This is a genomic window from Candidatus Eremiobacteraceae bacterium (genome assembly GCA_036511855.1).
Classification (GTDB): domain Bacteria; phylum Vulcanimicrobiota; class Vulcanimicrobiia; order Eremiobacterales; family Eremiobacteraceae; genus JABCYQ01.
On sequence record DATCBN010000065.1, the window covers coordinates 1 to 47,268 of the forward strand.

Annotated in this window: 37 protein-coding genes and 1 tRNA gene; 14 read left to right on the plus strand and 24 right to left on the minus strand. The window is 62.5% G+C overall.

Features of this window, described 5'->3' with window-relative positions; all coding sequences use genetic code 11:
- A partial coding sequence (locus tag VII69_08660) for a glycogen debranching enzyme N-terminal domain-containing protein (protein ID HEY5095170.1) occupies positions 1–813 on the minus strand: 813 nt, incomplete at its 3' end.
- 240 nt (positions 814–1,053) lie between these two features.
- Here VII69_08660 and VII69_08665 point away from each other — a divergent pair.
- Positions 1,054–3,003: a multicopper oxidase domain-containing protein gene (locus tag VII69_08665; GenBank protein ID HEY5095171.1), complete on the plus strand. Its 1,950-nt coding sequence runs from the start codon at positions 1,054–1,056 to the stop codon at positions 3,001–3,003.
- A 31-nt stretch (positions 3,004–3,034) separates the two neighbouring features.
- Entirely contained in the window at positions 3,035–3,679 is a 645-nt protein-coding gene (locus VII69_08670) for an MOSC domain-containing protein (protein HEY5095172.1), read from the plus strand.
- On the opposite strand, the gene dacB is transcribed toward VII69_08670, so the two are convergent.
- Genes dacB through VII69_08685 form a run of 3 tightly spaced genes read right to left on the minus strand, consistent with a single transcriptional unit; the run spans position 3,676 to position 9,346 of the window.
- The gene (dacB, locus tag VII69_08675; GenBank protein HEY5095173.1) at positions 3,676–5,316 is read right to left on the minus strand and encodes a D-alanyl-D-alanine carboxypeptidase/D-alanyl-D-alanine-endopeptidase; all 1,641 of its coding nucleotides are present in this window, start codon (positions 5,314–5,316) and stop codon (positions 3,676–3,678) included. The two genes, VII69_08670 and dacB, sit on opposite strands and share 4 nt — an antisense overlap.
- A 44-nt stretch (positions 5,317–5,360) precedes the next feature.
- On the minus strand, positions 5,361–6,707 hold the full coding sequence (locus VII69_08680) for an FAD-dependent oxidoreductase (protein ID HEY5095174.1): 1,347 nt from the start codon (positions 6,705–6,707) through the stop codon (positions 5,361–5,363).
- A gap of 26 nt (positions 6,708–6,733) precedes the next feature.
- Complete coding sequence (locus VII69_08685; GenBank protein ID HEY5095175.1) at positions 6,734–9,346, minus strand: hypothetical protein; 2,613 nt, start codon at positions 9,344–9,346, stop codon at positions 6,734–6,736.
- Between the two features lie 162 nt (positions 9,347–9,508).
- Between VII69_08685 and VII69_08690 the strand changes: the two genes are divergently transcribed.
- Positions 9,509–9,958 carry a TlpA disulfide reductase family protein gene (locus tag VII69_08690; protein HEY5095176.1) on the plus strand — a complete coding sequence of 150 codons (450 nt, stop codon included), beginning with the start codon at positions 9,509–9,511 and terminating at the stop codon, positions 9,956–9,958.
- Between the two features lie 13 nt (positions 9,959–9,971).
- On the opposite strand, the gene VII69_08695 is transcribed toward VII69_08690, so the two are convergent.
- A complete protein-coding gene (locus VII69_08695; GenBank protein HEY5095177.1) occupies positions 9,972–11,189 on the minus strand; it encodes an MFS transporter in 1,218 nt (405 codons plus the stop codon).
- Between the two features lie 15 nt (positions 11,190–11,204).
- Positions 11,205–12,752, minus strand: a complete 1,548-nt coding sequence (locus tag VII69_08700; protein ID HEY5095178.1) for an APC family permease — start codon at positions 12,750–12,752, stop codon at positions 11,205–11,207.
- Positions 12,753–12,997: 245 nt separating this feature from the next.
- Between VII69_08700 and VII69_08705 the strand changes: the two genes are divergently transcribed.
- Both VII69_08705 and VII69_08710 read left to right on the plus strand, forming a co-directional pair.
- Positions 12,998–13,513, plus strand: coding sequence for a prepilin-type N-terminal cleavage/methylation domain-containing protein (locus VII69_08705; GenBank protein HEY5095179.1), 516 nt, complete (start codon positions 12,998–13,000; stop codon positions 13,511–13,513).
- A 23-nt stretch (positions 13,514–13,536) separates the two neighbouring features.
- Entirely contained in the window at positions 13,537–14,982 is a 1,446-nt protein-coding gene (locus tag VII69_08710) for an alpha/beta fold hydrolase (GenBank protein HEY5095180.1), read from the plus strand.
- A 3-nt stretch (positions 14,983–14,985) separates the two neighbouring features.
- On the opposite strand, the gene VII69_08715 is transcribed toward VII69_08710, so the two are convergent.
- On the minus strand, positions 14,986–15,288 hold the full coding sequence (locus VII69_08715) for a DUF6504 family protein (protein ID HEY5095181.1): 303 nt from the start codon (positions 15,286–15,288) through the stop codon (positions 14,986–14,988).
- 6 nt (positions 15,289–15,294) lie between these two features.
- Complete coding sequence (locus tag VII69_08720) at positions 15,295–18,423, minus strand: hypothetical protein (GenBank protein ID HEY5095182.1); 3,129 nt, start codon at positions 18,421–18,423, stop codon at positions 15,295–15,297.
- A gap of 149 nt (positions 18,424–18,572) precedes the next feature.
- On the opposite strand from VII69_08720, the gene VII69_08725 reads away from it, so the two are divergent.
- The gene (locus tag VII69_08725; protein HEY5095183.1) at positions 18,573–19,607 is read left to right on the plus strand and encodes an alpha/beta hydrolase; all 1,035 of its coding nucleotides are present in this window, start codon (positions 18,573–18,575) and stop codon (positions 19,605–19,607) included.
- A 121-nt stretch (positions 19,608–19,728) separates the two neighbouring features.
- Entirely contained in the window at positions 19,729–20,256 is a 528-nt protein-coding gene (locus VII69_08730; GenBank protein HEY5095184.1) for a hypothetical protein, read from the plus strand.
- Between the two features lie 101 nt (positions 20,257–20,357).
- Here the strand turns inward: VII69_08730 and VII69_08735 are convergent, their stop codons facing one another.
- From VII69_08735 to VII69_08745, 3 genes are all read right to left on the minus strand, one after another.
- The gene (locus tag VII69_08735; protein HEY5095185.1) at positions 20,358–23,153 is read right to left on the minus strand and encodes a TonB-dependent receptor; all 2,796 of its coding nucleotides are present in this window, start codon (positions 23,151–23,153) and stop codon (positions 20,358–20,360) included.
- Between the two features lie 122 nt (positions 23,154–23,275).
- Positions 23,276–24,184 (minus strand): hypothetical protein, encoded by a 909-nt coding sequence (locus tag VII69_08740; protein ID HEY5095186.1) that lies wholly within the window; start codon positions 24,182–24,184, stop codon positions 23,276–23,278.
- A 125-nt stretch (positions 24,185–24,309) separates the two neighbouring features.
- Positions 24,310–24,789: a GNAT family N-acetyltransferase gene (locus tag VII69_08745; GenBank protein ID HEY5095187.1), complete on the minus strand. Its 480-nt coding sequence runs from the start codon at positions 24,787–24,789 to the stop codon at positions 24,310–24,312.
- Positions 24,790–24,880: 91 nt separating this feature from the next.
- Here VII69_08745 and VII69_08750 point away from each other — a divergent pair, with 91 nt between their 5' ends.
- On the plus strand, positions 24,881–27,949 hold the full coding sequence (locus VII69_08750; GenBank protein ID HEY5095188.1) for a hypothetical protein: 3,069 nt from the start codon (positions 24,881–24,883) through the stop codon (positions 27,947–27,949).
- An 83-nt stretch (positions 27,950–28,032) separates the two neighbouring features.
- Here the strand turns inward: VII69_08750 and VII69_08755 are convergent, their stop codons facing one another.
- The 3 genes from VII69_08755 to VII69_08765 all read right to left on the minus strand — a co-directional run bounded on the left by VII69_08755 (position 28,033) and on the right by VII69_08765 (position 32,773).
- Positions 28,033–29,532 carry a sialidase family protein gene (locus tag VII69_08755; GenBank protein HEY5095189.1) on the minus strand — a complete coding sequence of 500 codons (1,500 nt, stop codon included), beginning with the start codon at positions 29,530–29,532 and terminating at the stop codon, positions 28,033–28,035.
- A 134-nt stretch (positions 29,533–29,666) separates the two neighbouring features.
- On the minus strand, positions 29,667–31,247 hold the full coding sequence (locus VII69_08760; protein HEY5095190.1) for a hypothetical protein: 1,581 nt from the start codon (positions 31,245–31,247) through the stop codon (positions 29,667–29,669).
- On the minus strand, positions 31,244–32,773 hold the full coding sequence (locus tag VII69_08765) for a hypothetical protein (GenBank protein HEY5095191.1): 1,530 nt from the start codon (positions 32,771–32,773) through the stop codon (positions 31,244–31,246). The genes VII69_08760 and VII69_08765 overlap by 4 nt, the downstream gene beginning before the upstream one ends.
- Before the next feature lie 268 nt (positions 32,774–33,041).
- On the opposite strand from VII69_08765, the gene VII69_08770 reads away from it, so the two are divergent.
- Positions 33,042–33,239, plus strand: a complete 198-nt coding sequence (locus VII69_08770) for a hypothetical protein (protein ID HEY5095192.1) — start codon at positions 33,042–33,044, stop codon at positions 33,237–33,239.
- Here the strand turns inward: VII69_08770 and VII69_08775 are convergent.
- Genes VII69_08775 through VII69_08790 form a run of 4 tightly spaced genes read right to left on the minus strand, consistent with a single transcriptional unit; the run spans position 33,232 to position 36,183 of the window.
- A complete protein-coding gene (locus VII69_08775) occupies positions 33,232–34,062 on the minus strand; it encodes an aldo/keto reductase (protein HEY5095193.1) in 831 nt (276 codons plus the stop codon). The two genes, VII69_08770 and VII69_08775, sit on opposite strands and share 8 nt — an antisense overlap.
- Positions 34,049–35,185: an aminotransferase class I/II-fold pyridoxal phosphate-dependent enzyme gene (locus tag VII69_08780; protein ID HEY5095194.1), complete on the minus strand. Its 1,137-nt coding sequence runs from the start codon at positions 35,183–35,185 to the stop codon at positions 34,049–34,051. The genes VII69_08775 and VII69_08780 overlap by 14 nt, the downstream gene beginning before the upstream one ends.
- 10 nt (positions 35,186–35,195) lie before the next feature.
- On the minus strand, positions 35,196–35,645 hold the full coding sequence (locus tag VII69_08785) for a VOC family protein (GenBank protein HEY5095195.1): 450 nt from the start codon (positions 35,643–35,645) through the stop codon (positions 35,196–35,198).
- Positions 35,646–35,700: 55 nt separating this feature from the next.
- On the minus strand, positions 35,701–36,183 hold the full coding sequence (locus VII69_08790; GenBank protein ID HEY5095196.1) for a hypothetical protein: 483 nt from the start codon (positions 36,181–36,183) through the stop codon (positions 35,701–35,703).
- Positions 36,184–36,221: 38 nt separating this feature from the next.
- Here VII69_08790 and VII69_08795 point away from each other — a divergent pair, with 38 nt between their 5' ends.
- Positions 36,222–36,752: a DUF1203 domain-containing protein gene (locus tag VII69_08795; protein ID HEY5095197.1), complete on the plus strand. Its 531-nt coding sequence runs from the start codon at positions 36,222–36,224 to the stop codon at positions 36,750–36,752.
- On the opposite strand, the gene VII69_08800 is transcribed toward VII69_08795, so the two are convergent.
- The 3 genes from VII69_08800 to VII69_08810 form a co-directional block, all read right to left on the minus strand.
- Positions 36,749–37,384 (minus strand): DUF899 family protein, encoded by a 636-nt coding sequence (locus VII69_08800; protein ID HEY5095198.1) that lies wholly within the window; start codon positions 37,382–37,384, stop codon positions 36,749–36,751. The genes VII69_08795 and VII69_08800 overlap by 4 nt on opposite strands.
- Before the next feature lie 98 nt (positions 37,385–37,482).
- A complete protein-coding gene (locus VII69_08805; protein HEY5095199.1) occupies positions 37,483–37,935 on the minus strand; it encodes a MaoC family dehydratase in 453 nt (150 codons plus the stop codon).
- A 232-nt stretch (positions 37,936–38,167) separates the two neighbouring features.
- The gene (locus VII69_08810; protein HEY5095200.1) at positions 38,168–40,363 is read right to left on the minus strand and encodes a DUF5916 domain-containing protein; all 2,196 of its coding nucleotides are present in this window, start codon (positions 40,361–40,363) and stop codon (positions 38,168–38,170) included.
- On the opposite strand from VII69_08810, the gene VII69_08815 reads away from it, so the two are divergent.
- Positions 40,362–42,287, plus strand: coding sequence for a M48 family metalloprotease (locus tag VII69_08815; GenBank protein ID HEY5095201.1), 1,926 nt, complete (start codon positions 40,362–40,364; stop codon positions 42,285–42,287). The genes VII69_08810 and VII69_08815 overlap by 2 nt on opposite strands.
- 42 nt (positions 42,288–42,329) lie before the next feature.
- Here VII69_08815 and ygiD read toward each other — a convergent pair whose 3' ends face one another.
- Entirely contained in the window at positions 42,330–43,109 is a 780-nt protein-coding gene (gene ygiD / locus VII69_08820) for a 4,5-DOPA dioxygenase extradiol (GenBank protein HEY5095202.1), read from the minus strand.
- Positions 43,110–43,311: 202 nt separating this feature from the next.
- On the opposite strand from ygiD, the gene VII69_08825 reads away from it, so the two are divergent.
- Positions 43,312–44,322, plus strand: coding sequence for a hypothetical protein (locus VII69_08825; protein ID HEY5095203.1), 1,011 nt, complete (start codon positions 43,312–43,314; stop codon positions 44,320–44,322).
- On the opposite strand, the gene solA is transcribed toward VII69_08825, so the two are convergent.
- On the minus strand, positions 44,315–45,451 hold the full coding sequence (gene solA / locus VII69_08830; GenBank protein HEY5095204.1) for an N-methyl-L-tryptophan oxidase: 1,137 nt from the start codon (positions 45,449–45,451) through the stop codon (positions 44,315–44,317). The genes VII69_08825 and solA overlap by 8 nt on opposite strands.
- The gene (locus VII69_08835) at positions 45,448–46,146 is read right to left on the minus strand and encodes a phosphoribosyltransferase family protein (protein HEY5095205.1); all 699 of its coding nucleotides are present in this window, start codon (positions 46,144–46,146) and stop codon (positions 45,448–45,450) included. Before VII69_08835 ends, solA begins: the two co-directional genes overlap by 4 nt.
- Before the next feature lie 54 nt (positions 46,147–46,200).
- On the opposite strand from VII69_08835, the gene VII69_08840 reads away from it, so the two are divergent.
- Both VII69_08840 and VII69_08845 read left to right on the plus strand, forming a co-directional pair.
- Positions 46,201–46,277, plus strand: a tRNA-Arg gene (locus tag VII69_08840).
- Positions 46,277–47,197 carry a proline dehydrogenase family protein gene (locus tag VII69_08845; GenBank protein HEY5095206.1) on the plus strand — a complete coding sequence of 307 codons (921 nt, stop codon included), beginning with the start codon at positions 46,277–46,279 and terminating at the stop codon, positions 47,195–47,197. The genes VII69_08840 and VII69_08845 overlap by 1 nt, the downstream gene beginning before the upstream one ends.
- The last annotated feature ends 71 nt before the right edge of the window (positions 47,198–47,268 follow it).

Below are 47,268 nucleotides of genomic sequence, written 5' to 3' on the forward strand. Positions count from 1 at the left end.
TTCGCGAAAGCCGCCGACGATGCCCAGTTCGTGCGCCCGGCGGCGTTGCACGGCGCCCTCGGGATCGACCGCTATCGGCTCGTGTCCGGCGCTCGCAGCGATCGCGGCGATGTCGCCGGTCGAGAGATCCATATCGAACGCGGCGGCGCAGAAATGGTCCTCGCGATCGTCGAGACCGCGCGCCCGCTCTTCCCGGAGGTCGAAGTTGTCGTACCAGACGCCTACCGCGGCGCACGATCCGCGATCGGCTGCCACGATGAACGGCGTCGCGCCGTCGAACGCGGTGATGCGCACACCGCGCGCGATCATCTCCGCGTGCATCGGCATCGATCCGGAGCGCGTGGCACCATGGAAATCGCGATAGTCCACGATTGCCTTCACGTGCAAATGCACCGGCCCGTCGGTTTCGGTGACGGTGTACGTGATATAGGTGGTATTGGCACCCTGCTCCATGAGGATGCGCTTTTCAAGGCGCGCACCGTTCAAGGCAAATGTCCACACGGGAACCGTGCCGTCAAGTCGAAAGCGATCGATGTTGGCATAGCCTGCCGGGTCGATCGCGCCGCCGCCCCATCGGATCGTGCTCAGCCGGTAATCGCGATCTCCGACGGTCGCGATTTCATCGAGGGTCGCGACCAAGAGCGTGCGTCCGGCGGGCGGACGCAGGGCCGCGAAAAGCAGGCCGTGATAACGGCGTGTGAGCGAGCCGGCGATCGTACCGGACGCAAAGCCGCCGAGCCCGTTCGTCACCAACCATTCGCAGCGCTCAGCGTCTTCTAGTCCGACGAACCGTTCGCGGCCGAAATCGACCATAAACGAAGCTTCACCCGGGAGACGTGACGCACCCGCTCTATAACCATTCGTGCGAATCAACTATATGACTTAGGGTTTCGGAACGTACGACGATTTCGACAAGACCAACGACCGCGCATGCGTAGGCTATTGGTCTCCACTTGATGACGCGCGGCAGGAGCGTTTGGCGAGCCGCGAAAACCGCAAAAAGATTGCACGTCTGCGCCATCTGCATAGATGCGCGCGCCAAGGAGTACACTCGTGATCGGTCTCATCGCACTCGTGACTTCTGCCAGCCTCGTTTCTGCCGCTCCCGATCTCGCGCAGTTCTCCGATCCGCAATCACTCTGCGGTCCGCCCGTGCACGGGCGTGCGGTCGTCGATCCGCCCGAGCTGTTCAGCCAAAACGGCGTTCTCAACGTCACCCTCACGTTGATCGGCGCGCGGGATCCGGTGTTCGATCAGGTGCTGTGCTGGGTCTACACCTTCCCGGGGAAAAACGGTCCGAAGCTGCTCACCACGCCGCCGACGCTGCACGTGAAGCAAGGCGATCGCCTGGAAGTCACGCTCGTCAACGATTTGCTCGCGCCCGCTCCCGACCAAAACAATCGGGCCGAGCTCAGCATCGATCGCCGCATCGGCGAATCCGGCATGGGCGCCATGGCGATGCCCCAAGACGATTCGCTGCCGTGCGGACAGCAGGTGGTCGATCCGGTCCACACCCCGGATCCGACCACCGGCCGGATCTACGGCAACTTCCGGCCGCCGTACAACGAGACGAATCTGCACTTTCACGGTCTGAACACCTCTCCGAAACAACCGGGCGACAACACCACCATGGTGTTGTTGTGCCCGCGTCAGAATTCCGCGCAATTGCCGGAATCGTACAACTACATCGTCGATATTCCGCGCAATGAGCCGCCGGGTTTGTATTGGTATCATCCGCACGCCCACGGCGAGAGCGAGCATCAGCTCCTGGAGCAATTGACGGGAGCGATCGTCGTCGACACGATCGCGCCGTCCGTGCCCGATAACTACACGAATCGCGTCATCGTCGTGCGCGATCTTGGTGACGGCACCACGAGCCAGCCGCACGAGATGGCGCTGCGGAAATTGCGCTCGCGTCTCCCCACGCTCGCCGCCATACGCGCCGACATCGCGCAAAACGGTTTACCGCAGCCGGCATGGTACCGGGGATCCAACGGCTACCCGTACGGTCCGCCGGATCAATGTCCGTCCGATCTCATTGACACTCCGCGATTCAACTCCAAACAACTCCTTGTGAATGGGGTCCTGCTGCCGGCGCGGCCCAACCAGTTCGGGCGGTTGCCCTATACGAGCATCGCATCCGGCGAGACGCAATATTGGCGCTTGGCCAACACGTCGGCCGACACCATCCTCAACCTCGAATTGTTGGTCAACAACGTGAGGGTCCCCATTCAAGTCACGACACGCGACGGCGTGCCGCTCATCACGCAGAATGGTCACCCCACGTGGCAGCCCGTCCCCACCGATCACGTTTATTTGGATCCGGCGGCGCGCGTCGAATTCTTCCTGACGGGGACCAATCCGGGAGATCAGATAGTTCTGCGAACGCTCACGATCGACACGGGCTGCGGCGGAGACTCCGATTTCGAGCGGGATCTGCTGGTGGATCACGTGGTATCCGGACCGGTGACGCATCATATGTTGGCGGCGCCGCACGCCATCGACCCGGTGCCGGTCCGCTTTACCGATCTGGGTTCGAAGCCGCCGGTGCGCAAGCGCATATTCGTGCTGACCGAATACCAACGCGACGATTCGCCGGAGCCGGATTTCTACATCACCGAACTCACCAACCCGAAGGCCGTCGAGCATCCATACGCGATGAATGGACCGCCGGACGTGGTGGTCAAGGACGGAACGGTCGAAGATTGGACCATTCTCAACTACACCGAAGAAGTGCACGCGTTCCACATCCATCAGATACACTTCTTGGTCTTGAAGGGCGGCGGACCCCAAGGCGGCGAGGGTCAGTTGTTGGATACGGTCAATGTCCCCTACGGTGTTTTCCAGCCGGGCGGCAAGAACGGCGATCAAATGAATCCCGGCGCTGTCATGCTGCGCATGGATTTTCGCGATAAGAACATCGTCGGCGAGTTCGTATATCATTGCCACATCCTCGAGCACGAGGACAACGGCATGATGGCGAAGATCCGCGTGACGCCGTAGGACGCGCACGCTCTAGAATCGGGGCCGGTCCATGACGCCCTTCATCGAATCGGTGAACGTGGGCCTTCCGCGGAACGTGCCGTGGCTTGGCGAAGCGGTCGCAACGGGAATCTTCAAGACCGAGGTGCACCGGCCCGTGCGCGTATCGTTTCTGAACCTCGATGGCGACCGTCAAGCCGACCTCACCGTGCACGGCGGCCCTCACAAGGCGGTGTACGGATATCCGTCCGAGCACTACGAGTATTGGCGCGCTCAACTTCGGGTTGACGAATTGCCGTGGGGCGCGTTCGGCGAGAACTTGGACACCGCCGGACTTCTTGAAGACGACGTGTATGTCGGGGATCGCTATGTGGTCGGCAGCGCGACGTTCGAAGTGACGCAGCCTCGCGTTCCGTGCTTCAAGCTCGGCATCAAGTTCGGGGACCAGGGAATGCTGAAGCGGTTCCTTCAGAGCCGGCGCACCGGTTTTTACTTCAAAGTAATCGGCGAGGGCGAGGTCGTCGCCGGCGACAAAATCGAACGTACCGCGCGCGGCTCGATCAGCATAGCCGACGTGCTGCGCGCCGCGTACGATCGGCCCGGCGATCCCGCTCTTATCACCCTCGCCTCACAGGCGCACGCATTGCCCGAGAATTGGCGCGCGGAGTTCCGCGACCGCCTCGCCCGCGCCGACTAGAGGTACTGATAGCCGAGAGCGGCCACCTCGCCGCAAGCCTGGCCGGCGATGTTCGCGACGTCGGCGTTGGTCGGTACGCTGAGGTCGTTGAAGTAGACGGCAAAGGCGATGTGTCTGCCCAAGCGCGACGTGAAGTAGCCCGCCAACCCTTTTGCCCGCACCATGATCCGCGAATTCAAGTAATCGTCGTCTTGCCACGTGCCGGTCTTGGCTGCGACGCGCCCCGCAGCGGGCGTCGACCGCGCGATGTCCGCAAGCGTACCGTCGCGCCCGAGGACCGGCAAGCCCGCGTGAAAGGCCCAGAATTCAGGCTGCTTTCTTTCGAATGCGAGGAAGCGCACCATGAAGTCCGGTGAGAAGTACGCGTCGCCGCCCTCGCCGTCCGACTGCGCGGCGCCGCCGAGGTCCAGCTGGCCCTGTGCGAGCCATGCCCGTTCGACGCCGAAGCCGGCCCGGTCGGAATCCGTGTGCGCGCCGGCGGCCACCGCGCCGACGATGTACGGCATCGTGGCCGCGTGCAGATTCTGACTGACCTTGAGCGTTACTCTGACGTCTTGCGCGAGCGGCAGCGAGACGTGGTCGGCGACGAGGTCCGCGTCTGCGAAACGATCTGAGGCGGAATAAACGGCGAACGAGTTACCGCCCGAGATATTGTCCGCACCGTCCAGCACGGTCACGCCGCGAGCGCGCAGCGCGTCGGTCAGAGCGAAGCGTAGATATTGGTCGGGTTCTTGCACCGCGTACGGGTCCCAGGATTCTTTGGTGCCCGCGGGCACGGAGCCGGTGATGGTCAGCGTGTGCGTCGAATTCGGATTCGTGACATCGGCGTCTGTGTCGATCGTGTTCTTCGACTGCGGTGGCCCGGTGACGGCCTTGTTCACGACCGTGAGATACGACGTCGAGGGCGAGGCGACGATGACGGCAGGCGTTCCCGGCGCCGGACCTGGCGTTATCGATAGATCGACGATATTGTCGTTGAGGCAAACCGGCGAGATCGTCATGCCGGTGCCGTTCTCGGTATCGCCCTGCTTGAAAAGGCCCATCTGCACGATCACGTCGCCGGTCACGCTCTTGATGCCGTGCGCGACGATCTGCCCGGCGAGGTCGTCGACGGCGGCAAGCGGGTCGCCGTGAACCGGCACGCCGCCGTAACTGTGGTCCTCGTCCACAAAAGCATACGTGCCGTTGCTTTGCGCCCGGCCGGAGAGATCGGGATCGCCGGATGGCACGACGACGAGCTGACCCGCAAGCGTGCCGTCGGCCGCGATGGCGCCGGTGCGATAGATCCGCGTGTGAAACCGGTAATCCGAACCGAGCACGTGCAGCACGGTTCCCTCGGTCACGAGCTTGGTCGTCGACGCCGCGACGAACAGCTTATCTGCATTGCGCGAGAAGATCGGCCGGTTCGCATCGAGATCGAAGAACTCGACGCCGAAACTCGCGTGCGCGAACGCCGGCCTGGCCTCGAGCGCTGCGATCCGCGCCGCAAAAAACATTTCGCCGCGCGCCGCCGCGGGCACCGCGGGTGCGGGGACCGGTCCGCGCGGCGCAGCCGCCGAAGGCTGGTATCCGAAGACGACGGCGAAGACAAATACGATGCCAAAGGCAATTTTGTACATGGTGGCGCGGTTCTTCACGCCGTGCTCATATTCCCCATCTGGAATGAGGATGCGCGCGACGATTAGTTGAGCAGCCGGGCCAAGCTCGGCAGCGCTTCGCCATACGTCGGATGGATGTGCACCGAGCGGTCGAGGACGCGCCACGTCGAGCCGGCTTGCATGTGCGCCACGATGACGTGGATGAGCTCGCCGGCTTCGTAGCCGACGAACGTTGCGCCTAGTATCTTCTCGGAGTCGTCGTCGACGACCAGCCGGTAAAATCCGAGATCGTGACCCCACTCGATCGCTCGTGCGATCGACGACATCGGCATCGTCACGGCGCGCGCGCGCAACCCGTGCTTTTTCGCTTCATCCAAGGTCATGCCGGCGCGGGCCACTTGGGGTTCGGTGAACGTCGAGTAGGCGAGCACGCGATCGTTGCGCGTGCGCGTCTCTCCGCGCACGATCGCCTTGAGCCGCCGGTAATCTTCCCACGAGACGTGTGTGAACGCGGGCTGTCCGGCGACATCCGCGATGGCGAAAACGCCTTCTGCCGACGTCCGGAAAGTCTCGTCGATCGTGACGTTGCCCCGGGCGTCGAGCGCAACGCCGCCCGCTGCGCATTGCAGCTCGGCCGTATTCGGCTTGCGCCCCACGGCCACGAGCATCGAATCCCCTTCGAGGATGTCGCCATTGTCGAGCCTGACAGCGAACGTGCCGTCTCGATGAGCCACGCTTGCGGCGCGGCGCCCGAGGTGAAAGGTCAGCCCATCCTGCGTTATGCCTTTTTGCAGCGCATCGGACGCGTCGGGTTCCTCTCGCGATAGCACGCGCGGATTGCCGTCCACGATGTGCACGCTCGCCCCGCAGCGCGCCATCCCTTGCCCAAGCTCAAGGCCTATATAGCCGCCGCCCAATACCAAGAGTCGCCGCGGCATCTCGGTGAGTTCGAAAAAATTCGCGTTGGTGAGAAACGGCGTGCCGGCAAGGCCCGGTATCGGGGGCACGAGCGCGCTCGTGCCGGTGTTGATGACGACGAGCGGCGCGGTGACCGTGACAGCGCCGCCCATAAGTGTGCGCACACCGACGAACGATGCGTGGGCGCGGACGACTCGCACGCCGGCATCCTCCAATTTCTTTTCGACGCCCGCGCAGAATTCGTCGCGGATCCGGCGCACGCGCGTCATGACCGCGCCAAAATCCACCGTGACGACGGCATTGACGCCGAGTTTCGCAGCGAGGCGCGCACGGCCGGCGCCATGTGCTGCGGCCAAGAACGCCTTGGACGGCGTGCAGCCGTAGTTGATGCACGAGCCGCCGAGACGGTCGCGCTCGAACAGCACGACGCGCTTGCCTTCCTTCGCCCAATCGATCGCGAGCGGAACGCCGCCTTGTCCGCTCCCGACGACGATCGCGTCGACGTGCTCCACGTGCTTCTATCTCCTATTCCGTGCGTTCACGAATCCCGGTCCGGCGCCTTATCTCGATATTCGGCGGCTTGCTGCAGCAGCTTGGCGACGATGGCCGTCCATCCGGTCTGCTGACATGCGCCGAGCCCTCTGCCGTTGTCACCGTCGAAGTATTCGAAGAATAGCGTCTTCCCAGGCCAGCCCGGCACCGGTTGGTCGCATAATGTCACGAGCCGTCGCGATAGTTCGGCGGCGACCCGCCATAGATTCATTTCGTTGCCGGAACCCGTCGGACACTCGATCGTGAATCCTTCGCCATAGTAATAGTCGAATTTCTGCAACGCTTCGATCAAGAGGTAGTTCACCGGAAACCATACCGGCCCGCGCCAGTTCGAATTGCCGCCGAACACACCCGTTCTTGACTCGGCAGGCTCGTATTCGACGCGGTGCTCCATGTCGTCGACGTTCAACACGAACGGCTGGTGCAAGTGCTGTTTCGAAAGTGACCGCAATCCGCCCGGGCTCAAGAACTCCGTTTCGTCCAGCATGCGCTCGAGCACGCGACGCAACCGGTCTTTGCCGCAGATCGCGAGGAGCCGGCGTGCGTTGACGCCCTCGGTCTCCATGCATGCGACGTTCTCGCGTAGATCGGGGCGATGGCGGATGAACCATTCCAGTTTGCGCGTGAAGTCCGGAAGTGCGGCGAGTATCTCCGGTTCCAATATCTGAACGGCGAACAACGGTATCAAGCCGACGATCGACCGCACCGCCAGCCGTTCGAAACGCGCGGCCGGCACATGCAAGACGTCGTAGTAGAATCCGTCTTCTTCATCCCACAAGCCGACGTCGCTTTCGCTCACGTGGTTCATGGCGTCGGCGATCCGCAAGAAATGCTCGAAGAATTTTGTGGCGATGTCTTCGTAGGCGCGATTGTCCGGCGCAAGCTCGAGTGCGATCGCAAGCATGTTGAGGGCGTACATCGCCATCCAGCTCGTGCCGTCGGCTTGATCGATGTGCCCGCCGGTCGGAAGCTCGGCCGAGCGGTCGAAGACGCCGATGTTGTCCAACCCGAGAAAGCCGCCCTGAAAGACGTCGTTGTCGTCCGCGTCTTTCCGGTTGAGCCACCACGTGAAGTTCATCAAAAGTTTTTGAAACACGCGCTCCAGGAACAGCCGGTCGCCGGCGCCGCGCATCTTGCGCTCGATCTGATAGACCCGAAGCGCGGCCCAGGCGTGCACCGGAGGATTGGCGTCGCCGAATGCCCATTCATACGCCGGCAACTGACCATTCGGATGCATGTACCACTCTCGGGTAAGCAGCACCAGTTGCCGTTTCGCGAAGTCGGGGTCGATCATGGCAAGCGGCACGACGTGGAACGCGAGATCCCAAGACGCGAACCACGGATACTCCCATTTGTCCGGCATCGCCAGAATGTCGTCCGTATGGACGTGCAGCCATTCGTGATTTCTGCCGCTTCTGCGCTCCGGCGGCGGCGGCGGCGCGCCAGGGTCGCCGTCCAGCCATTCCTTGACTATGTAGCGGTAGTATTGTTTTGACCAGAGCAGACCCGCAAACGCGCGCCGTTGCAGCAATCGTCGCGACGGCGAAGCTTCGAAGGGGTTTATCCGCGCGTAGAATTCATCGGTCTCGCGAAGCCGCGATGCGAATGTCTCTTCAAAACCGTCGCCGAACGGCGCGGACGCGTCGGCCTGATCCGTGAGCCGCAGACGGACCGTCTGTTCCTCACCAGGCGCAAGATCCAACACGTAGTGCGCCGCGCATTTGGTCCCGGTCAGCTGCGGGTTCACCGCTTGGGCGCAGCCGTCCACGAGATAGGCGTGAAACGCATCTTTGACGTATGGCGACGCGTTTTGCGCGTTCCACAGACGTTCGGCGTTGGACTCGTTTTCGGTGAAAAGCAGCTCGCGCGGCTTCTCACAATGCAGATAGTACCGGCCCAGCGTGGGATGCGTGGTCTCCACTACTCCCGGTTCCACTTGACCGAGCAGCGGTTTTTCCGAACCCGGCTTCCACGACCACGTATTGCGAAACCACAGCGTCGGCAAAAGCTGTACGCTCGCGCGATCCGGCCCGCGATTCTTGACGCTTATGCGGACGAGGATGTCCTCGGGGCGGGCCTTCGCATAGCGTACGGTGACGTCGAAGAATCGATCGCCGGCGAAGACCCCGGTATCGTCGAGCTCGTATTCTCCATCCGCCTTGCCGCGCCGTGCATTCTCCCGGACGAGGTCATCGTACGGAAACGCGCGCTGCGGATAGACGTAGAGATACTCCATGTATGCGTGCGATGGCGTGTTGTCGAGGTGGAAATAGCGTTCCTTGACGTCTTCTCCGTGATTGCCTTGCGGGCCGGATAGGCCGAACAGCCGTTCCTTGAGGATCGGATCGGCGCCGTTCCACATGGAAACGGCAAAGCAGAGCCGTTGATGGTTGTCGGATATGCCCGCGATGCCGTCCTCGCCCCAGCGGTAGGCGCGCGATCGCGCATGATCGTGCGGGAGATATTCCCAGGCGGCACCGTCGGCGCTGTAGTCTTCGCGCACCGTGCCCCATTGACGTTCGCTGACATACGGGCCCCAGCGGTACCAATGTGCACGCCGCCCGCGCGCTTCGATGAGCCGGGTCTCTTCTGCGGTCATCGGTTTCCCTTCGCGGCCACCACCGCCGCGTCTTATCGGCGCTGGATTGTTCTCCTGTCGGCGGAACGTCGATGCATCCGCCCGAATGAAGACTCAATCGTCAAACGGTGAGCGAAGTTTCCACATAATATGCCGTCGCTGCCGCCCGCAAGGAGCAACAACATGCCGCAGCTCGGCTCTACTCTTCCATCGTTCGACGGCGTGCCGTTGTGGCGTAACGGACCTGCGCCGGCGGTCGCGGATCTTGAGGGCAAGCCCGTGCTCGTCCACTTCTTCTCCAGCGGCTGTCCTTTGTGCCGGGAGGGGATGCCGGTCATCCGCCGGCTGCACGCCGCATTTGTCCAGCGCGGCCTTGTGGTCGTCGGAGCGTATCAGCCGAGGCAGGATGCCAAAGCCACACCGGGCGATGCCGAGCGCGAATGCGATCTCCACGTGGGGCCGACGCATCCGTGCGCATTGGACGACGACGGCGTCCTCGCCAAGCGGTTCGAAAACGATTGGCCGCCGGGCTACTACGTCTACGACCGCAGCCATCGTCTTCGGCACTACCAGATGGGCAATTGGAATCTCGACGAGCTCACCGCACTCATCGAAGGTTGCATGGGCGTCTAATGCGGTCGCACGCTTACCGGTGCTCGTCGCGCAGCGCGCGCGCGAGCACGACGTAGAACGCGATGAGCAAAAAGCCGATGCCGGACACGATGATGGCAAGACGCGGCCCGTAGAGCTGCGCGAGGTATCCGCCGATGATCGCACCCGGAACCATGCCGATCAACACCACGAGACGCACCGCGCCGAAAACGGCTCCGACCATTTCACCGGGCACGATGCGGATGCGCCAGCCGACGATCTGTGTGACCTGGAAAGAGCCGGCCACGCTCGACAGTCCGAAGAAGATCATGACCGTCAGTACGTTGTGGGCCAACAGCACCGGCAAGTAGAGAACCGCGTCCAAGACGTACGCCACGCTGAGCGTTTTGCCGAAATGCCACTGTGGCCCGAAGCGTCCGGCGATGAGCGCGCCGATCACGGACCCAACAGCGACGCCGCCGAACGTGATGCCGACCAGAGCGTCGCCTGCGCCGAAAACCGTCTTCAGGTATGGGATCGTGATCGCAAATCCCATCATGCCGAAGAAATTCAAGCCAAGGCTGGTCAGGGTGATGATCGTCATCGCGTTGTCGGCGGCCAAGAACCGGAAGCCGTTGCGGATGTCGCGCACGATGATCTCCGCCCTCGGCCATGCGATGGGAGCCTCGGGGCCGAGCGTCGGCACTGCGAACAACGATATCTGCGAAACGAGATACGTGCAGGCGTTGACGACCAGCGCCGGCAGCGCTCCGGCGGCGGCGAATATCGCTCCGCCGATGGGCGGCGTGATGAAGTTCGATGTCTGCTCGGCCGCGACGAGCGCGGCCACGGCACGCGACGAACGCGATTTGCCCACAAGGAACGGGATGCTCGACATCTGCCCGCCCATGAACACCGCGGCGGCCGCGGACAGCACGACGATGCCCGAATAGAGGACCGGCAACGTCAATGCTCCGCGCACGTACTCGATCGAGAATAACGCCATGATCGCGAAGCGGGTGAAGTCGCACCCGATCATCAGCCGTCGGCGATCGGTCCGGTCGGCAAGCGATCCTCCCACCAAACCCACAAGCGCAAAGGGTAGAATTTCAAGCGCGTACGTGATGCCGGTGGAAAGCGCCGAGCCGGTCAAATGGAAGACGAGGAGTGGAATGGCAAGCGTCCGCAGTCCGTCGCCGAGATAGCTGAAGCACTGGCCGCCGAAGTAGTACGCGAATCCGCGTTCGGCAAATATGGAACGATCGGTGGACATCCGGATCGGCGGGCCTTACGGTTTCTTGAGTGCGGCGCGATACTCGTCGAGCATTTCGAGTTCACCGGCGTGGGAGAGCGTTTCTTCGTGATGGCGCACCCAATCGCGGGGCACGCTTCCGAAAACGGGCCGGCCGTGATGCCGCCGGAAGATCGCGTAGCCGATGATCCCCGACACCACCCATAGCGGCCCGGCGATTCTGCCGACCGGATGCGTGATGATGATGAAGATCAAAATCGCAGTGATGCCGAGCAGCCCTATGATGGATGCGATGGAGACCGAACCTTTTCGGCCTCGAATCGTGACGGCGAAATTCAGGGGCATCCGGAAAGGACGCGGCGCGGCCGTATCGGTGAAGCGCAGCGTGATCAGAGCGATGAAGACAAGCGTGTACGAAAGCGCCGCGCCGAACGCATACAGATCGGCGAGGAAGTTCAATGCCTGATCGCCTTGGCGATACGCGGCGATGAGCTCGACGAGCGCGACCGACGAGAAGACGAGAATAGAGACGACGGGCGTCTTCGTCTTCGCGTTGGTCACCTTGAATGCCGCGGGGAGCAGCCCGGTCATGCCCATCGCATACGCTATGCGCGAAGCGCCGAAAACACCGGAGTTGCTGGAGATCATCACGAGGAACGCGCCGAGAAACGGCAAGTACAATTTGAACAGAAACCCGACGTATGGAATGAAGCTGACGAGCACGGCGACAGCCTTGTCATTGTTCGCCGGGGTGCCGAGAAATTGATAGAGCGGAATTGCCGCGCCGCCGGACGGGACGTCGGGCATTCCGAGCACGAGATTCGAGTAGCCGACTGCGAAGATGAGGATCGTGAGGATCAGCGCCATCGACGTCCGCGGCAGGACCGTGGACGGACGGTACGTCTCTTCAGCCGCCTGCGAGATGCTTTCCAGGCCCACGAACGAGATGATGGCAAGCGAGATCCCGAGCAAGAGATTGTCCGTGCTCGGCCAGTGCAGGCGCATGGTCCGTTCGAGCAGCGCCGGCTGCCAGGCGAGCACGAATCCGGCGACGAGGATCAGAGTTTCGTTGACGACGTCCACCGCCGCGACGATCTCGTTGATGCGCGAAGAATGGCGCACCCCGACGACGTTGATGATGGTGAGGAACGCCGTGACGCCAAGCACTGCGATGAATTTCAGAAGTGCGTGTTCGCTTAGCCACGGGACGGCAACGCTGAGATATCCGATCGTGAACCACGCGAAGAGGCTGATGTCTATGGTGAAGTCGAGCAGCACCGCCCAGCCCGCGACGAACCCCATGAAATCGCCGAGCGCGCGCGTGACGAAGAACTGGCCCCCGCCCGCCACCGGATACGCGGCGGCCAATTCGGTATAGGCGAGGCCGATGCAGACATAGACGATGCCGGCGAAGGCAAACGCGATGTTGGCCGCACCCATGGCGGCGCCAACGACAAGGCCGAGCGCCACGTATATGTCGGCGCCGACATCGGCGTAACCCCACGAGTACGATCCCCATGTAGAGACCGCACGTCGCAGACTCTCTTCCGGCTGGGCGATCGTCGTGGGCCCCTGCGCGCTCAATGCGCTGATACCTCCAGGCCTTGGCAGTTCCAGGCTCGTCCCGGCGAAGCTCGCTCGCTTCGCCGCCCGCCGCCGTACATGCCTCGCGCTCGAACATAAATTCGGCCTCTGGCGTCTGTCCCGTTTTACAGAACAATGTGAAATCGAGTGCTGCGTGTAACAAAGCGGGTATGACAGGGGTCACATCACTCGAGCCGCAGCAATGCGGTCACATTGCGCATTGTAGCAGCGCAGGACGTGAAGCCATGAAACAGCGCGACAGCCTCAAGTGCGATCGAGCGTTTTCTTTGCCGGAGTTGCTGATCGTCGTTGCGATCATCGCGATTCTTGCGGCGATATTCATGGCGAATCTCATGCACGCGCGAGCCCAAGCCGGCTCGGCCGCATGCGAAGCCAACGAGCGCGCAATAGCCACGGCACTCGAAGAATTCGCCACCGACAACAATGGAACGTATCCGACCAGTTCCGGGCAGATCACGCTGCAGACGTTCGGTGGTCCGGGCAATCCGTATGTCGACCCGTCAAATCTTGTCGATCCGGTCGACGGCATGGCATATACCTACACTCCGGGCGCAGGCACGTGCACCAATAGTTCGGCTTCGTTCGAGATACACGACCTCGGCGGGCACGACGGCGTCACGTTGCAGAATCTGCCGCAACTCGCCCAGACCTCCGACTCGGTCGCGTATTGTGCCGGCGTCGGCATCGTCGCCGACGATAGCCAATTGTTCGCGCAAAAAGGGTACCAAAAGGGACACTAGCCCCTTTGCGGCTTCCCGATCGCATGTACGCACCGCTCATCATCGCAACTGCTGCCACACTCTTCTTCACGCTGTTCGGCGTTGCGCCCGCAGCGGCGGCTCCGACGTTTTTTCGTCACACGTGCGCGGATATATTGAATGCTCCGACCGATGCCCGCTGCGGCATCGTCGTCGTTCCCGAATCTCGCGCGCAAAGCGAGGGAAAGACGATCGGCCTGAACGTGCTGGTCCTGCCGGCGGTGCCCGGACCGAAGCAGACCGACGCGATCTTCGAGATAGCCGGCGGCCCCGGCCAGCCGACCGCTGACAGCAATGGCCTGGATTTCGCATCGATCGCCGGCGCCGCTCACAACACGCGCGACATCGTGCTCGTCGACCAGCGGGGCACCGGCGGATCGCGGCCGCTGCAGTGCGAGATCTATCCGGGCAGCGGCCCGACGCGGTTCTTCGCGCCCGAATGGCCCACCGATATCCTCGAGCGATGCGGTCTACGATTGGGGTCGATCGCAGATCTTTCGCAGTATTCGACCGACAATGCCGCCGACGATCTCGACGACGTGCGTTTGGCACTCGGCTACGACAAAGTCGATCTTGTCGGCGGCTCGTACGGAACCACCGTGGCCCTCGACTATCTCCGTCGTCATCCGGCTCACGTCCGAGCTGCCGTGCTCGATGGCGTCGCGGATGTGAACTCGAAAGGTCCGCTGCCTTTTGCGAAGGCAAGCCAGCGCGCGATCGACGCCCTGTTCTCCGACTGCGCTGCAGACGCGGCTTGTCACAACGCCGTGCCGAATATCCGCTCCGAGTTCGCGGCCGTGCTCGCAAAACTCGCCAAAGGTCCGGTGAACGCGAGCGTGACCGATCCACTGACCAACCAAAAATCGGCCGTGCAGATCGACCTGCCGATGTGGGTCTCGACGGTGCGCTACGGTCTGTACGACACGTCGGGCGCCAGCGATCTCTTGAAGATGATCCATGCGGCCGCAGGCGGCGATTTCAATCCGTCTGCGGATGCGACCGCGCGGGTGCGAGGGGGCTTGGATGGGCTCTACGAGGGCATGTCGATGTCGGTCGCGTGCCCGGAAGATATCGCGAACATCGATCCCGCATCGATTCCGGCGGCCACGAACGACACGTTCTTCGGCGACTTCCGGGTCCGGGCGCAGATGGCAGCGTGCGACGTCTGGCCGCGGAGAATTGTCGATCCGGCCTTTTTCGCGCCGGTTCGTTCCAATGCGCCGGTCCTGATGCTCACCGGCGCGCTCGATCCGGCCACGCCGCCGGACGAAGCCGCTCGCGTGCAGCGCTATCTTCCGCACGCGGTCAACGTCGTTTTCCCGCACGTCGCGCACGCGGCGAACACCGCGTGCGGCAAGAAGCTCGTGAGCGCGTTCATCATCGCGGGCGACGCTCGCGGCCTCGATGCCACCTGCGCGGCTCAGGAGCTTCGGCCGCCGTTCGTTCTCTGATTCCTACGGTTCGATAGAATACAGCCACCAACGGTGCTTGCGCGCCGTCTTGTTCGTGGGATTGCGTTCGAAGTACACGGTCATGTGCTTGCCGCAGGTCGTGACGATTTCGTAGATATGCTTTCGCACGTAGACGTCTCCGCGATCGGTGCCGGTCGAACGCCGTGTGGCTTCGACCGAGGCGACCTCGTAGCGCGTTCCTCGCCACGTGAACGAGCGCGGCAATCCGGGTTCGCCTCGTGACATGGCGCCGACATCGGCGCTGCCGGGCTCGGGTTCGATGGGTTCGGAGACGAATCGGGCCATGACGGGCTAGCGGTTCACCACGGTGCGAGCCTCAGCGCGCCAGGTTTCGTATGCGGCGTGAGCGGCGTCCATCTGCACGGTAAGGCGATCTTTTAGATCGTAGGCCGGCTTGAGCGGCGGGCCGGCTCCGAGCGGTCCGAACAGATCGTAGAGACGTTCGCGCAAACCGGGTGCGAAGATGAAGATGTCCTCGTCGTTTTGCGGATCGGACGACAACTCCGATTCCAAGCGCGCGCCGGCGTCGAGAACCGCACGCGCTCGCGCGAGATCGCTTGCACCCGCCGCGCCGCGCTTCATCATCGACGGCAACATGCGCTTGATGCGGGCATGCATCCCGTCGATGTCGTTGAGCCAGCGGTCGATGCGATCGACTTGCGCGAAAAGAAAAGAGGCATACTCGTATTGTTTTTGATAGTCGTCTTGCGTCCACGGCGCGCGCGGGTCCGCCTTGACGTCCAGCGGCGCCGTGAGCGCGCGCGACCCGAGAGTCAGTCGCACGGTGTACGCGCCAGGCACGACGCCGGCGCCGGAGTCGAAGCCCTGATACGGTTTGGGCGCCCACAGCCATTTTGCCGGCCCGTTCTCGCCGAAGTCCCACACCACGCGGACGAGACCGGCGTCGTTTGCTATCCACGGCTTCTTCTTCCCGTCGACATCGTGCGTTCCGGCGATCCGTCGAACGACGCGGCCGTTCGCATCCAGGATCTCCAGCACGGGGCCGCCGCGAGGCGCGGGTCTAGCCTGGTAGAATGTGATGACCGCGCCGTTCGCCGGATTGTCGCCCGCGTATTCGGCATATGCGTAATCTTCGTGCTCGAAATAGAAGTACTCGTACGCCGTCTGCGGCGCGAAAAGATATGCGCCGGCCGACGTCGCGGCGGTCCACTGCTGAAGCGGGCGCAGATCATCGAGGATCCATAGCGCGCGGCCATGGGTGGCGACGATAAGGTCGTCGGATTGCGGCTGCACGCGCAGATCGCGCACGGACGACGACGGCAGATTGAGCTGCAGCGAGCGCCACCGCAAACCGCCGTCGAACGACACCCACAGCGAGCGCTCCATCCCGGCATAGAGCAACTCCGGATTCACCGGATCGGGCCGTATCGTCTTCATCCATTGATCGTGCGGCAAGCCGTTCGAAAGCGATTGCCACGACGCGCCGAAGTCCGAGGTCTTGTAGAGGTACGGCGCTTCGTCGCCGATCAAGTGCCGGTCGATCGTGACGAACGCGGTGGCGGCGCTGAATGGTGACGGCGCCACGGTGGTGACGTAGCCCCACGGGAGCGTGCCCCGAGGTGTGACATTCTTCCAGTGCATCCCACCGTCGCGCGTCATCTGAACCAATCCGTCGTCGGTGCCCGCCCATATCTCGCCTGCTGCGACCGGAGACCCGTCGATCGAGATGACGGTATCGGCGTATTCCGCGCCCGTCACGTCTTGCGTGATCTCGCCGCCGGGGATCTGTTGGTGAGACTTCACGTTGCGTGTGAGGTCGGGACTGATCACCTGCCATGTCCGGGCGCGATCCTGCGTTTGAAAGATGACGTTTCCGCCGAACCAGGCGGTGTGCGGATCCCAAGGCGCGAACGCGATGGGCGAAAACCAATTGAAGCGGTATTGCTTCTTGTCGAGATCGAAGGCGTAGACGTCGCCTTCGAACGGCGATGCATCGTACGCCTCCTCCGTCCGTTTGTTGAAGATGCTGAGCACGCCGTTTTGCAGATCGCTCCAGACATAGTTCGAGTCCGATGGGTCGGGAACCGACCACATGCCGTCGCCCCCGAGCACATCGGTCCACTTGCCGTTCAAGATCCCGTCGGGGTCCAAGCTGTTCGAGGGTCCGCACAACGACCCGTTATCCTGATACCCGGCGCAGACGCCGTACGGTGTCTGATCGTCGGCGGCGACGTGATAGGCTTGGCCGATCGCCAGGTTTCTCGGAAATGACCAATTCCGGCCGCCGTCGAGCGTGAGGATATAGCCGCCGTCGTCGCCGATCATCACACGCTTGCCGTCGTTGGGTGCGATCCAGACGGCGTGATTGTCGGGGTGCAATCCGCTGGAACCGGTGATCTTCTTGAATGTCTTTCCGCCGTCGCTGCTCGTCGAGATCGCTTCGGAAATCGACCACACCTTATCGCGGTTCGCCGGATCGACCGCGATGTGACTGAAATAGAATGGCCGCTGATCGATCAGCGTGCTCGAGTTCACGAGTCGCCAATGCGCGCCGCCGTCGTCCGAGCGCCACAGATAGCCGTGCGCGGTCTGCACGAGCGCGTACACGCGGTTTGCGTCACTCGGCGCGATGGCAAGACCGATGCGCCCGAGCCGCATGCCGGTCGGAAAACCGGCCCCTTGGATCTTCGACCATGTCCGCCCGCCGTCGTTCGACCTGTACAGGCCGTCGTGCGGACCGCCGCTCGTGAACGTCCACGGCAGGCGGCGGAATTGCCAGATGCCCGCGTAGACCACATCGGGAGCGTGGGGGTCCATCGCCATGTCGGAGACTCCGCTTTGTGGTCCGACGTAGAGCGTCTTGGTCCACGTCTTGCCTCCGTCGTACGTGGCATACACGCCGCGATCAGCCGAGTCTTTGAATGGATCGCCGAGCGCGCCGACGATGACGTGATCTGGATTGCGTGGGTCGATCAAGATGCTCGCGATATATTTTGTCTTCGCAAGGCCGGCGTTCTTCCAATTCTTGCCGCCGTCGTGCGTCACATAGACACCGTCGCCGGCCATCACGTCGTTGCGCGGATTCGCCTCGCCGCTGCCGACCCATACGACTTTTGCATTCTTCGGCGAGATCGCGATCGCTCCGACCGACTGCACGCGCTGTTTATCCCAGAGCGGTGACCATGTGACACCGCCGTTTTCGGTTTTCCAAACACCGCCGCCGGCTGCGCCAAGATAGTACGTCTTCGGATCGTCGCCGACACCCGCGACCGCGCTGACGCGGCCGCCGGCCGCCGCGGGCCCTATCGAACGAAACGAAAGGTTTGCGAATGGGTCGGACGCTGTGTGGTGGGATGACGGCGCCGGTTTTGGATGGGCTCCTGCTGCGGCGCCCGCGCCGAACGCGAGCGCGAGATAGGCCGTTAAGATAGATGCGGCGGCAGCGGCGGACGGACGCACGTCGTTGACCTCCATTCGCAATGTGCGCAGATGCGGCCGTGTTATATGACACGGACGGCGCGGACCTGCTCTTGGCCGCCGCACAGGCCTTGTTTAGCGCGACTCGAAGAACGACGGACCAACTAAGATCGCCCGAGCGAGCCGCCGATATGGATGTCGAAACAGTCGTTCTCTCGCCCGGAGCTATTCCCGGCTCGCTTCCCGTGCGAAAGCCGCGCTTCAATAGCGTCGCGGCCGGAATCGCGTGGGCGTTGGCGGCGGGATTCACCTCTGAAGCGGTGTTCTCGTGGCTGCGGTCGCGCGCGATGCCGGTTCCTGGCCGCCTCGTCGACATCGGCGGACGGCGTCTCCACCTTAGGATAGCAGGCGACGGTCCGGGGCCCACTGTCGTGTTCGAGGCGGGTTTCGGCGGGTCGTCGGTGCTCTGGTCGCTCGTGCAGCGCGACGTTTCGAAATTCGCGCGCACGTGTTCGTACGATCGCGCCGGCTACGGCTTCAGCGATTTCGGTCCGTTTCCGCGATCGGGTGCCCAGCTCGCCGCCGAACTCCATCTCGCTCTCGCAAAAGCGGGGCTGCCGCCGCCGTACCTCCTCGTGGCGCATTCGTACGGTGGTCTTATCTCCCGTCTGTTCGCATGGCGCCATCCGCGCGACGTCGCCGGCATCGTGCTCGTCGACGCCTTGCACGGGGCCATCTTCCACGAAGCGCATCTGGTCATGCGGCGCATGGTCACGGCGTTCGGGTTCACCCTCGGCGGTCTGGTATTGCTCGGCGCGATCGGCGTCCTGCGGTTGGTGGCGCGCACGCAAGGTCCAGAGATCATCTTGGGCCTTCATAAGCTGCCGCCGCAGGTGAGGCGGGAACTCGCCGATTCACTGCCGCGCGACGTGATCGCCGCGCTGCTGGAGATCATATGGTGGGATGCGACGTTGGATCAGGCGGAAATAGCAACGCTGCCGCCCGAACTGCCGATCGTAGCCCTCGCGCACGACTTGACCGAGACCTTTGCCGCAGCCGGGCGCGAGGCGACGCGCTACGAGCGCCTTTGGCAGAGCATTCAGTCGGACGCGTTGCGATTGAGCCGGCGTGCGACTCTGTTGCACGCGCGGGCGAGCGGGCATCACATCGCGCTGGACAATCCCGAGGATGTCGTGAACGCCGTGCGCTTTCTGATGCCGCGCTGATCTCGAAAGCGCCGTGCATCTGAAGCACGCGCGCCGGAACAATTAATTTTTAGGAATTGCTAGGCCCGGGGGTGGCCAAGGTTCAAGTCTACTGCACTTCAGGACGGTCGGAGGACAAGCGATGAATCGATTTGCGACAGTTCTGCTTTTCGCAATCGCAGCGTTTTCGATCGCGGCATCCGCGCCCGATGCGGCGCGCGCCGAACCCCGTTTGTATCCGACGCTTGCCCCGTTCCAGTTCATGGTCGGATCGTGGCAATGCAAGTCGTGGACGGCGGCGAGCGGCCGCGCCGCACCGCGTCTCGACGCGATTACGGCACGATATTCGGTCGAAGGCGGCGGTGCCGCACTTGGTCAGCACGTGATCGGGCCGGACTACCGGACTTTCGAACTGTTCGGTTATCAGCCGTCGTCCAAACGGATCGTGACATCGGCGTACGCCGACGACGGTACGCAGGTGCTTGCGTCATCTCCCGGATGGGCGGGCAATGCGATCACGCTATCGGGCAAGCTTCAACGCGGCTCCCTCGACGCGGACCTGCGGGATATTATGGTCAGATTCACCGACCGCCGCTTCACCGATACGACGGAGATCCGCGAACGCGGGCGCTGGAAGACCGTCGCGAACAGCGACTGCAACAAGCGCTAGCGACCATCCCGTTTTTTGTAGGAGGGCAAGCATCGCTTGCCCAGATGGGTGAGCGTTGCTCACCCTAGTACGCGATGCTTGCCCTCCTACATCAGTCGGTTCTACCTCGTCTTGACTTGGTACGCGAACTCGATCGTGCGGAACGGAAGATTGAAGCGCTCGGTCGCGGCCGAGCCGAAGAACGGCGTGTAGTCGCCGTTGCTCGCGCTTGCGAAACGGTTGAGCGCCAACGGGTAGCCTAATCCAACTTCGTTGCGGTAGTCGGCGTGGCTCTGGAAGACGTTGTTGATGTTCATGCTGATCAGGCGGTCAGCGCCGGCGGGCATCGACAAGTCGAAGTCGGAGTAGCCGTAGGCGGGCAAGTTGTTCGCATTGTTTTCGGAGAGATGGTAGGTCGATAGGCGCGCCTCAACGCCTCTTCCAAATGCGTAGTCGAACGCGTACGAATATTTGTGCAGCGGCACATTCGGGAGCTGCGATCCGGGAATGAACGACACGCTGCCGCCGTGGGCAGGATCGATGAGCGCCGGCTCTTGGGATTGAAGGACGGCCGACTGCGTGTCGTACGAGTAGTCCAACGACATGCCGCCGATCAGATGCTGCTTACCGGTCAGTTCGATTCCCCGCGCAAACGTGTGGCCGATGTTGAGGTTGCCGCCCAACCCGAGAAGTGCAAGCGCTTCTTGCGGCGAGACGCCCGGACACAACGACGAGATGGCGTTGGCATAAGGCGTCGGATCGAACCCTAGTACCGGCACTTCGGATAGCGGCACCGTCACGCCATAGATCTGATTGAATAAGTTCGTGTTGTACAGACTCAGCTGGGCGATGGAATCCCCGCCGAACCGGCGCCCGTAGCTCAACTCCATATCCGAAGCGCGCTCGGGCCGCAGCGCCGCCGACGGAACGTTGCCGATCTGATTGAGCGACGTGCACGACACGCCGCCGCCGGTGAAGGCGCCAAGGGAGCTCGGCGAAGTCGGCTGATCGAGATCTTGCGGCGTGGGCTGCGTTGAGGTCTCACCGCCCGCCAATCGCCAGACATCATTCGTGTTCGACCACACGAATGCGATGCGCGGGTCGAAGTACGACGTGTTGGTGATCGTCGAGTGCTTGAACCAGGCATTCAGGTACGTGGTCAGCTTCGCATCGGGCTTGTGATAGGCGTCGCGCAAGAAGAACGCGGTGTCGTGCGTGACGGGCGCCGTTATGGTCGCGCTCACCGGGGCGCCGCGGTATTCCCGGTACAGCGACGAGGTGTTCTCGTAGAAGAACCCCACCCCGATATCGTTTGCGGTTCCGCTGAAATCGTCCGCGATGCTCGCGCCCGTGTTGGTGTCCTGGTCGACGTGCCACGACGGGTCGGGGGTCGTGCACGGATAGATCGGATTTCCGCTGTCATCGGTGCCGCACTGGTCCGGCCTGCCAAACGTGCGGTCGTAGTTGTGGATGTAGAAGTTGGAAAACGTGTCGACCGTGAGCGTGCCGCGACCGAGCTTCGTATCCAAGCCCAGATGGTAGTCGTTGCTGTGGTACGCTTGCCAAGCCGGACCGGCGCCTTGATAGCCGAAATTGGCCTTCGCAAACGACTGCGGCGTTTGGCATTGCGAGCCGCCGTCGGGGTTTCCGCTGCGGTCTTTGCCCGGAGTGCCGCCGCCGTTGTTGAAGCCGACCGTGAACGTGTTCGGATTCGCTAGCGTGCACGGATCGGCACCCGAGCCGATCGCGGCCGCTAGATTCCCCTGGCCGGCGGCGAGCTCGACTTGATAAGGCAGATAGTCGTTGTCGCCGTTGCCCGTTTTGTCATCCCACTCGTTGCTCCCTAAGTAGGCCGCGGTGAGATGGGTGTTCGGATTCACGTCGTACACGAGCTTCATCAGTCCGCTCTTGTTCACGAAACTCGTGTCGTCTTGATAGACGCCGAGCGCGCGGGTCGACGGGTTGGTCGCATACTGATCGAACGATGCCGACGCCTGATAGAAGTTGTCGTGCTTGAACGGTCCGTCCAGACCTTGCGTGCCATAGGCGAGCGCATAGCCGAGCTTTCCGCCGCCGAACGTTCCGGTGCTCTGCACTGCTGAAGAGAGCTTGTCGAACGTGCCGAAGCTCTGGCTGAACGTGTTTTCCGGCGTCCGCGTCGGCGCGAGGGTCTCCATGTTGATCACCCCGCCGATCGCGTTCACGCCGTACAGATTGCTGCCGGAACCGTAGAAGACGTTGATCGCGCGCAGGCCGAACACCGGCGAGAGCTCGTAGTTGTAGTCGCCGCGCGGACCGATCGGATGGCCGTCGATCATCGTTAACGTCTCCAACGTGCCGATGCCGCGGATGTTGAGCGAGACGTCGTCGCCCGGCTGCGATGGATTGCCGCCCTGCAGGCCGGGAAGCTGCTGGAGGTAGTCGGATGCACGATAGTAGCCCTGCTGCTGAAGCGACTGCGCCGACACCGTGCGCGAAATCGTCGCGGCCTTTTGTAAGGACTGCGACGCGCGCACGGTCGTGACGCCCAGCACCCGGGCGCCGCTGTTCCCGCCCTGCGTGCGGTTGATCGCGAGCGTCAGGCCGCTCAGATCGCTGCCGTCGACGATGAATATCTCCGACTCAGTCGTCTCAAAGCCGGTGCGCGACGCGATTATGGAATATTCACCGACGGCGAGCGACGCGAATTTGAAGTAGCCGTTGAGAGCGGTGACCGTCGACATCGACGTAGGTCCCGCAGTGACGAGCTTGACGTTCGCGAGCGGCAATCCCGACGTCGCATCGACGACGATTCCCGATACGCTATGCGCGGTCGCGGGTGTTGCGGTCGGAGCCGCGGGAGTGTCGGCCGCCGCGGCTGCACTTCCGAATGCAGCGAGCAATATTGAACTGATAATAGCTGCGAAGTTGCTGGACATGGCGAGGCCTCCATTCAAACTCCGAATGATTCTAGATTGAGTATGGAGGCGGTTGATTAAGGTATCATAATCGTGCCGTTAAGATGGCTTAAGAACACGACGCCGCTCGAGCAGCCCTTTGCCTAGGGCGTGATCTTGAACCCCTGTACGAAATCGCCGGCCGTTCCCGACCAGGCAGCCCAGACGTCACCGGTCTTGGTGTCGAACGCGAGGGTATGCACGTCCGGATCGATCTGACGCGTGCCGACCAAACGCACGCCCGTCGAACCGCCGTCGTGAAAAACAGTGATAAAACCGCCGCCGGCACATCCGATGTTATGCCGGACGGCATCGACCATGCACTGATCCGTACGCCGCCCGAAAGTAAGGCTTGCGACGTGCGTTCCGTCGAGGTCGTAGACGGACAAGACGCCGTTCCTCCCCGCGACGTACACGTGGCCGCGCTCGCCATCGAGTCCGAGACCGTGATTGCTAACGATCTCGGGCGTCTTCACGGTTTGAACCACGCGCAGCGTCTCGGGATCGATCACGACGAACTCGGAGAGGTTCGCGATGTTCTGGTAGAGCTTGTGCGTGCGGGGATCCACCGCCATGTACTCGGGTTTGTGGCCGGGGAGCGCGACCGTGCCGGCGAGTTTCATCGTGCGCGAGTCGACCACGAAGATCCGCGTGCCGTCGTCTTCATCGGCGTATATATGATGGTACTTCGCGTCGTAGACGGTCGCATCCACGAGACCCGGAACCGCGACCGATGAGACGACCGTCATCGCGACCGGGTCGATGTCGTTCACCGTCCGTTTTTCGCTGTCGCCCGTGTAGACGTGCCCATTCTCGGGGTTCACCGCGACCCCGTGGAGCAGTCCGACATCTACCTGTCCGAGGACCGCGCCGGTGTCCGCGTTGACGACCGTGAGCGCACCGCTGCCCGTGTGCGCTGCGAAGATGCGGCGCCTGTCGGCGTCCGCGCCTAGATAGTCAAAGCCGCTCTCGATGATGATCTTTTGCGGTGGGAATGCCGGAACGATAGCCACGATCGCCTCCTTATAGAACTCGAGTTCGCGCTCGACAGCGGCGTCAGAGTTCGCGAGACGAGTGCCGGCATACCCGCAAGGTTAAGAAGACTTAACCTTGTCTCGCGGGCAGTGGACGGGCGTTGTCAGAGCGGCAGTTCCATTTCATCGGATTGGGAGAATCCCATGGCCGCGTAGACGTGACGCCCCAACTTCGACGTTCGCAAGCGCACGATCACGCAGCCGTGTTCGCGCGCCCAATCGATGCACCGCAACGTCAGCGCCGTCGCAAATCCTTTTCGCCGTTGCTGCGGTTCGACATAGACGTTGCTGACATACGCCGACGGCTGTCTGAATATCTCACTTCGATGATTCACGAGTTTGTACACCGAGGCCAAGCCGCAAAACGAGTCGCCTCGCTCGGCAACAAAAGTCGCCGAAGTACCGGCGGCCATGCGCGTTCGGTAGAACTCGACGAAACGGTCGTGCAGTTGACGGTCGACGGGAGCGTTCTCGTCGTCTTGCAGTTCGCGGGTCATGCGCTCGCGCATATCGGCGGCGAGACCGAGTTCGGGCGGTGTGATGAGCCTGATCGCGATGTCCGTCATGCGACCGATTTTCGCCACGCACGGCCTTCTCGCTTCCAGCCGGCTATTTTGATGGGCGAGCGACGATGCGTAAAGGGCTGCGGTGTACGCTCAAATAACTAAAAATAACATGATGACGAATATTGTTCGCGGCGCCGCGCTATTTGCGGGCGCGGTCTTGGCTTTTGTGACGGCGGTAGCCGCTTCCGGCGCGCCGGTCCCTGCAGGGGCAGCCGGTCCGGTGAACCCGGCTTTTCTCTCCGGCTTGCATTGGCGGCTCGTCGGTCCTTTCCGGGGCGGGCGCAGCGTGGCGGCGACCGGCGTGCCGGGCAATCCGACACTCTTCTATTTCGGCGCCGTCGCGGGCGGCGTCTGGAAGACGAACGATGCCGGCCGCACGTGGAAACCGATCTTCGACGGCCAGCCGATCGCGTCCATCGGCGCGATTTCAGTCGCGCCGTCAAATCCGAGCGTCATCTACGTCGGATCGGGCGAAGCCGATATGCGGTCCGACATCTCGTACGGCGACGGCGTGTACAGGTCGGTCGACGCGGGCGCGACGTGGCAGCACGTCGGGCTGGCGGACACGCGACAGATCGGGCGGATCATCGTCGACCCGACAAATCCCGATATCGCATTTGTCGCCGCGCTCGGACATGGCTATGGGCCGAACGCGGAGCGTGGTGTGTTCCGGACCACCGACGGCGCCAAGACGTGGCAAAAGGTCTTGTACAAGGATGAGAACACCGGTGCGATCGATCTCGCTTTCGATCCGGCCGATCCGCACACGGTTTTCGCGGCTTTGTGGCAGACGCGCAGACCACCGTGGAGTGTCTATCCGCCGTCCAACGGCCCGGGCACGGGTTTATACGTGTCGCACGATAGCGGCGCGACGTGGCTGCACATCACCGGACACGGCTTCCCATCCACGGGTCTCGGCCGGATCGGCATCGCGATGACGCCGAGCGATCCAAATCGCGTCTACGCGATCGTCGACGCAAAAGCCGGCGGACTTTACCGCTCGGACGACGGTGGCGCGAACTGGAAACTGCAAGATCCCGACCAGCGGCTGTGGGGACGCGGCTGGTATTTCTGCAGCATCGTCGCGGATCCAAAGGACGCCGACACCGTGTACGTGTCCGACACGGCGTTTTACCGTTCTAGCGACGGCGGCACTCACTTCACGGCGATCAAGGGCTCCCCCGACGGTGACGATTTCCACCAACCTTGGATCGACCCCACCGAACCGGCGCGCATGGTCCTTGCGAGCGATCAAGGCACGAGCATCACGCTGAACGGCGGCGTCACGTGGAGTTCTTGGTTCAATCAGCCGACCGGCCAATTCTATCACGTCGCAACCGACGACCGGTATCCGTTCGATCTCTTCGGAGCGCAGCAAGACAACGGCGCGGCGGTCGCCGCCACGCAATCCGATGCGCTCGGGCTCACATCGTCGGACTGGAGCGCCATCGTCGCCGGCGGTGAGAGCGGCTCCATCGCGCCGGATATGGACGATCCGGACATCGTCTACGGCGATAACGTCACGAAGGAAAATCTCGCCAATCATCAGATCCAATCGCTCGATCCGACGATAACCTACAAGCAGCTCTTCCGGGATGAGTGGACGCTGCCGCTCATCTTCTCGAAGACCGATCCCCGCGTGCTCTACTACGGCCGTCAAGTCGTGTTCCGCACGGCCGACGGCGGCGCGACGTGGCGCGCGATCAGCCCGGACCTGACGCGGCAAGACCCCGGCGTGCCGGCCACGCTTGATGCGCCGACCGCCGCGGATAACTTGGGAACGGGACCTCGGCGCGGCGTCGTTTACACGATCGCGCCGTCGCCGATCAAAGGCGGCGAGATCTGGGCCGGAACAGACGATGGGAAGATATGGATAACGCAGGATGAAGGCGGACGGTGGCGCGACGTCACGCCGGCACAGCTCGGGCCGTGGAGCAAAGTCGGCATCATCGAAGCGTCCGCGTACGATTCCATGACCGCGTATGCGGCGGTGGACCGCCATCGTCTCGACGACGTGCGGCCCTACATTTACCGTACGCATGACGGGGGCAAGTCGTGGCGACTCGTTTCCACCGGAATTCCGGTGGGCGCGTTCGTCAACGCCGTGCGCGAGGATCCCGTGCGGCCGCGCTTGCTGTATGCCGGCACGGAGCTCGGCGTCTACGTATCGTTCGATGATGGCGCACGTTGGCAGCCGCTGCAGCTCGACTTGCCAGTGACTCCGGTTCGGGATTTGGCGATCCGGCGCGGGTCGCTGGCGATCGCCACCCACGGGCGCGGATTTTGGGTGCTCGACGACCTGTCGCCGCTTTATCAAGTGACATCGCGGATGGCCGCCGACCAGACCCGACTGTTCGCACCGGAGATCGCCGTGCGCGTGCGGCCGCATGGCGATCCCGGCGAACGGCTGCCGCCCGAAGAGCCAGCCGGCCAGAACCGTCCGGTCGGCGCCTACATCGACTACTTCATAGGCCGTTCCGCCGCGAACAAGCCGGTCGTGCTCGACATCCGCGACGCCGCCGGCTCGCTCGTGCGGCGTTTTGCGAGCACCGATCGAGCACGGCCGATCGATGAAGACTCCCTGGACTTTCCATCGTTTTGGGCGGTGCCCGTTGCACCGCCGTCGGCCGCGCCCGGCATGCATCGTTATCTATGGAATTTCGCCTACGCCGCGCCGGATATTTTGGGCGAGCCCCCATTCGGTCCGGGAGGGCAAGACGGCGTGACCGCCGCGCCCGGGACGTACACGGTTAGCCTCTCGGCCGGAGAGCGCACGTACTCGCAACCGCTCACCGTCGAGGCGGACCCGCGCGTCAAGGTCTCTACGGCCGATCTGTTGGCCCAATTCCGCCTTGCGCGCTCGATCGAAGCGTTGCGCGTGCAGGTGGCGCTCTCCACCGCGCGAGCAAAGGCCGCGCGCGCTCGGTCCTCTGCGACGGACCGAACGCAAAAGCAATTCGATGCGATCATCGGTGGGCCGCCGGAAGGCAGCCCCGACAATTCGGTGGGAACGCCATCGCAGGATTATTCAAGCCTGTGGTACGTGGACGGCGCCTTACAGACGCTCTCCGGTCTTGTGGAAAGCGCGGACACGGCGCCGACCGCCGATGAAGTGAAAGCATTCACCATGGACAAGGCGATCTATGATTCGGATGTGCGGCGCCTCACGGCCCTGTAGGAGGGCAAGCATCGCTTGCCCAGATATGTAGGAGCCGACCTTTATGGTCGGCTCTGCTCACCCCTACGATTCGAACGCGACGGTTAATCGTGCTCGATGACCGCTTTCGCCGACGACTTCTTCGACTTCGGCGGCAGCGGAGTCCAGTGATGACGGAAGTGCTGGTTGTTGTACGCCACGTCGAAGTTAGACGTGAGCTGCTGTCCGAATTGCGGGATCGCGAGCCCGCCCGCGGGCACGTACATCGCCTCGTCAAATACTCCGCCGGTCGGCGCGTTCGCCACGGCGAACACGCTCCACGCCAGATCGTTGACGAACCCGGTGGTGATATAGTCACCAACCATGAGGCCGTTCTGGCTCTGCGGCAGCCAGTCCAGTTTCATGGGACCGGCCAACACGATCGCCGGATTCCAGCTCGATCCGCCGTTGTGCGATGAGACGAACCCGACGCCCAATTGGCACGTGAACTCGGTGCAATTCACGTTCGAGAAGAAATAGAAGTAGACGCCGATGTTGGCCGTCTGTCCGGATGTGCCGGGCTGAACGCCAAATCCGGGGTCAAAGTGGTCGACGACGGAATCTTTCGCATCGATCGGCACCCGCTTGACCGGCGTCCACGTGAGGCCGTCCATCGACGTCGTATACACGATGTCGTTCGAGGTGCAATTGAAACCCCGAAACCGGCAGTCTTCCCAGGAGACGTAGATCTTGCCGTTTGCGTCCATGGATGCCGACGGAAGCGGGCTCGCGCGGACTCCGCCGGGATCGCCGCCCCAAAAGACTTCAGCCACGTTCACGAGGCCCGACCAAGAATGGCCGCCGTCGGTGGACCGATAGGCGCCGATCCCCTCGCCGCCTTCAATCGGAACGATGACCGTGCCGTTGGGTTGGACCAGCGGTTCGCCGCCCAGGCCCGCGTCTTGATTTTGGGTGGTGAGCGGACGCGACCATGTGGCGCCCCCGTCCGACGATTTGCTCATCATGATGAGATCGCCGCCCGCGGGTTCATCCCATTCGTTGTAGCAGTGACCGTAAAACGGACTCGTCGGCGTGTTGTCGCACGTGACCCAGTTCTTGTCGGCCGACTGCGTGCGCGGTGCTATGCCGACGGGTCGAAGCCAGTGGATGCCGTCGGATGATCTGCTGATGAGCACGGCCGGCGACGATGGTAGATTGTTGGAGATCGGCAGCGAGCTCACCAGCCAGACGCCATGTCTGCGGTCGTATGCGACGGAAGGATCGCTCACCGCATCGTATTTGTTGTTTGGATTCTGAGCCTTCGTGATGCCCGGCAAGAAACCGAATTTCCACGTCGCGCCCGCATCTTTCGATGTGGCCCAACCGATGTCGGCACCGCCGCCGTCCACGACACGGCCGGTTTGAAACGCGCTGACGATGATGTTGCCAAAGGTCGTCGTCTCTGGCTCCACTTCCGTCTTGTGCTGGCTTGAAGGATTGGTGAACGGGTCGGCGCTCACTTTTATGAGAGTGGGCGCCGCAAAAACCGGCGCCGCCGATGATGCCACGCTCGACGTGACGAGAACCGCAACAGCGGCCACGAAGATGGCTGATTTATGATGCACGCTAAAATCGCTCCTCCTATGAGTGGTTCTCGACGAGGTACGGTCGATGCAAGCAGGTTCCCTTCGCGCACGACAACGCCCGCGACCTACGGCACGGGCGTTGGGGCTAATGGCTGGGCGGTCTACTTCGCGGATCAGGGCGAGAGCACGCTGTCGTACCAGCGCGCGAGATCGGACTTGAATTGTGCGAGTGCGGTGACGTTCATGTACACCATATGGCCCGATTCATAGAATCCGTAGGTGATGTGGTTGCGCAGCGACGGATCGAGCGCCATATGGTTGAGCGTATACACGGTCCCGAAGAACGGCGTGGCCATGTCGTAGTAGCCGTTTGCTGAAAATACGCGCAGGCGCGGATTTTGCGTCATCGCGTCATGCAGATCTTGGACCACGTCGGGGATGGGTATCTGGTTGCCGTCGATGTTGTGCTTGAGGTCCCATTTCTGGTTGACGCCGACGTCCAGCGGGTCGTAGATGAGATCGGTCTGATATTTCAGCGAAGTGCGCACATAGTCGTTGAAAGCCGACACTTCGGCAGACGCCGAACCGGAGCTGCCGGGATCGTAGTCCGGGAAGCTGCCCACGGCCCTACCGTCGATCCCGAGGTAGCGGGCGTCAAGCCGGCCCGTGGTGCGGTATTGATCGCGCAGAAGCTCTTTTTCAAACTCGCCGGCTTCGACGCGCAGGTCGGCATGCCGGTAGAATTGTTCGCTGATGCCGGTGAATTCATAAAGCTTGTGGACGACGTCGTCGCGCTCGCTCTTCCCTAGGCTCGCGCCTTTGAGCAGCGCATCGGCATATTCGCCCAACGCGAAGTCCTCGACTTGCTGCACGAGCGCCGTGAGGCTGGCAGGTCTATGCGGCAATTTGTTGTGGTACCACGCGACGGCGGCCTCGGTCGGCAAGTACCCGATATAGGCCGCGTCGAGCCCGTCGCCGTCTATGAACTCGGTGCCGTAGTTCAACGCGGACGAGAGCAAAACCACGCCGTTCAAGTCCATGCCGCTTTGCTGCAGCATGTTCGACAGCACGGCCGAGCGTGTGGTGCCGTACGATTCTCCGAACAAGAATTTCGGCGAATTCCAGCGGCTGTTCTGCGTGATGTACCGTTGGACGAACTGCCTGAACGCGCGTCCGTCCTGATCCACGCCGTAGAATTGATCCGGCGTGGAGCCGCCCATGAGCCGGCTAAAACCGGTGCCGGGCGCGTCGACGAACACCATGTCGGTCTTGTCGAGCAGGCTGTATTCGTTGTCGACGAGACTGTAAGGCGCTGGGCCTGTGAACTGCGCGTTGGCGATGACGACGCGCTTTGGACCAAACGATGCCATGCGCAACCAGACAGTAGACGAACCCGGACCGCCGTTGTAGAAAAACGTGACCGGCCGCGTGCTCAAGTTCGAGATGCCGTCAGCGGTGTACGCGACGTAGAACATGCTGCAGGTCGGCCCGCCCTTGGCGTCGCGCAGCGTGATCGTGCCGGCGGTCGCCGTGTAGGGAATGGTCTTTCCGGCCAGCGTCAGCGAATCGTGGGTCGACGAGTCGCCGGTCTCTCCGCCTGCCGCGGGCGCAGCCGCCGGCTGCGGTGATGCAGGACCGGGAGGAGCGGCCGCGGCGAACGCGGGCGCCGCCGCGCCGAACAGCATGGTGAATGTGAGGACTGCAAGCAACGATTTCATCTGTGCTCCAAACGGGGTCGTTTCGCGGCGAATCATGAGTGCAGGACCGAATCGTACCACTTGGAGAGGTCCGACTTGAACTGTGCGAGCGCCGCAGCATGCAGATACACCATATGCCCCGAGCCGTAGTACCTGAAGGAGATGTTGCCGCGCAACGTTGGATCGAGCGCCATGTGGTCGAGCACGTATTCGGTCGCGAAGAACGGCGTGGCCATATCGTAGTACCCGTTCGCGGAAAACACGCGAAGCTGAGGATTTTGCGTCATGGCGTCATGCAGGTCTTGGACGACGTCCGGCCACGGGATCTGGTTGCCGTCGATGTTGTGGGTTTGATCCCAATCCGGGCTGATTTCGCCATAGTTCGTCGCCTTGTAGAAAAGGTCGGTCTGATACTTGAGATCGCCGCGCACGTAGCTATTGAACGCGGACACGTATGCCGATGCAAACGCGGTATCCGCAGGGTCGTAGTCGGGCGTATCTCCCGTGGCTTTGCCGTCGATGCCCAGGAAGCGGCCATCGAGACGGCCGGTTATGCGAAACTGATCGCGAAGGAGTTCTTTCTCGAATTCACCCGGCTCTACGCGCAGATCCGCGTGGCGATAGAAGTCTTCGCTGATGCCGGTGTACGAGTGCAGTTTGCGGGCGATCGCACTTCGGTCGGCATCGCTCAGCGTGTTGCCCTTAAGCAGCGCGTGGGCGTAGTCGCCTAAGGCGAATTGCCGGACGTCGCGGAGAAACGCGGCTTCATCGGGCGGCCGGTTGGGAACTTTGTTGTGATACCACGCGATTGCGGCCTCCGTCGGCAGATAGCCTATGTATTCGGTGTCGAGCCCGTCGCCGCCGAAGTCGGTCGCATAGTTGAGAATCGTCGAGAGCAGGACGACGCCGTTGAAGTCCATGCCGTCTTGTTGAAGCAGATTGACGAGGACGGCGGAGCGAGTCGTGCCGTACGATTCGCCGAACAGAAATTTCGGCGAGTTCCAGCGCCCGTTCTTTGAGACGTAGGTTTCGACGAACTGCTTGAACGCACGGGCGTCTTGATCCACGCCGTAGAAGTCGGCGGGTTTGGAGAACCCGACGAGCCGGCTAAAGCCCGTGCCAGGCGCATCGACGAACACGAGGTCCGATTTATCCAACAAGCTATAGCTGTTATCGACGAGCCGGTAAGGAGCGGGCGCCGTGTGCTGTGCGTCCGCCGAGAGCACCCGTTTCGGAGCGAACGATCCCATTCTCAACCAGACGCTGGACGAGCCGGGGCCGCCGTTATAGAAAAATGTGACCGGCCGCCGGTTGAGGTCGACATTGCCGTCCTCGGTGAAGGCGGTATAGAACATGCTGCACGTGGGTTTGCTATGCGCGTCTTTGAGCACGATCGTTCCGGCCCGCGCTGAATATCGGATCTGCCTGCCGTCGATGCCGAGCGTCGCGTGCGTCACGGAATCCTTCGACGCGGGCACCGGCAGCGGCGAAGGTTTTTGCGACGGCGAATCGTCGTCTGCGAATGCGGCGAGGCTCGAACCCAAAAACGCGCACAAAGCGAGAATACCGAGTGCTGCTTTCACGATGACTCCAAAACGAGATGAAGCGGGCCGCGCTGGCGGTCATCGCGGCGTTCGCATCGTGGAATGAACGGACCTTCGCATCGCGCCGCGATCGCCGACACCGCTACTTGTTGTGCGTCATAGTGCTGAGGAAAATGGCGCGGGCCGGGTATCAGGCTTCTGCAAGCTCGGTACCGCTTCGCAGTGCGATGAATCGTTGGACCCAATTTCCGCGCAGCGTTAGGGGATTCACTTCGCACATCCGAATCGAGATATCACGGAGGCCGCAGTGATTCAATTCATCGGTTTGATCGTCGAGATCGTCACCAGTCTATTGTCCGGCGCTCCGGCGCACGTCACCGGCGCGCCGGCCGGAGTCAGCGGCGGCGGCCCGGTCGGGCGGCCGCTCCCTCATCCGCAGCCCATTTCCGTACGGCCCGCGATCGTGCCCATCCCTTCTCGACAAGCGCACGACGAAGTCAATTAGTCGGAAGCGGACCCACGCGTACGCGGTTCGGATGCGCCGCGCTTATGGCAGCGACGTCGCTTGCGCTGAGGTCGAGCGTCAACGCGGCCGCGTTGGCCGCCACGTGCGACAGACGCGAAGCTTTTGGAATCGCGAAGACCGACGGATCACGCGTGAGGTAGCTCAGCGCGACGGCGTGCGGCGTCACGCCGCGCTGCCGCGCGATATCGGCTAAGACCGCGAACTTCTTGTCGTCTGGGTCAAGTGCGGGCTGGCCAAGCGGCGTGTAGGCCACGAGCGCGCAGCCGTACTCGCGCACCCAAGGTAATTCGTGATCCTCAACCGTGCGTTCGTCCAGATTATAGAGCACTTGGTCGCACGCGATTTTGTGCGTGGCCAGTCCTGCAGCAGCTTCGCGAAGATCCCACGGGTCGAGATTGCTGACGCCGAACGACCGGATCTTGCCTTCATCGACGAGCCGCTCGAAGGCGGACATCGTCTCCCCGATCGGCACGTCGCCCCGCCAGTGAAGGAGATAGCAGTCGAGATAGTCCGTGCCGAGCCTGCGCAGCGATCGCGCGCACGCACCCGCAACACCCTTTGCGTGCGCGTTCTGCGGCAATACCTTTGAGACGATGAAGAGCGACTCACGCGCCACGCCGCGGATTGCTTTTCCTACCAGCTCTTCCGACTTGCCGGCGCCGTACATCTCAGCCGTGTCGATGTGCGTGAGTCCGAGTTCGATCCCGCGCCGAAGCGCATCCGGATCGGGGACGGGCCAAGATCCTTGACCGATTCGCGGAACGAGTGGGCCGGACGGGCCAAACGGTTTAGTTGCTTGCAAGCGCCGCCGCCCGGCCCGGCTTGAGATACTCCTCGAAGCGACTGACGGCGGCAGGCATGTCTCGACGGCCGAATCCCACGCGGAAGTGCGCGTCGCCGAATTCAAGCTCGGCGCTCGGCAACAAAAGCACGCCGCTTTCTCGGACCACGTCGTCGCAGAATTTCGCGGTGCCCGAAGCGCCCTGATATCGCACAAGACCCACTGTGCTCGCGCGCGGCCGCTGCCATCGGAACAGATCGCCGTGGCGTTCCAAGAACGCGTCGAGGAGACGAAGATTTGACACGACGAGCTCGAGGCTTCGTCCGTGCAGTTCGTGCCGGTTGCGAAGCGCGATGCCGGCGAGGAACTCGTCTGTGGCTCCGTTGCAAAGGCTCAGGTAGTCTTTGAGGCGCGCCATGCGCGTGAGCAGATCCCGCTCGCGCGATACGGCCCAGCCCACGCGAACGCCGGGCAGACCGAACGTCTTCGAGAGGCCGCCCACCGAAATCGCGCGCTCGTACAGATCGACCGCGCCGGGCAGGCGTTCCGCCGGATATTGTTCGATGAACCGGAAGATCTCGTCGCTGAACAGCAAGATGCCTCGTTCGCGCAATAGCGCGACGACGGCGTCGAGCGTCGCCCGCGCCATGAGATATCCCGTGGGGTTATGGGGCGCGGTGATCATGACGGCCTTGGTGTTCGGGCGCAGCGCGCGTTTGAGATCGTCGACGTCGAGTTCCCATCCTCGCCGTTCGTCACCGCACCATAACGTGACATCGCAGCCGATGCTCTTGGCCACTTCGTAATGCGACTGATAACACGGATGGTGGACGATCACGTGGTCGCCCGCCTCAAGCGCGCAGGTCATGAAGGCGAAGATCGCTTCCGAACTTCCGGCGTGCAGGAGCACATCGTCGGGCTGCACCCGGTCGAAGAGAGCGGCGACTCCGGCCCGGACCGAAGCGGCGCCGTTTGCCTCGACGTAGCCGAGCCGGAGCGCCGAACATTTCTCGCGTGCGTCGGCCTCCAGGCCGAGCAGTTCGGCGAGCGAGAGCGCTTCGCAGTCGGACGTGCAGAGCAGATACGGCGCGGCGAACTCGTAGCGCGCGAAATATCTTTCCAGCTTGAATGGTGCGAGCGTCATGCGATCGGCTTCAAAAACCGTCCGCCGGCGTGTGCCGCGCGCAGAGTTCGAGATTCGTGCCGACGGCGTCTTCGAAGAACACGGCTGGATAGCTCGCCATGTCTTCGGAGAGCTCGATGCGCTTTGCGCCTAACTCGTGCAGGCGTTCGTGCATGCGATCGAGTTCGGTCCGCGACGCAACCCGAAAAGCGATGCGCGTCTTCGTCGGCCGCATGTCCGGATCTTCGATGATCCCGATGAAGAACGACGCCTTTCCGGGTTCGACTTCCTCGTAGTATTCCGCCACGTTGTATGGGCGTTCGTCGCTTGCCTCAAGCCACTCGCCGCCGGCATCGACGTGCGACCGGCGTTTGCGAGGCAGACCGATCTCCGGAAGAAACGCGTCGTAAAACGATTCGACCGCGGGAAGCGATTTCACCCGGACATCGATATGGTCGAATCCATGGAAGGAGTTGGGCATGCCGAAGAATTGTCCCAAGCCGTTTGCCGCACCTTGGGCAGATTTCGGCGCGCATTTAACTTGCGGCGCGGCGCCGCGAAATCTCCCGGCGAAGGCCCTCGTCTCCTCGCGCCATCGACCACTCGTGATTCCACGCGAGGAGTGGCCGAAGAAACGGCGAGAGGACGCGAAGCCAGAACTTCTCCAATCTCACTTTCCACGAATATTCGACATCGACGCCGTTCGCGTGCGCGTTCAACCGCCAAACGCCGCGCCCGACCAAGTCGCCGGTGGAGTCGATCGTAGATCCGTCAGGATAGCGCTCCTCCACAACCGTGTAGCGGAACTTGAGGGTGTATGGAAGGCGCGCCTTGCACGTGCAGTCTGCGACCCGGCCAAGTCCGTGCTCCGAACCCGGCTGTACGATTCTGACTGACCTGAAAAGCTCCGGCCACCACGTGGGCAAGGACGCCGTATCTTCGAGGATGTCGGCGACCTCCGTGATCGACGAATCTTCGAAGCGCCACTTGCTCAGAAAGTCATATTCTTGGACGGCCACCGCACGTCGTTTGAGGTGAGTTCGGCAAAGCCCTCGGCGTGCGCAAGAACCGGATAGCCGGCCGGATTGCGCTGCGCTACACTGCAGACATGAAATCACTGACCATCATCGCGATGCCCACGTCGCACGCGCAAAAAGTGCGCTCCCTGCTGCACGACGAATTCGGCAACGAGCTAGCGCCCGAGATCTCGGACGGCAGCGGTCCGTGCCGCCATTGCCTGCGCTATGCAAGCGCCGGCGACCCGCTCCTGCTCTTCTCGTATAGGCCGTTCGACAAGTCAGCGCCGTATCAAGAAATTGGACCTGTCTTCATCCACGCGAACGGCTGCCCGCGCTTTCCGAGCGACGGCGGTTTCCCTGAAGATTTCAGCCGGCGGCCGTTGATTCTGCGGCCTTACGATGCGAGCGACAAGATCCACGACTCGCAGGTATTCGCCGAGGCCGGGGGCGCAGAAAGCGCAGCGCTCGCGCTCCTCGCCGATCCGGCCGTTGCATACGTCCACGCGCGAAGCAGCACGCGAGGCTGCTTTATGTTCCGCATCGAGCGGGCCGGGGCCGGCACTTCCTAGCGATAGGAATAGCTCGGATACCACTCTTCTCGCCCGCTCGGCAACAGGTCGAGGAGGTTCCAAACCGGCGACAGCAGATCGAGGCCCCGGAAGTTCTTCTCATTCATCATCGCGAATTTTTGATAGAAGTGACGGATCACGCCCTTCTTGTCGCGAGTGAAGACGCTGATCGTGGGCGCTTGGTCACCGTCTGTGTCTTCGGCATTGAAATCTCGGTTGAACGTCGTGCCATAGCTCGAAAGCAGCCGGATGTTGTCCCAGCCTCGGCCTTTGCCCCATTTCTTGAATTTCGCAGCCGGCGCTTTGGCGACTAAAACGATCTTCGCGCGATCGCCGACGTGTTGCGCGATGGCGTTGTACCCGTCGGCCCACATGTTGCACATCCGGCACGGTTTTTCGTCTTCGGGCGCATACATGAAGTGATACAGAATCAATTCGTTCTGGCCGCGCCCGAAGAGTTGTGAAATCTTCACCGATTTGGATCCATCGCGGAACACGTAATCTTTCACGATCGGGCCGGGCGGTAACGCGCGGCGCTTGGCAGCGACCTTCTCGGCGTGATCCTTGAGCGCGATTTCATCTTTCAGCAGCGCCTGAACGCGTTTCGCGCGGTTGGACGGCTTGGCGGGCATGAGCACCTCCTCTATCTGACCTAGTGGGCGACGGTTAACCTACTGGTTAACCGAATTCCTGCTGTGGCGAACCATCGACGCGCTGGAAGACGGGTCGATCATCTCTTGTCGCGTATGCGCACGCGTAGAATCGCGACTTCGGTTTGCACGGCCTCGTCGTCTTGGTCCAGCGTCGTGAGCGCGACGCGCATGGTGCCGGCGCGCCGGCCCGGCGCGGGCGGATCGAGCGCCTGTACTTCTCCCCGGACCCGCAGTGTCGTCCCGGGACGCACCGGCTTAAGCCACCTGAGATCGTCTACGCCGAGACCGAGGATTCCGGTCGCGCGCAAGACTCCGCTTTCGACGAAGAGACGCATGGTGACGGCGGTCGTGTGCCAACCGCTTGCGACCAAGCCCTTGAACGGGCTACTCATGGCCGCTTCCGCATCGAGATGCCAAGGCTGCGGATCGAAGACTCGCGCGAAGTCGACGATGTCGGCTTCGCTCACCAGAATGCTTGCGGTGTCAAACGTGTCGCCTACGGCAAAGTCTTCGAAATAGCGGTCCGTCATATGCGATCGTTCACCGCGCTGCGCGGACTTCTCCTCGAACGGCGCATCCTAAACCACCGCCGTCGACACCGCCGGCATCCTGCGATCGCTCGGAGCGACGGTCGGGGCGCCTCACTTGTCTACACTCCACTAATGTAGGAGGGCAAGCTCGTACTAGGGCAAGCATCGCTTGCCCAGTTGGGTGAGCGCTGCTCACCCTAGTACGCGTTGCTCACCCTCCTACGGACAGAAGCTACGTGCCCTTTTCCGCGCCGATATACGTGACGAGCTTGAGCACGAAAGCCGGTCTCGTGCTCAATTGACTTGGATCACCGTAGACCGCGTACAGCTCGTAGTGGCCGAAGCGCTTGTAGTACGCGGCCGTGACGTTTCGCGCGTCGACGAACGACGGGCTTGCGTCGATCGGCGGGGCGATGCCGATGATGCGGCGCGCTCCGATCGAAAACGATTCATCGGGATTGAACTGATAGGTATAGCTCGCGCGTTCCAGCCACTGCGTGTCGACGCCGCCGCCCGCGTCAGGCGTGAAGTGCGTCACGTCGCCCTCTAGACTCAGGACACCAAGTCTGTCGATGCGCGTGGCAGCCGATTGGAAGAGCGATGTCAACGATCCGGCCGCGAAGCGTCCTTTGAAGTACGCGATTGACGAAGGCGAATTCGTGTTCTCACCGTACGCAACGCTGCCGCCGTTCTGGTTGAAGTCGTAGCTGTTGCCGTCGTTGAGCACGAGGTACGAGTCTCCGACGAATGCGCTGTACGTGAACTGCGTCTTCGTCGTCACGGTGAGACTCGGACCCGTATCCGCTTGGTTGAGCCCGCCGAAAGGCGCGCCGTGATAGCGATCGACGTTGTAGGTGAATATGGTGGATTGGACGGGCGAATCGGGCCCTCCCCGCCACTCCTTCTCACCGAAGACCGCGTACCCGGCGACGCCGGGATGCTGGTTCAGACCGTCTGCGGGATCGTACTGCGACCCGATGTCGCGAACGGCCGCGAACACGCCGGTGCTCTCGACGTTGGACGAAGTGCCAACGCCGAATTCGCGCCAGAGACCTTGCCCCGGGTCGGTGACATTCGTGCCGCTGTCCATCCCATACGTGCCGTACCAGAAACCGTTCTTCCCATTGTTGCCGCGTATTTGAAAATTGTTCACATCGTCGACGAATCCGGGTTCGTAGAGAGAGACCCGCTGATATTCTTCACCGATCGTGTGCGCGGCATTCGAATATCCGAGCACGCCGGCCACGTCTTGCCGGCCCGCGTTCACGGCGTCCAACATCGAGAACCGCAAGAGGTCCTGACGTCCCTCCAGTGCATAGCCTCGAGACGGTGTTGGTATGCCGGGAGTGTACAAGGAGATGTTCACGAAACAACTATTGCAATCGAAGCTGTTGAACTCGTTTCCGCCTTGGGTGAAAAATGGACGGACTTCTTGGAACTGGCGCGCGAACGCGGTGGGCGAAATCGTCTGCTGGTCGAGTTCGACGTTGGAGAAATCCGGATGGAAGGTGGCGACAAGCGACGCGGTCGGAGTGACCGGCAACGCGAGATCCACGCCGGTCCGAGACGTCGACCCGCCCGCACTTGCCGCACCGGCCTGCCCAAGCGCGTAGACGGCGATGCGCGGTTTGGTGCGCGCAGCGCCCGTCACGCTCGCGGGACTGCGCACTTCTCCGGCAAAGCGCACATCGTCCGTCGCGTTTTGCGACGCGCCGTGCGCCCACTCGAACAGCTCGTTGGTCTCGTGCACGCGACGGTCGAATTGGACGAGCCAGGTTCCGGCCGATGCGCGCATCGCATTCAACGGAATGCGCATGGTGACGATGTAGCCGTCCGCCGTGCGTGTGGCGACCGACGTCCAGTGCGGGGCGAAGTTGTTGTTCTCGCCGGAGAATTCGTATCGCGTGCCCGCTGGATTTGAGATGAATCCGTATTCGAATCCGCCGGTGCCGGCGGGCCAGAAGTATACACGCACGACGTCGTCGCCGGGCATGGGAACGTCGTTCGTCCGTTGCGTGGCTGTCAACGTTTCGGTCTGATGAGCGACAAAAGCCACGTACAAATCCGCGGCGCTTGCGAGCACGTATACTTCGGTAGGTTGGCTCGCGGCACGGTTATGATTGAAATCCCACGCAAGCGTCGCCTTCGCTGCATGTTGCCACGCCGGGTCGCCAAGCGTGCCGTCGACCTTTGGCAACGTCGTCACCACCGGAACGTCGGCCAATTTGAACGGCTCTGCCATCGCAGGAGCGCATGCAAGCGCCATCCACACCGCGAGGATCGAAATGGCGAGCGCGCAGCGTGTACCCACCGCTAGATGATAGCCGCCCGGCAAGCGCTTGTCAACTAATTGTATAAGTGAATACGGCGGGTCAAACGGCGCCTCCCAGCCAAATCCAACGTTGATGCGGTACGATGGAACCAACATGAATAAGCCTTCGCGGCGCGCGCTTCGTATCTGCGCCCTGGCCACTGCGCTGTGGCTGCCGTTGGCTCAAACTCAAGCCCTCGCGATGTCGACGTCCAAAGAAGTCGCGCAAGGCAAGACCGAAAACGCGCAGATCGACGCCGAGAGCGTGGTCATCAAGGATCCGTTCCTCACGTCCTGGGTGGCGAGCGTCACCAACAAACTCGTCCAGTACCGTATCCGCAAAGACATCAACTATCAGTTCACGATCATCCAGGACGGAAGCATCAACGCGTTTGCGATCAAGGGCGGCTTTGTCCACGTCAATATGGGGCTGCTCAATTTTGTGACTGCGGACGATCAGCTCGCGGCCACGCTCGGTCACGAGATGGGTCACGTCGAGTTGCATCACGTGACCAAAGGCGATAACACCAATGCGATCCTGGCGATCTTGGAGGGAATACTTTCGATCGTTTCCGGGCCGGCCGGCATTCTCGGCAGCATCGGCGGCGAACTCGCGTCCGACAAGTTTTCCCGCCTGGACGAACTACAGGCCGATCATTACGGGTTGGGCATCATGGCGAAGGCGGGTTACGACCCGCATGCGGCAGTCGACGTCATGTATGGACTTGGATCGCAAGACCCCGGACCAGACGCGCGCGCCGACAAAGCGTTCTTGGATCACCCGGTGCCCAACGACCGCGTCGCGCATCTGCTCGGCTATCAGGAATTGGACCGGCCTTCGGCCAGCGCGCTGCTGGCTCGTGCCATCCATGACCAAATGGAAGGCCGGTACTCGTACGCGCGTGAGGTGCTCGTGCAAGTGGCTGCGGTCGACCCTAGCCCAGACCTGAACGAGCACAAGCAGGCGCTCAACTACGCCTTGCGCGACGGCGGCGCGCTGGCCGCGCCGGATAGCCGCGACTCTGCGCCCACCGTGCCCGCATCCGATCCAAAACGGGTTGCGGCGGTAAGCGCATTGAAAGCCGCTCAAGCTTCAGCCGACGTCACGCTGACCGACATCAAAAAACAGTCAGCCTCCGGTCTGCAAGATCTGAATTCGGTCGAGGATCAACTCCAACGCCTTTCGAGTGTGGCCGGAGATTTGGGCGGCGGCGGGTCATCAAATGCCGGGCCGCCGCCAATCGTCGCGACGCTGAACCGCGATCTCTCCGCCGTCGGCAATCTCACAAGCGACGTGCTCGGTACCGCGGCCGGACTGGTCGCCGGCAACAAGGACGCCTTGCACGATATGGCAGCGCCGTTTCAGGACCCGCAGCCGCTCACGCCGATGAACGCAAGTCTGCTCCCGTACTATCCGGTGATGACCGCGAACCTCGTCTCGTCCTCGGCCGCGCTGGCCGACTCCGTCGCCGTGAGCCGAGCGGCACTTGCACAACTGCAGAGCACGCTCATGAGTATGCAAGCAGCAACTCCGACAAATTCCGATTACGGGCCCGGTGGCGAGCCGGCTGCGTCGCCCGGGCCACACCATGCGCAGCGGATTCCCCCGATCATCCTGCAACTCGCGGCGGCCGCAGCGGCAGCGCACGCCTCGGCATCGCATGCATCCGACGAGATGTATGCGGCGCAGACCGCTCAGCTTTCATCGCAGCTTACGATGCTCGACCTGTTCTCTTCGCCCGAGCGATACGCCGCGTATCGCGCGGCGGTGGCGTACCGGCTCCCGGGGATCGAGTTGCCAGCCTATAGCGCAGCGGCGGCAAGCGGCGTGGCGCCGGGCGACCTCGGTTGCGCGGCATGGTACTCTTTTGAGACGCAGACGCCGATCAACTCGACGATCGATACATTGCGCTCGGCGGGCGCGAGCTGCGCCACCTTGGCGTTGGATCATCATCTGCTCGCGGAATCCATGGAGATCGCCGAGGGGCTGCTCTACGAGAATTACATAGAGACGCCATTGACGAAGCCGGCAGGGACGTAAAACTTTCGCGGTCATGTAGGAGGGCAAGCATCGCTTGCCCCGCTACGATAGCGTGAACGCCCGCATGGAGATCGACCCTGCGTCGAAACCTTCGACGATAAATCGCAGCGCATCGTCGTTATGCCGGATCCCCGCGGCATACAGCAGCGGGTAGTAATGATCTTCGTCCGGAGCCGCGAGTATCGCATCCGGATTCATCTCATAGTCGATCAGCGCCCGGTCATCGCGTCGTTCCAAAGCCGCCTTCGCGAATTCGTCGAAACGCACGGCCCACGGGAACGGCGCGGTCGCACTGAAATCGATGTGCTCGAGATTGTGCACGACGTTCCCGCACGCGATCACGAGCACTCCGCGCTCGCGCAGCGGTGCTAGACGGCCGCCGAGTTCGAAATGCCGCGCCGGCGGCTGTTCGGAATCGATGGCGATCTCGACGACGGGTATGTCGGCCTTGGGATAGAGATGAACGAGCACCGACCACGCGCCGTGATCGAAACCCCACGATGTGTCGAGGCGGACCGGCGTCGGAGCGAGCATTTCGGCGATCTCGGCCGCGAGCGCCGGATCTCCGGGCGCAGGATAGCGCACGTCGAACAGTGCTTTCGGAAATGCGCCGAAATCGTGGATGGTTTTCGGGTTCGGCTCGGCCGTGACTGCCGTCCCGGGCACGAACCAATGGGCTGAGATAACGGCGATCGCGCGGGGGCGCGGAAGCGCGGCGCCCAATGCCGCCCAGGCTCTGCTGAATTTCGTGTCGGTGATAGCGTTCATGGGGCTGCCGTGGCCGACATAGACCGCCGGCATGCGCGTATGGCTAGTGGTCATGCATCCCTTCCTGTGGGGCCGACCTTGTAGGAGGGCCAGACCGATGATAAACATCGGTCCAACAATTAATGTCGGCGCCGCTCACCTCTGTCACCTCTTGATTCTCCATCGTCATATAAGTATACAGCGCGCTGCGCCGGGCGCAATGGCCGCAAAGGAATCTGACGGCCGGCAGCGGATTGGTGCACCGGGGGATTTGATCGTGTCAACATGTTTGGCATTGGTCGCCGCTGCCGTGCTTGCTACGGCTGCGCCGGCCCCGGCGGCGAGCCCTACTGCGGCGGTTTCCACCGGCCCTCAAGCCGTGCAATACGTGCAAGTGCAATATCGCAACGTGCTCAAGACTGACGCAGGGCAGCCGGCCGTCAATCCCGTCAAGTCGCTCTTCCATTCGTTTCTTTCTAGCGTTCTGCATAATGTGCTGTCCAGCTTGAACCCCATAGCCGGATTTATCGCCGATAAAATCACGAACAGCCTGCAGAAGAAATCGCTTCCCCCTCCGCCCGACTTGCATGCGAAACCGAACGTCGATATCGTCGCCGAGTTCGAAGCGACGACGACGATAGCGCCCGCTCGCACGCGAACGGACATCGACAATATTTCAACGATCGTCCAGTGCGACAAGCAGCGGATCATCGTCGCCGACAACGATGCCAAGGTCTACACCACACAATCGTTCGACGATATGCTCAAGGACGCCGACGCAAGCGACGACGGCCCGGCCGTTGCCGACGACCCCAGCCAACAGACTATCGTCGCACAGCCGGACGATGGGACCGAGACGATCGCCGGGTTGTTATCCCGGCACGAACTCATCTCTGCGCCGGGGTCGATGTTCGGAACAGCGGTAACCGATCTTTGGTTCGCCGACGTGCCCATGCCGGATACATGCTCGACCGGGCCGCGGATGCCGGGAGTTGCAAATGCGCCGCAGGCGACGAGCAGCGCCGGAATCGTGCGCATTCCGTTGCGCAGCGTTCAATGGAGTGAGATGGACCTCACGGCGCCGCCTACTTCTGCGCCGCCGAGTTCTGCGCCGCCGCCGGGCGCGCCGGCTTCGCAGGCACCGTATCGGGATACTGTGCTGGACACTCCCGGCCTCGCGTGGGTCGAGACCACGTCGTTTACCCGGCTGCCGTATGACGCGTCATTCTTCGACGTGCCCGCCGGCTACGCGCTCGCAACGCCCGAACCGAGCCCGCCGCCTAACTAGCGTGCGCGAATCGGGAGGGCGACAAGAACCCGATGTCGAGCCGCGATGCCCCGTCGAGCAAGAGCTCCGCCACGATCTCGCCGACGACGGGCGCGAACTTGAATCCGTGTCCGGAAAAACCTCCGGCGACCACGATGCCCTCATCGGCAGGATGACGGCCGATCGCGAAATGCTCGTCGGGCGTGAGTGCGTACATACATGCTTTTGCGCTTCGGAAGGTCTGGCTTGCTCCGGGCAGCCACTCTTCAAGGGCGGTTTGGATAGGGATTATATCAGCTTCCGAGATCCCGCGTTCCAATTCGTCCGGTTTGGTGTAGACGCCGCGCGAATGAAACGCCGCCTTGACGCCGTCGCCAAAATCCGGCATTCCATAGATCACGTTTGGAAGGCCTTCACGGTCCAGCAGGAACGCGGGGCAACGATCCGCCGTGAATTGTGCGGTTCGAGGCGCGAACCATGCCTGCACGTTGCGCTGTACTTTGAGCGGAATGCCGGTCTGCGCGGCGATGCTCTCGAACCACGGTCCGACCGATAACACGAGGTGCTCTGCCTCGACGAAGGAGCCGTCATCGAGCGCGACTCGAAGCGTGCGAGGCCCGGTCCGATGCCAATCGGTCACGCGCACGCCGAATCGCATCTGCGCGCCGGCATCCGCCGCCGACTCGAGTAGAGCATGAACCGCACGTTCCGGAAAGATGATGCCGCCTTCACGCTCGAAGATCCCCACTTCGTCCGTGCGCGGACGGGCGATCGGATAGCGGCGGATGATGTCGGCGGAGGTGAGATATTCGACAGGAAGATGATGCCGTTCCGCGCTTCTGCGCGATCCTGCGATGACGTTGGTGGACTCCTTGCCCGCGAGCAGCAACCCGGTTATCGTCATGAGATGTTTGCCGGTGCGCGCCTCGAGGTCGCGCCACAACTCGTAGGATCGAAGGACGAGCGGCACGTATGCGACGTGTTCGAAGTAGGCTTGCCGGATCAATCGCGTTTTTCCGTGCGAAGCCCCTTGATCGTGGACCGGCCAGAATCGTTCGAGCCCCAGCACGCGCATGCCGCGACGCGCGCAGTTCGAGACGATGGAGCTGCCCATCACGCCGAGCCCGACCACGATCGCGTCGTAGCTCACGAGCGCTGTCCGCCGTCGGCCGTTTCGCGAAAGCGCGAAGCTTGCATGAGAAGCGAGCGCACATCGTCGTCGCCGACTTGCGCGAACGAGTCGTACCAGTTTCCGACGCTGACGAACGATGCCGGGCAGTCGACGCACACGAAGTCGTCGACGAGCTCGCGAATGGAATCCGCCGCCTCGCGCGCCGCGACCGGCACTGCGACGACGACGCGCGCCGGGTTCTGATTGCGAACGCATGCGATAGCGGCGCGCATGCTCGCGCCCGTCGCAAGGCCGTCATCCGCGAGGACGACGATCGCGCCGACGACGTCGATCGCGTGACGATCCTCTCGAAGCGCGCGGATCCGGCCCGGCAGTTGCGCCCGCGCTTCGGCAAGCGCGGCGTCGATGACGTTTTGCGAAATGCCGAGCCGCTGGACCAGCTCGTCGTTGACGACGTGTGAGCCGTCCGCGGCGACGGCGCCGAGAGCGAGCTCCGGATGCCGCGCAAGCGCGAGCTTGAGGACGACGATGAAGTCCAGCGGTGCGTGCAAAGCTTTGGCGATCTCGAATGCGACCGGTACGCCACCGCGCGGCAACCCGAACACGACCACATCATCACGCGATGAATAGCGGCCGAGGAGCTGCGCGAGCGATCGCCCGGCTTGCGCCCGGTCTTGGAATCCGCTCCGTGGTTGGCCAGGACTTGCGTTCATCGGGCCCTTTCGCGGTAGGCCGCCGGCCTCAAATTCGTGAACTGATTCACCAACGCCCTCGTAGTTCAGCGGATTAGAACGTCGCGCTTCGAACGCGAAAGTCGGGGGTTCGATTCCCTCCGAGGGCACCATGACTGATCTCATGCGTTCGGCGTTGCTTGCGGCGGCGGGCAATCGCGGCCTGCAACGGTTCGTCACCAAGCACGGGCGGCGGTTCGGCGCAGGCCGGTTTGTCGCCGGCGAAACGCTCGACGAATTCATGACCGTGGTCCAGTCGTGCAACGTGCGCGGTTTTCGCGTCGCCGCTGGATTATTGGGCGAAGACGTGCGCAGCGTCGCCGGCGCACAATCGGTGGCGCAAGAGTACCGGATCATCTTGGATCGTTTCTCGCAAGCCCGCGCAAGCGCGAACGTCGCTTTGAAGCTCACCCATCTCGGATTGGATGTGGACAACGAGCTCGCTTTTGCAAACGTAGCCTCGGTCGCCGCAAGAGCAGCACAGTTAGGCAATTTCGTGCGCATCGACATGGAGCAATCGAGCCACACCGGTGCGACGATCGAGATCTACCGCAGGCTCAGAACGCTCGGCGTCGACAATGTCGGCACGGTGCTTCAAGCATATCTGTACCGTTCGGAAGCCGACTTGCGCGCGCTCTTGCCGTTGAAGCCGAATCTCAGGCTTGTGAAAGGAGCTTATTTGGAGCCTCCGGCCATCGCCTATCCGAAGAAGCGCGATGTCGACCGCAATTATAGCCGCCTCATCGAGCTGTCGTTGAAGGAAGGCGGCTACACCGCGATCGCCACGCACGATGAAGCGATCATCGAGCGCAGCCTCGACTTCATCCAAAGGAATTCGATCCTCGACGGGTCGTATGAATTTCAGATGCTCTACGGCGTCCGGCCGCGGCTGCAGCAGTCGATGATCGAGCGGAGATATCCGGTTCGCATCGCGGTTCCTTTCGGCTCCGAGTGGTATCCGTACCTGATGCGGCGGCTCGCCGAGCGTCCGGCTAATCTCTTCTTCTTCGTCTCGTCGGTCTGGCGCGGATGACCGGCCACCTGACGTCGGGCGTGGTCTGCGCCACGTTGACGCCGCTCGACGATAACGGCGAGCCATGCATA

Bases quoted from the DNA above. Each gene is read 5' to 3' on its own strand.
- VII69_08670 (HEY5095172.1), top strand. From the start codon at position 3,035: ATGACGCCCTTCATCGAATCGGTGAACGTGGGCCTTCCGCGGAACGTG.
- VII69_08685 (HEY5095175.1), bottom strand. From the start codon at position 9,346: ATGACCGCAGAAGAGACCCGGCTCATCGAAGCGCGCGGGCGGCGTGCA.
- VII69_08690 (HEY5095176.1), top strand. From the start codon at position 9,509: ATGCCGCAGCTCGGCTCTACTCTTCCATCGTTCGACGGCGTGCCGTTG.
- VII69_08695 (HEY5095177.1), bottom strand. From the start codon at position 11,189: ATGTCCACCGATCGTTCCATATTTGCCGAACGCGGATTCGCGTACTAC.
- VII69_08705 (HEY5095179.1), top strand. From the start codon at position 12,998: ATGAAACAGCGCGACAGCCTCAAGTGCGATCGAGCGTTTTCTTTGCCG.
- VII69_08710 (HEY5095180.1), top strand. From the start codon at position 13,537: ATGTACGCACCGCTCATCATCGCAACTGCTGCCACACTCTTCTTCACG.
- VII69_08715 (HEY5095181.1), bottom strand. From the start codon at position 15,288: ATGGCCCGATTCGTCTCCGAACCCATCGAACCCGAGCCCGGCAGCGCC.
- VII69_08725 (HEY5095183.1), top strand. From the start codon at position 18,573: ATGGATGTCGAAACAGTCGTTCTCTCGCCCGGAGCTATTCCCGGCTCG.
- VII69_08730 (HEY5095184.1), top strand. From the start codon at position 19,729: ATGAATCGATTTGCGACAGTTCTGCTTTTCGCAATCGCAGCGTTTTCG.
- VII69_08735 (HEY5095185.1), bottom strand. From the start codon at position 23,153: ATGTCCAGCAACTTCGCAGCTATTATCAGTTCAATATTGCTCGCTGCA.
- VII69_08750 (HEY5095188.1), top strand. From the start codon at position 24,881: ATGATGACGAATATTGTTCGCGGCGCCGCGCTATTTGCGGGCGCGGTC.
- VII69_08760 (HEY5095190.1), bottom strand. From the start codon at position 31,247: ATGATTCGCCGCGAAACGACCCCGTTTGGAGCACAGATGAAATCGTTG.
- VII69_08780 (HEY5095194.1), bottom strand. From the start codon at position 35,185: ATGACGCTCGCACCATTCAAGCTGGAAAGATATTTCGCGCGCTACGAG.
- VII69_08785 (HEY5095195.1), bottom strand. From the start codon at position 35,645: ATGCCCAACTCCTTCCATGGATTCGACCATATCGATGTCCGGGTGAAA.
- VII69_08800 (HEY5095198.1), bottom strand. From the start codon at position 37,384: ATGCCCGCCAAGCCGTCCAACCGCGCGAAACGCGTTCAGGCGCTGCTG.
- VII69_08805 (HEY5095199.1), bottom strand. From the start codon at position 37,935: ATGACGGACCGCTATTTCGAAGACTTTGCCGTAGGCGACACGTTTGAC.
- VII69_08815 (HEY5095201.1), top strand. From the start codon at position 40,362: ATGAATAAGCCTTCGCGGCGCGCGCTTCGTATCTGCGCCCTGGCCACT.
- VII69_08810 (HEY5095200.1), bottom strand. From the start codon at position 40,363: ATGTTGGTTCCATCGTACCGCATCAACGTTGGATTTGGCTGGGAGGCG.
- ygiD (HEY5095202.1), bottom strand. From the start codon at position 43,109: ATGACCACTAGCCATACGCGCATGCCGGCGGTCTATGTCGGCCACGGC.
- VII69_08835 (HEY5095205.1), bottom strand. From the start codon at position 46,146: ATGAACGCAAGTCCTGGCCAACCACGGAGCGGATTCCAAGACCGGGCG.
- VII69_08845 (HEY5095206.1), top strand. From the start codon at position 46,277: ATGACTGATCTCATGCGTTCGGCGTTGCTTGCGGCGGCGGGCAATCGC.